General features: G+C 64.5%; 57 protein-coding genes (2 of these 57 only partly in view). 35 read left to right on the top strand and 22 right to left on the bottom strand.

Features of this window, described 5'->3' with window-relative positions; translation table 11 throughout:
• Positions 1-172, bottom strand: the beginning of a protein-coding gene (locus MUN85_RS08470; protein ID WP_092565123.1) for a hypothetical protein. The gene continues 458 nt to the left of window position 1, outside the view; 172 of the gene's 630 nt are visible here — the first part of the coding sequence; the start codon lies at positions 170-172; its stop codon lies off the left edge, out of view.
• A 91-nt stretch (positions 173-263) separates the two neighbouring features.
• Here MUN85_RS08470 and MUN85_RS08465 point away from each other — a divergent pair, with 91 nt between their 5' ends.
• Together MUN85_RS08465 and MUN85_RS08460 are read left to right on the top strand one after the other, a co-directional pair.
• Positions 264-1,259, top strand: coding sequence for an asparaginase (locus MUN85_RS08465; RefSeq protein WP_250506310.1), 996 nt, complete (start codon positions 264-266; stop codon positions 1,257-1,259).
• Between the two features lie 65 nt (positions 1,260-1,324).
• Positions 1,325-2,227, top strand: coding sequence for an SDR family oxidoreductase (locus MUN85_RS08460; protein ID WP_250506309.1), 903 nt, complete (start codon positions 1,325-1,327; stop codon positions 2,225-2,227).
• Here MUN85_RS08460 and MUN85_RS08455 read toward each other — a convergent pair whose 3' ends face one another.
• On the bottom strand, positions 2,228-2,935 hold the full coding sequence (locus MUN85_RS08455; protein ID WP_250506308.1) for a PIG-L deacetylase family protein: 708 nt from the start codon (positions 2,933-2,935) through the stop codon (positions 2,228-2,230).
• Position 2,936: 1 nt separating this feature from the next.
• The gene (locus tag MUN85_RS08450) at positions 2,937-3,503 is read right to left on the bottom strand and encodes an NADPH-dependent FMN reductase (RefSeq protein ID WP_250506307.1); all 567 of its coding nucleotides are present in this window, start codon (positions 3,501-3,503) and stop codon (positions 2,937-2,939) included.
• A 46-nt stretch (positions 3,504-3,549) separates the two neighbouring features.
• Between MUN85_RS08450 and MUN85_RS08445 the strand changes: the two genes are divergently transcribed.
• The 3 genes from MUN85_RS08445 to MUN85_RS08435 all read left to right on the top strand — a co-directional run bounded on the left by MUN85_RS08445 (position 3,550) and on the right by MUN85_RS08435 (position 6,350).
• Positions 3,550-4,164: a rhomboid family intramembrane serine protease gene (locus tag MUN85_RS08445; RefSeq protein WP_250506306.1), complete on the top strand. Its 615-nt coding sequence runs from the start codon at positions 3,550-3,552 to the stop codon at positions 4,162-4,164.
• Positions 4,165-4,277: 113 nt separating this feature from the next.
• Positions 4,278-5,540 carry an NRAMP family divalent metal transporter gene (locus MUN85_RS08440; RefSeq protein WP_250506305.1) on the top strand — a complete coding sequence of 421 codons (1,263 nt, stop codon included), beginning with the start codon at positions 4,278-4,280 and terminating at the stop codon, positions 5,538-5,540.
• A 6-nt stretch (positions 5,541-5,546) separates the two neighbouring features.
• Entirely contained in the window at positions 5,547-6,350 is an 804-nt protein-coding gene (locus tag MUN85_RS08435; RefSeq protein WP_250506304.1) for a putative hydro-lyase, read from the top strand.
• On the opposite strand, the gene MUN85_RS08430 is transcribed toward MUN85_RS08435, so the two are convergent.
• The 3 genes from MUN85_RS08430 to MUN85_RS08420 are packed head-to-tail and all read right to left on the bottom strand — an operon-like array spanning position 6,340 to position 10,447.
• Positions 6,340-8,094: an acetyl/propionyl/methylcrotonyl-CoA carboxylase subunit alpha gene (locus MUN85_RS08430; protein WP_250506303.1), complete on the bottom strand. Its 1,755-nt coding sequence runs from the start codon at positions 8,092-8,094 to the stop codon at positions 6,340-6,342. The two genes, MUN85_RS08435 and MUN85_RS08430, sit on opposite strands and share 11 nt — an antisense overlap.
• A complete protein-coding gene (locus tag MUN85_RS08425; protein WP_250506302.1) occupies positions 8,091-9,695 on the bottom strand; it encodes a 5-oxoprolinase subunit B/C family protein in 1,605 nt (534 codons plus the stop codon). The genes MUN85_RS08430 and MUN85_RS08425 overlap by 4 nt, the downstream gene beginning before the upstream one ends.
• A complete protein-coding gene (locus MUN85_RS08420; RefSeq protein WP_250506301.1) occupies positions 9,692-10,447 on the bottom strand; it encodes a LamB/YcsF family protein in 756 nt (251 codons plus the stop codon). Before MUN85_RS08420 ends, MUN85_RS08425 begins: the two co-directional genes overlap by 4 nt.
• Before the next feature lie 67 nt (positions 10,448-10,514).
• Here MUN85_RS08420 and MUN85_RS08415 point away from each other — a divergent pair, with 67 nt between their 5' ends.
• Positions 10,515-11,009, top strand: coding sequence for a flavin reductase family protein (locus MUN85_RS08415; protein WP_250506300.1), 495 nt, complete (start codon positions 10,515-10,517; stop codon positions 11,007-11,009).
• Here the strand turns inward: MUN85_RS08415 and MUN85_RS08410 are convergent.
• On the bottom strand, positions 10,993-11,967 hold the full coding sequence (locus MUN85_RS08410; RefSeq protein WP_250506299.1) for a hypothetical protein: 975 nt from the start codon (positions 11,965-11,967) through the stop codon (positions 10,993-10,995). The two genes, MUN85_RS08415 and MUN85_RS08410, sit on opposite strands and share 17 nt — an antisense overlap.
• 56 nt (positions 11,968-12,023) lie before the next feature.
• On the opposite strand from MUN85_RS08410, the gene MUN85_RS08405 reads away from it, so the two are divergent.
• Positions 12,024-12,488, top strand: a complete 465-nt coding sequence (locus MUN85_RS08405; protein WP_092565096.1) for a tRNA (cytidine(34)-2'-O)-methyltransferase — start codon at positions 12,024-12,026, stop codon at positions 12,486-12,488.
• Between the two features lie 3 nt (positions 12,489-12,491).
• On the opposite strand, the gene MUN85_RS08400 is transcribed toward MUN85_RS08405, so the two are convergent.
• The 3 genes from MUN85_RS08400 to MUN85_RS08390 all read right to left on the bottom strand — a co-directional run bounded on the left by MUN85_RS08400 (position 12,492) and on the right by MUN85_RS08390 (position 14,899).
• Positions 12,492-13,307: a TrmH family RNA methyltransferase gene (locus MUN85_RS08400; protein WP_250506298.1), complete on the bottom strand. Its 816-nt coding sequence runs from the start codon at positions 13,305-13,307 to the stop codon at positions 12,492-12,494.
• Between the two features lie 3 nt (positions 13,308-13,310).
• The gene (gene deoD, locus MUN85_RS08395; RefSeq protein WP_250506297.1) at positions 13,311-14,018 is read right to left on the bottom strand and encodes a purine-nucleoside phosphorylase; all 708 of its coding nucleotides are present in this window, start codon (positions 14,016-14,018) and stop codon (positions 13,311-13,313) included.
• An 80-nt stretch (positions 14,019-14,098) separates the two neighbouring features.
• The gene (locus tag MUN85_RS08390) at positions 14,099-14,899 is read right to left on the bottom strand and encodes an aldo/keto reductase (protein ID WP_250506296.1); all 801 of its coding nucleotides are present in this window, start codon (positions 14,897-14,899) and stop codon (positions 14,099-14,101) included.
• Between MUN85_RS08390 and MUN85_RS08385 the strand changes: the two genes are divergently transcribed.
• From MUN85_RS08385 to leuS, 5 genes are read left to right on the top strand one after another with little or no spacing between them, the layout of a single operon-like run.
• Positions 14,891-15,703, top strand: coding sequence for an HAD-IIB family hydrolase (locus MUN85_RS08385; protein WP_250506295.1), 813 nt, complete (start codon positions 14,891-14,893; stop codon positions 15,701-15,703). The two genes, MUN85_RS08390 and MUN85_RS08385, sit on opposite strands and share 9 nt — an antisense overlap.
• Positions 15,700-16,050 carry a hypothetical protein gene (locus tag MUN85_RS08380; protein WP_092565088.1) on the top strand — a complete coding sequence of 117 codons (351 nt, stop codon included), beginning with the start codon at positions 15,700-15,702 and terminating at the stop codon, positions 16,048-16,050. Before MUN85_RS08385 ends, MUN85_RS08380 begins: the two co-directional genes overlap by 4 nt.
• Positions 16,017-17,630 carry a metallophosphoesterase family protein gene (locus tag MUN85_RS08375; RefSeq protein WP_250506294.1) on the top strand — a complete coding sequence of 538 codons (1,614 nt, stop codon included), beginning with the start codon at positions 16,017-16,019 and terminating at the stop codon, positions 17,628-17,630. The genes MUN85_RS08380 and MUN85_RS08375 overlap by 34 nt, the downstream gene beginning before the upstream one ends.
• Positions 17,627-18,232: a vitamin K epoxide reductase family protein gene (locus MUN85_RS08370; protein ID WP_250506293.1), complete on the top strand. Its 606-nt coding sequence runs from the start codon at positions 17,627-17,629 to the stop codon at positions 18,230-18,232. Before MUN85_RS08375 ends, MUN85_RS08370 begins: the two co-directional genes overlap by 4 nt.
• An 18-nt stretch (positions 18,233-18,250) precedes the next feature.
• Positions 18,251-21,145 carry a leucine--tRNA ligase gene (gene leuS / locus MUN85_RS08365; protein WP_250506292.1) on the top strand — a complete coding sequence of 965 codons (2,895 nt, stop codon included), beginning with the start codon at positions 18,251-18,253 and terminating at the stop codon, positions 21,143-21,145.
• Here the strand turns inward: leuS and MUN85_RS08360 are convergent.
• Complete coding sequence (locus tag MUN85_RS08360) at positions 21,142-22,920, bottom strand: helicase HerA-like domain-containing protein (RefSeq protein ID WP_250506291.1); 1,779 nt, start codon at positions 22,918-22,920, stop codon at positions 21,142-21,144. The genes leuS and MUN85_RS08360 overlap by 4 nt on opposite strands.
• A 31-nt stretch (positions 22,921-22,951) precedes the next feature.
• On the opposite strand from MUN85_RS08360, the gene MUN85_RS08355 reads away from it, so the two are divergent.
• From MUN85_RS08355 to holA, 4 genes are all read left to right on the top strand, one after another.
• Positions 22,952-23,764 (top strand): DegV family protein, encoded by an 813-nt coding sequence (locus tag MUN85_RS08355; protein WP_250506290.1) that lies wholly within the window; start codon positions 22,952-22,954, stop codon positions 23,762-23,764.
• Positions 23,765-23,842: 78 nt separating this feature from the next.
• Positions 23,843-24,490, top strand: coding sequence for a ComEA family DNA-binding protein (locus MUN85_RS08350; RefSeq protein WP_250506289.1), 648 nt, complete (start codon positions 23,843-23,845; stop codon positions 24,488-24,490).
• A complete protein-coding gene (locus MUN85_RS08345; protein ID WP_250506288.1) occupies positions 24,487-26,883 on the top strand; it encodes a ComEC/Rec2 family competence protein in 2,397 nt (798 codons plus the stop codon). The genes MUN85_RS08350 and MUN85_RS08345 overlap by 4 nt, the downstream gene beginning before the upstream one ends.
• 12 nt (positions 26,884-26,895) lie before the next feature.
• Positions 26,896-27,885 (top strand): DNA polymerase III subunit delta, encoded by a 990-nt coding sequence (gene holA / locus MUN85_RS08340; RefSeq protein WP_250506287.1) that lies wholly within the window; start codon positions 26,896-26,898, stop codon positions 27,883-27,885.
• Positions 27,886-27,952: 67 nt separating this feature from the next.
• Here holA and rpsT read toward each other — a convergent pair whose 3' ends face one another.
• Complete coding sequence (gene rpsT, locus MUN85_RS08335; protein ID WP_092561227.1) at positions 27,953-28,213, bottom strand: 30S ribosomal protein S20; 261 nt, start codon at positions 28,211-28,213, stop codon at positions 27,953-27,955.
• 270 nt (positions 28,214-28,483) lie between these two features.
• On the opposite strand from rpsT, the gene MUN85_RS08330 reads away from it, so the two are divergent.
• The gene (locus MUN85_RS08330) at positions 28,484-29,425 is read left to right on the top strand and encodes a hypothetical protein (protein WP_250506286.1); all 942 of its coding nucleotides are present in this window, start codon (positions 28,484-28,486) and stop codon (positions 29,423-29,425) included.
• Here the strand turns inward: MUN85_RS08330 and MUN85_RS08325 are convergent.
• Both MUN85_RS08325 and MUN85_RS08320 read right to left on the bottom strand, forming a co-directional pair.
• Positions 29,343-29,876, bottom strand: a complete 534-nt coding sequence (locus MUN85_RS08325) for a type II toxin-antitoxin system PemK/MazF family toxin (protein ID WP_250506285.1) — start codon at positions 29,874-29,876, stop codon at positions 29,343-29,345. The genes MUN85_RS08330 and MUN85_RS08325 overlap by 83 nt on opposite strands.
• Before the next feature lie 28 nt (positions 29,877-29,904).
• On the bottom strand, positions 29,905-30,501 hold the full coding sequence (locus tag MUN85_RS08320) for a hypothetical protein (RefSeq protein ID WP_250506284.1): 597 nt from the start codon (positions 30,499-30,501) through the stop codon (positions 29,905-29,907).
• Positions 30,502-30,621: 120 nt separating this feature from the next.
• On the opposite strand from MUN85_RS08320, the gene lepA reads away from it, so the two are divergent.
• The 4 genes from lepA to hemW are packed head-to-tail and all read left to right on the top strand — an operon-like array spanning position 30,622 to position 35,072.
• Complete coding sequence (gene lepA / locus MUN85_RS08315) at positions 30,622-32,493, top strand: translation elongation factor 4 (protein WP_250506283.1); 1,872 nt, start codon at positions 30,622-30,624, stop codon at positions 32,491-32,493.
• Positions 32,490-33,152 carry an MOSC domain-containing protein gene (locus MUN85_RS08310; protein WP_250506282.1) on the top strand — a complete coding sequence of 221 codons (663 nt, stop codon included), beginning with the start codon at positions 32,490-32,492 and terminating at the stop codon, positions 33,150-33,152. Before lepA ends, MUN85_RS08310 begins: the two co-directional genes overlap by 4 nt.
• 4 nt (positions 33,153-33,156) lie before the next feature.
• Positions 33,157-33,864, top strand: a complete 708-nt coding sequence (gene trmB / locus MUN85_RS08305; protein ID WP_250506281.1) for a tRNA (guanosine(46)-N7)-methyltransferase TrmB — start codon at positions 33,157-33,159, stop codon at positions 33,862-33,864.
• Entirely contained in the window at positions 33,861-35,072 is a 1,212-nt protein-coding gene (gene hemW, locus MUN85_RS08300; RefSeq protein ID WP_431603553.1) for a radical SAM family heme chaperone HemW, read from the top strand. Before trmB ends, hemW begins: the two co-directional genes overlap by 4 nt.
• Here the strand turns inward: hemW and MUN85_RS08295 are convergent.
• On the bottom strand, positions 35,069-35,296 hold the full coding sequence (locus tag MUN85_RS08295) for a hypothetical protein (protein WP_250506279.1): 228 nt from the start codon (positions 35,294-35,296) through the stop codon (positions 35,069-35,071). The genes hemW and MUN85_RS08295 overlap by 4 nt on opposite strands.
• A gap of 34 nt (positions 35,297-35,330) precedes the next feature.
• Positions 35,331-36,197: a DUF3097 family protein gene (locus MUN85_RS08290; protein WP_250506321.1), complete on the bottom strand. Its 867-nt coding sequence runs from the start codon at positions 36,195-36,197 to the stop codon at positions 35,331-35,333.
• Between the two features lie 127 nt (positions 36,198-36,324).
• Here MUN85_RS08290 and hrcA point away from each other — a divergent pair, with 127 nt between their 5' ends.
• The 11 genes from hrcA to MUN85_RS08235 all read left to right on the top strand — a co-directional run bounded on the left by hrcA (position 36,325) and on the right by MUN85_RS08235 (position 47,924).
• On the top strand, positions 36,325-37,353 hold the full coding sequence (gene hrcA / locus MUN85_RS08285; RefSeq protein ID WP_092561247.1) for a heat-inducible transcriptional repressor HrcA: 1,029 nt from the start codon (positions 36,325-36,327) through the stop codon (positions 37,351-37,353).
• Positions 37,350-38,468 (top strand): molecular chaperone DnaJ, encoded by a 1,119-nt coding sequence (dnaJ, locus tag MUN85_RS08280; RefSeq protein ID WP_250506278.1) that lies wholly within the window; start codon positions 37,350-37,352, stop codon positions 38,466-38,468. The genes hrcA and dnaJ overlap by 4 nt, the downstream gene beginning before the upstream one ends.
• Positions 38,465-39,223, top strand: coding sequence for a 16S rRNA (uracil(1498)-N(3))-methyltransferase (locus MUN85_RS08275; RefSeq protein WP_250506277.1), 759 nt, complete (start codon positions 38,465-38,467; stop codon positions 39,221-39,223). Before dnaJ ends, MUN85_RS08275 begins: the two co-directional genes overlap by 4 nt.
• 8 nt (positions 39,224-39,231) lie before the next feature.
• Complete coding sequence (locus MUN85_RS08270) at positions 39,232-40,233, top strand: PhoH family protein (protein WP_348647969.1); 1,002 nt, start codon at positions 39,232-39,234, stop codon at positions 40,231-40,233.
• Positions 40,230-40,682, top strand: a complete 453-nt coding sequence (gene ybeY, locus MUN85_RS08265; protein ID WP_092561255.1) for an rRNA maturation RNase YbeY — start codon at positions 40,230-40,232, stop codon at positions 40,680-40,682. Before MUN85_RS08270 ends, ybeY begins: the two co-directional genes overlap by 4 nt.
• On the top strand, positions 40,679-41,962 hold the full coding sequence (locus MUN85_RS08260) for a hemolysin family protein (RefSeq protein ID WP_250506275.1): 1,284 nt from the start codon (positions 40,679-40,681) through the stop codon (positions 41,960-41,962). The genes ybeY and MUN85_RS08260 overlap by 4 nt, the downstream gene beginning before the upstream one ends.
• On the top strand, positions 41,959-42,927 hold the full coding sequence (gene era / locus MUN85_RS08255; protein ID WP_250506274.1) for a GTPase Era: 969 nt from the start codon (positions 41,959-41,961) through the stop codon (positions 42,925-42,927). The genes MUN85_RS08260 and era overlap by 4 nt, the downstream gene beginning before the upstream one ends.
• The gene (locus tag MUN85_RS08250) at positions 42,893-44,449 is read left to right on the top strand and encodes an alpha/beta hydrolase family protein (protein WP_250506273.1); all 1,557 of its coding nucleotides are present in this window, start codon (positions 42,893-42,895) and stop codon (positions 44,447-44,449) included. The genes era and MUN85_RS08250 overlap by 35 nt, the downstream gene beginning before the upstream one ends.
• A 175-nt stretch (positions 44,450-44,624) precedes the next feature.
• Complete coding sequence (gene leuA, locus MUN85_RS08245; RefSeq protein ID WP_431603552.1) at positions 44,625-46,391, top strand: 2-isopropylmalate synthase; 1,767 nt, start codon at positions 44,625-44,627, stop codon at positions 46,389-46,391.
• 12 nt (positions 46,392-46,403) lie between these two features.
• Positions 46,404-47,147, top strand: coding sequence for a DNA repair protein RecO (gene recO / locus MUN85_RS08240; RefSeq protein ID WP_250506272.1), 744 nt, complete (start codon positions 46,404-46,406; stop codon positions 47,145-47,147).
• Positions 47,148-47,924 carry an isoprenyl transferase gene (locus tag MUN85_RS08235; RefSeq protein WP_250506271.1) on the top strand — a complete coding sequence of 259 codons (777 nt, stop codon included), beginning with the start codon at positions 47,148-47,150 and terminating at the stop codon, positions 47,922-47,924.
• On the opposite strand, the gene MUN85_RS08230 is transcribed toward MUN85_RS08235, so the two are convergent.
• The 6 genes from MUN85_RS08230 to MUN85_RS08205 form a co-directional block, all read right to left on the bottom strand.
• On the bottom strand, positions 47,921-49,528 hold the full coding sequence (locus MUN85_RS08230; protein WP_250506270.1) for an HNH endonuclease: 1,608 nt from the start codon (positions 49,526-49,528) through the stop codon (positions 47,921-47,923). The two genes, MUN85_RS08235 and MUN85_RS08230, sit on opposite strands and share 4 nt — an antisense overlap.
• A gap of 109 nt (positions 49,529-49,637) precedes the next feature.
• Positions 49,638-50,138, bottom strand: coding sequence for an SNARE-associated domain-containing protein (locus tag MUN85_RS08225; RefSeq protein WP_250506269.1), 501 nt, complete (start codon positions 50,136-50,138; stop codon positions 49,638-49,640).
• Between the two features lie 14 nt (positions 50,139-50,152).
• On the bottom strand, positions 50,153-50,536 hold the full coding sequence (locus tag MUN85_RS08220) for a Fur family transcriptional regulator (protein ID WP_250506268.1): 384 nt from the start codon (positions 50,534-50,536) through the stop codon (positions 50,153-50,155).
• A complete protein-coding gene (locus tag MUN85_RS08215; protein ID WP_250506267.1) occupies positions 50,524-51,438 on the bottom strand; it encodes a metal ABC transporter permease in 915 nt (304 codons plus the stop codon). The genes MUN85_RS08220 and MUN85_RS08215 overlap by 13 nt, the downstream gene beginning before the upstream one ends.
• Before the next feature lie 3 nt (positions 51,439-51,441).
• Entirely contained in the window at positions 51,442-52,224 is a 783-nt protein-coding gene (locus MUN85_RS08210) for a metal ABC transporter ATP-binding protein (protein ID WP_250506266.1), read from the bottom strand.
• Positions 52,224-53,216: a metal ABC transporter substrate-binding protein gene (locus MUN85_RS08205; RefSeq protein WP_250506265.1), complete on the bottom strand. Its 993-nt coding sequence runs from the start codon at positions 53,214-53,216 to the stop codon at positions 52,224-52,226. Before MUN85_RS08205 ends, MUN85_RS08210 begins: the two co-directional genes overlap by 1 nt.
• 156 nt (positions 53,217-53,372) lie before the next feature.
• On the opposite strand from MUN85_RS08205, the gene MUN85_RS08200 reads away from it, so the two are divergent.
• The 3 genes in view from MUN85_RS08200 to dusB are tightly spaced (each overlapping or abutting the next) and all read left to right on the top strand, a layout consistent with a single transcriptional unit that may run on beyond the window.
• Positions 53,373-54,761 carry a glycine--tRNA ligase gene (locus MUN85_RS08200; RefSeq protein ID WP_250506264.1) on the top strand — a complete coding sequence of 463 codons (1,389 nt, stop codon included), beginning with the start codon at positions 53,373-53,375 and terminating at the stop codon, positions 54,759-54,761.
• Positions 54,761-55,948 carry a YibE/F family protein gene (locus MUN85_RS08195; RefSeq protein ID WP_250506263.1) on the top strand — a complete coding sequence of 396 codons (1,188 nt, stop codon included), beginning with the start codon at positions 54,761-54,763 and terminating at the stop codon, positions 55,946-55,948. Before MUN85_RS08200 ends, MUN85_RS08195 begins: the two co-directional genes overlap by 1 nt.
• Positions 55,945-56,482, top strand: partial view of a tRNA dihydrouridine synthase DusB gene (gene dusB / locus MUN85_RS08190; RefSeq protein WP_250506262.1) — the start only. The gene runs 671 nt beyond the window's last position; 538 of the gene's 1,209 nt are visible here — the first part of the coding sequence; it begins with the start codon at positions 55,945-55,947; its stop codon lies off the right edge, out of view. Before MUN85_RS08195 ends, dusB begins: the two co-directional genes overlap by 4 nt.

The raw sequence follows: 56,482 nt of genomic DNA, 5'->3' as shown, positions 1-56,482 counted from the left end.
GAACAAATGCGGAGAGCTGAAAATTCGACGCCGCAATGATGTGTTCTCGAGCCGGATCGCCCTGCATCGCAAACGGTACGGGCACGATCGGAAGATTACGCTGGGCCATGATCGAATCGACGAGAGCAAGCAGCGCGTTGATCCGGGGATCCTGCGTCCGAGAGCTCGACATGTCACCTAGCTTACCGAGCGTGAGAACGCGCAGCGGGTTCGTCTCCCTGAGCCACGTGGGCTATAAAGATTGGAGACGGAAGGAGGCCGACATGTCGCATCGGCCCAGTGTGGCGCTCGGAGCTCTCGGTGGCACCATCGCCATGACACCATCGGACACGAGCGAGGCAGTTACTCCGCAGATGTCGGCGGCAGATCTCATCGCAGCGGTTCCAGGGCTCGCCGATATCGCCAATATTCGCGCCACCTCACTCAGCAACCTCGCCTCGCCGGCCATGACGATGACAGAGGTCCTTGCCGCGCTTAGTTTTGCGCGTGCGGCCATCGCCGATGGCGCTCGCGGAATCGTCCTGACCCACGGCACAGACACGCTAGAAGAAACGGCCTTCCTCCTCGACCTCCTGTGGGACCAGCCCGAACCACTCGTGATCACCGGGGCGATGCGCTCGCCGAGTCAGCCCAGCGCCGACGGGCCCGCCAACCTCATCGCTGCCATCCGCGCGGCGATCAGCCCCGACCTTCGTGGCTGCGGCGTCCTTGTTGCCTTCAACGACGAAATCCACCTGGCCCGAGCCGTCACGAAGTCCCATTCGACGTCGCTGTCTACCTTCCGTTCGCCCGACTGGGGACCCATTGCGCGAGTTGCCGAAGGACACGTAACCGTCATGCTGCATCCGGCCAAGCGGCTCGATCCGCTGCCAGTTCCGCCACCTTCGGACGTTTCGATTCCGATCGTTGAAGTGGGGCTCGCCGAGGGTGGCAGCTATCTGCCGGCGTTGGCGGCGACGGGGATCGACGCGCTCATCGTGGCAGCCTCGGGGGTTGGCCACATGTCGCCGGCCGCAGCCGACCACTGCGAGTATCTCGTGGCTGGCGGGCTACCCGTGATCTTCGCGACCAAGACGGGTGCCGGGCGGACGCTCGAAGGGACCTACGGATACCCCGGCAGTGAAACCGATCTGCTCTCGCGCGGACTCATCGGGGCCGGCAGCCTCAGCCCGCGCAAGGCGCGCCTGCTCACGCATGTGCTGGTGCGCGCGGGCAGGAGTAGAGACCAGATGAGAGGTGAGTTTTTACGGCGCGGCTAAAGCGCCCACGCCGGACTCCTTGTGGCGAACGCGCGCGAGATCGCGCAGCGTGATTGCCTGGAGGCATGGCTACCGCGCATGACCAGCTGACCTTCCAAAACCCCGTAACGCGCTTCGCGGAGATTTCCCCGCCGAAGCAACACCAAGAAGAACCCGGCCTCGACGCCGAACTCAAACCCAAGGCCGACCGCGGCGAAGAAACCTACCGTGGCACTGGCCGCCTCAAGGGCCGCAAAGCCCTTATCACCGGCGGTGACTCCGGAATCGGTGCCGCCGTCGCGATCGCCTTCGCGCGCGAAGGTGCCGACGTCGCGATCGGTTACCTGCCGGCCGAAGAAGAAGACGCCCAGCACGTGAAGAGCATCATCGAAGCCGAGGGCCGCACCTGCGTGCTCATCGCCGAAGACCTCTCGACGAAGGACGCATGCGAGAAGCTCGTGGCCGAAGCCGTCGAGGGCCTGGGTGGACTCGATGCCCTCGTCAACAACGCGGGTAAGCAGATTTCGGTCGAGAACTTCGAGGATCTGAGCGACGAACAGGTGGTGGAGACCTTCGACGTCAACATCATCGCGATGTTCCGGATCTGTCAGGCGGCGCTCCCGCATCTCTCCCCGGGATCGACCATCGTGAACTCGACGTCCATCCAGGCGTACTCGCCCTCGGACCACCTCATCGATTACGCCTCGACGAAGGCTGCCATTAATAACTTCACGAAGGGGCTGTCCCAGTCCCTGGCGCCGAAGGGCATCCGCGTCAACGCGGTAGCCCCGGGCCCGGTGTGGACGCCGCTGCAGGTATCCGATGGTCAGCCGAAGGACAAGCTCCCCGAGTTCGGCAAGAACACTCCGCTCGGACGCGCCGGTCAGCCTACGGAGATGGCGCCGTGCTACGTCTTTTTGACCTCGCCGGAATCGAGCTACGTGGTGGGTGAGACGCTGAACGCCAACGGGGGACAGGTATCCCCGTAGCTAGAGCATCTTGATGCGATAGAACCGCTCCGCGACATGGCCATCGGGCAAACCTGCCTCGGTGGCCATGCGCACGCCACCCTGGCGCAGATTTGCTTCCAGGCGGTCACCGAGGTGCCCAGTCTGGGACTCGTGAGCCTTCAGAGCGGCAATTTTGCGCTCGAAGGTGTCTGTGATGTCGACGTATTCGTTTGCGCTCGGGTGTGCCATGAGCCAGATTTCCGGGACGACGAAGCGGGTGAGGCCTTCTTCCAGCAGTTCGGGGAAGGCATGGGGGTTTTCCGCTGCCGGATAGATCGCGCGCATCGCCGCCTCGCCCGCAGCAAGGTGATCGGGGTGGGAAGCGTGCAGGAAGTCGTACCAGCGCTCCGGTGACTGGAGCAGAACCCGGTCGGGCTGGACCTGCCGGATGATGCGCACGAGGTCGCGTTGCAGATCGCGGGAGGGCTCGACGTGTCCGTCGCGGTAGCCTTCCAAGAACAGTACGCGGGAGACACCCACGATGTCGGCGGCCGCCCGCTGCTCGGCTTCGCGGATCCGCGGCATGGTGTCCCGTTCTACCGCATCGACGCCGCCGGCATCCCCTCGGGTAACGCAGACGAGCGTGATATCCCAGCCATCATCCGCCCACGTCGCTAGGGTTCCGGCGGCGCCAAAATCGGCGTCGTCGGGGTGGGCGACGATGACGAGAGCTGAATGAGTCGACATGTCAGGCCTGGCTGTGGTCTTCGACCGGGCTGATCGCCTTATCGAGTGCGTCCAGGAGGCCGTCGGCGGTCTCGCCAAAGGAATCCGGCAGCTCAAGCGTGCCGCCCTTCACGTACTGCTGCGCGAACGGCACGGCGACCAGGGGGTGAACGGGCTTCATGTTCAAAGCGAACATCACCGGGGCGAGGGAGTTGACGGCTCGCAGGCCACCCGAGGCGCCGCCATAGGACACGAAGCCAATAGGCTTGGCGTTCCATTCGGCAAAGAGATAGTCGATCGCGTTCTTCAGCGGAGCCGTAAATGCGTAGTTGTATTCCGGCATGACGAAGACGACGGCATCTGCGCTTCGCACCGTCGCTGCCCAAGCCTTGGTGTGCTCCAGGCGGTAGTCGCCAAAGCGCGGGTGGCGTTCTTCGTTCATCATCGGCAGGTTCATCTCGCGCAGGTCCGCGATCTCGACCTCGAACCGGTCATCGCTGCGAACTCGATCAGCAAACCAGGAAGCGTAGTGACCGCCAACACGGCTGGGGCGCGTCGAGGCAATCACCAGAAGAATTTTCTTTGTCATGTCACCAATCTATCGCGATCATGGGTAATCTGGGCACAATAGTGACGTGATTTCCAACCCGGAGTTTCGTGACCGGCAGCAGCGTTCGTGGGCGGTGCGCCTTGCGCCGCCCCTTGTGATGATCCTGATGATGTGGCTGTGTTACGTGATCCAGGTGGTTGTTGGCCCCGAGGTTTGGCGGGACTTTGGGATTCCGGCCGGCGGCTGGGATCGACTCTGGTCCATCGTGACGGCGCCGTTCCTGCACGGCGGCATCATGCACCTGATCAACAACACCATCGCCATGATCTGGCTCGGCATCATGACAGCGGTAGAAGGCCCCAAGAGATTCTGGGCCGTCACGATCACCGCCGCAATCGTCTCCGGCATTGGTGTCATCATGCTCAGTGCTCCGGGCAGTGTCACCGTCGGAATGTCCGGCGTAATCTTCGGGTACTTCGGCTACATCCTGGTCGCTGCGTTCGTCGAACAGCATAGGCGCCACAAGGCTGTTCGGATCGTGTCTCTTGCCGTCTTTTTCATGTGGTGGGGCACGACCTTCTTTGCGGGTTTCATCCCGCAGGGCAACATGAGTTGGCAGGCCCACCTGTTTGGGGCTCTCGGTGGTGGTCTCGTCGCCATCATTACCGAACGGCGAGAAGCGCGAGCCATGCAGCCCTAACGTCACGATTGGGTCAAGATCGGCCCAGGGCGGCATAAGCGTTGCGGAGCTCGGCTAGAGTGTGACCACCCTCGCATTGTGATGCGCTAGATCCCTCGACGAAAGAGATCACCATGTCGACCACAGATCCTGCCGGGCCGATCGGTCCCGATTCCACGGAAACGCGCGCTGCCAAAGCCCCCTCGGCAACCGCGTCGGGCACCTTGATCGGTGCCATCTTCCTGATGGCCACGTCGGCCATTGGCCCCGGGTTTATCACCCAGACAACCAACTTCACGATCCGGATGGGGGCCGCTTTCGCGGCCGCCATCACGATCTCGATCATCGTTGACATCGCTGTGCAGCTCAATGTGTGGCGAGTGATCGGCGTCTCCGGCAAACGATCCAACACCCTCGGCAACCTCGTCCTTCCCGGATTGGGATGGGGCATCGGCGCCATGGTGGCCCTCGGTGGGCTCGTCTTCAACATCGGCAACGTCGCCGGCGGCGGACTCGGACTGAACGCCATGCTCGGCCTCGATCCCAAGATTGGTGGCGTCATCACCGCGGCGCTAGCCATTGGCGTGTTCTTGTGGAAGGCTGCCGGTAAGGCGCTCGACTCCATCGTCGTGATCCTGGGATTCGTCATGATCGCCCTGATGATCTACGTGACGGTCGTATCCGCTCCGCCGTACGGCGAGGCCCTGAAGCAGGCTGTCATCCCCGACAAGTTCGAGTTCATCGTTATCACGACCCTTATCGGCGGCACCGTGGGTGGTTACATCACGTACTCGGGCGCGCACCGCATGGTCGACACGGGAATTGTCGGTCCGGACAACGTTCGACGGATCTCTCGTTCATCGGTGATTTCGATCCTCGTTACGGGGGTCATGCGATTCTTGTTGTTCCTCGCAATCCTTGGTGTCGTGACATCGGGTGTGAACCTCGAGGGCGTGGAGAATCAGGCCGCGGCCGCCTTCGGCGCTGCCGCTGGCGAGATCGGAATGAGGATTTTCGGCGTCATCCTGTGGGGCGCGGCCATTACCTCGGTGGTCGGCGCGGCCTTTACTTCGGTGTCCTTCATGACCAAACAAGGTGCCTCGGTCTGGACGCGGAACATCGTGACGGTGTGCTTCATCGTGTTTTCCACGATCGTCTTCCTCCTGCTGGGCCAAGCTCCGACGACGATTCTTATCGTGGCCGGTGCCGTCAATGGACTCATCCTGCCCGTTGGTTTCGCACTCATTTTGTGGGTGGCGTGGCGCCGGCGCGACCTGCTCAACGGCTATGTGTATCCCGCCTGGCTCCTGGTGATCGGGGTCGTGACGTGGCTGCTGACGATCTTCCTTGGCTGGCAGTCGCTTGGCGGCCTCGCCCAGCTGTGGAGCGGAGGATAAGGCCCCATGGTCACGGCACCGCCGCTTGAGGAGGCACGGGACCTTCACCCGCGGGCGGCACGGTCACTGTTCCGGCAGGGACTCACCGTGCCCACGACGGGGTGGTGCGCAGGTTATGCGCAAGCAAACCTCATGATCGTGCCGAAGGATATTGCCTTCGACTTCTTGCTGTTCGCCCAGCGCAACCCGAAGCCGTGCCCCATTCTTGGGGTCCTGGATGCGGGGGAGACCTCGGGACCGCTGCTTGCTGGCGGCGATATCCGCACCGATCTTCCGGCCTATACCGTCTACGAACGTGGCAAGCTCGTCGATACGGTCACGGACCTCACGCCGTATTGGCGCGATGATCTCGTGACCTTCATCCTGGGTTGCTCCTTCACGTTTGAAGCGCCTTTGATGGAGGCCGGGATCCGAATCCCTCACATCGATCAGGGCACGAACGTCTCGATGTATCGAACGTCGATCCGCTGTGAGACTGCGGGCCGGATCTCGGGACCGCTGGTGGTCTCGATGCGCCCAATCGCTGCCGATCGCATCTCCGATGCCGTGCGGATTACCTCGCGTTATCCCGCGGTGCATGGTGCTCCGGTGCACGTGGGGGAGCCGGCGATGATCGGGATAACCGACTTGGCCAGGCCCGATTTTGGTTCTCCGGTCGACATTCCCGACGGGAGCATCCCGGTGTTTTGGGCGTGCGGCGTCACGCCCCAGGCGGCGGTGATGGAATCGGCGCCCGGTCTAGCCTTCGGCCACGGCCCCGGCTACATGCTGATTACGGACGCCAAGGACTCGGACTACCTCATTCCGTAACGATTCGGGCGAGGACGTCGTCGAGCGCGACTCTGTCACCGGTGCTGACTGCGAGTTCTTCGAGGGTTCCGGCACGGTGGGCGTGGATTGGCGTTTCCGTTTTCATGGCCTCCAAGACCACGACGGGATCTCCCTCTTCGAGGTCCTGTCCTTCGCTCGCGACGACCTTGAGGACGGTGCCGGCCATAGGGGAGCGGAGTTCGGCTTGATCACCCGGCTCCTGTCCCGACACCGAGCCGTCGAGCGCATCGAGGGCGCCCCCGTCGCCGCCAGCGACCAAAGCCCGCATGAAGGCCGCGGGAACACCGAGCTTCGCGTTCTTGCCGTCGATCTCGATCATCATGCGCACGCGTTCCTGACTCGGAACCGCCTGCCGGAAGTCGGGATCGTCCTTGATGCGGTCGGAGAACTCTTGCTCGATCCACGTGGTGTACACGCCGAGCCCCTCATCGGAGACGAACGCCTCCTCTTCCAAGATTGCGCGATGGAACGGCAAGACCGTCGTAATTCCTCGGATCCGCAGCTCTTTGAGCGCTCGGCGCGCTCGCCGGATGGCGTGCTTGCGCGAGATTCCGGAGATGATCACCTTGGCGAGCATCGAGTCATAGCGCCCGGAGATCACCGAGTCAGTGTGCACTCCGGTATCGATCCGAATACCTGGGCCGGTCGGTGGGTCGAACACGTCGATCGTGCCCGTGGCGGGCAGGAACCCACGGCCGACGTCTTCGGCATTGATCCGGAATTGGAAGGCGTGTCCCGTCGGCTGCACATCGCCGTCCAGGGGCACCCGTTCGCCGGCCGCGATCTGCAGCTGGGCGAGGACCATGTCGAGACCGGTGACTTCCTCGGTGACCGTGTGCTCAACCTGGATGCGGGTATTGACCTCAAGGAAGGAGATCGTGCCCGACGCGCCGAGGAGGTACTCCACCGTTCCGACGCCGACGTAGCCGGCTTCGCGGCATATGTCGCGCGCCGAATTGACGATGAGGTCGTTTTGTTCAGCCGTGAGGAATGGTGCGGGTGCTTCCTCCACAAGTTTTTGGTTACGGCGTTGCAAGGAGCAGTCGCGGGTGCCAAGCACAAAGACATTGCCATGCTTGTCGGCGATAACCTGGGCCTCGACGTGGCGGGGCTTTTCGAGGAACTGTTCGAGGTAGCACTCACCGCGACCAAAGGCCGCCTCGGATTCGCGTACTGCCGACTCGAATGCCTCCTCCACGTCCTGCAGGCGGTGAACGACGCGCATGCCGCGCCCGCCACCACCATAAGCAGCCTTGATGGCGATCGGTAGCCCAAGCTCTTCGGTGACCTCACGGGCCTTGCGAGAATCGGGCACATTGCCATCGCTACCTTTGACGAGGGGAGCGCCAACCTTTTCGGCGATCTTTCTGGCGGCGACCTTGTCTCCAAGCAGCTCAATCGTTTGGGGCTCCGGGCCAATCCAGATTAGGCCCGCATCGATGACGGCCTGGGCAACATCGGCGCGTTCGGCCAGGAAACCGTATCCGGGGTGTAGCGCGTCGGCGCCGCTGCGGCGCGCGATATCCAGGATCTTCTCGACGTTTAGGTAGGTGTCCGCTACTTCTTCGCCCTCCAGCGAATACGCTTCGTCGGCGACCCGCACGTGCAGGGCCTCGGCATCCGGGTCGGCAAAGATCGCAACGGACGCGATACCCGCTTCCGCGCACGTGTGGGCGATGCGGACCGCGATTTCGCCACGGTTAGCAATGAGGACCTTCTTCATGACTCGTTTCCTTCCGGTGCCCGCGCACCGATGGCGTCGTCGGCGACGGAGGGTTGGTGGTAGAGGCGGAATCGGATCTTAGATCCCGGGGGCATTTGCGCTAGGACATCAAGGTCGTGATGGTTGACGACTCCGATAACTGGGTAGCCGCCCGTCACCGGATGGTCGCGCATGAAGAGCACGGGTTTTCCTTGATGGGGGATCTGGATCGCGCCCGCCACAGTCCCTTCGGAGGGGAGCTCGCCCATATCCCGGCTCTTGAGCGGCATGCCATCCAGGCGCAGTCCGATCCGGTTCGATGTCTCCGTGATCGTCCACTCCTGAGAGAGCAGCAGGTCGATCTGGTCCGAATCGAACCAGTCATCGCGCGGGCCAAGAATGATGGAGGCCGAGACCACGTCTCTCGGTAGCGCCGGGGCATGCTTAGGGTCGGATACAAAACTGGGCCACGCAGCGCTCACCACCGGGAGTTCCACACCGGGCGCGAGTGGGGCGGGACCTTCCTGGGACAACAGGTCAGCGGAAGCCGAGTCAAGCACCGTCGGAACATCGAATCCGCCGCGAACCGCGAGATAGGAACGCATCCCGCGCTTGGGGGAGCCCAGGGTCAGGCTCTGGCCATCAAGGAGCGCAAATGGGCGGTTGATCGGCGGTGTGTAGTCGGGAACATCGCCGCCCAGGGGAGCTCCCGTGACCGTGATATCGACATCGGCTCCCGCGACGCCGACGACCTGGTCACCGATTGCCGTCACCGATAAGCCACCCATGAGGGACTCGATGACGGCATATCCAACCGGGTTACCCACGAGCAGGTTAGCTCGGCGAGCGCTACGCAGGTCCATGGCTCCCGATTCGGAGACACCGAGGTCCGCGAAGCCTGGGCGGCCCTGATCCTGCAAGAGAGACTGGATTCCGGTTGATTTGATCCGGAGTCCGTGCTCGATTCCCGTGGGCATTGAGGGGGACGTCGTGGAGATCTCGACGAGTTCGTTTACAGCTCGGTATCGGACGATGTTGCCGGGGGCGACGAGTGCGGGCTGATCGGCGCTCGCGTCCCACATGGGTGCGCTCGAGCGGCCAATGAGTTGCCAGCCACCGGGAGTGGAGCGGGGATAGACGGCCGAAAAATGTCCCGCCAATCCGACCGACCCAGCAGGTACCGACGTTCGCGGCGAGTCCCGGCGGGGAACGTTGAGCGAGTCGTTCTCGCCAATGCAATAGACAAAGCCTGGCGAAAACCCGCCAAAAGCGGCAGTCCAGGCCTGGCTGGTATGCGCCTCGATGACCGCCTCGCGGCTCATCCCTAACAACTTTGCAACGTCATCGAGATCCTCGCCGTCGTAACGCACATCGATGACGATTTCCTTTGAATCGCGCTCAATCCGATCGTGGACATCGAGGCCTCGGACATACCTGGCGAGTTCTAGCGCCGCGACCGGCGAGACGGCTCGAACGAGGACGGTTGAAGCCGCCGCGAGGCATTCGACTAAACCGGCAGGCTTGGTCGATGTGAGGGCATGGTGCAGCGCCACGACGTCGTCAAGTGAGTCGAGTTCGACGAGGAATGCGAGATCTCCGCAGGGGCGAATCGTGCGGTTCATACGAACGCCTGCACCTCAACACCGGCGTTGGACAGCGCCTCCCGCACCGTACGGGCGAGGTTAACGGCGCTGGGGGTGTCCCCATGGACGCAGATCGATTCCGCTTGGAGACTGATATCGCTGCCATCGATTGCTTCCAGGACACCTTCGGTGGCGAGACGCACCATGCGTTCGGCCGCGACCTGCGGATCCGTGATGACGGCATCGGCCTCGCGACGCGAGACGAGTGTGCCCTCAGGGGTATAGGCACGGTCCGCGAATGCTTCCACCACGGGCCGCAGTCCCGCCCGCTCAGCCTCTCGGTAAATCACGGAGTTGGGCAGGCATAAGATGGGGAGCTCATCATCAAATTCCACCAGCGCGTCAACGACCGCGCGGGCATGAGCCTCGTGGGTCACGATCGTGTTGTACAGCGCACCGTGCGGCTTGACGTAGCGGATCTTCGCGCCGCGCGGCGCACCAAGGGCCTGCAGAGCGCCAAGTTGATAAAGAACGAGGCTCGTCAGATCGCTCGGGGCAACATCGTGGAAGACGCGGCCAAAATTGGCCAGGTCTTGGTAGGACACGTGGGCGCCAATCGCGACGTTGTTTTCTGCCGCGAGGCCAACCGTCGTCGACATCACTGAGGCATCTCCGGCGTGGAAACCGCAGGCGATGTTCGCCGAGGTCACGATCTGCATCATGGTGGCGTCGTCGCCCATCTGCCAGTTGCTGAAGGACTCTCCCGAATCAGAGTTCAGATCGACGTGCATAAATCTCGTCTCCTTCGTGCCGTCACGCGGTCACTCCATAGTAGTCGGATGATGAGACACTTGTCCTATGAGTGAACTACGGGAGATGTTCCGAACAATTTTTCGTCGCCACGTCGCTGGCGTGACAGTCGTGACCTTCACCGTTGATGGGGAACTGGCTGGATTCACCGCAACGTCGGTGATCTCGGTTGCGGCAGCACCGCCGAGCATCGCCTTTGCAGTCTCGCGTGCATCGGGTGCAGGAATGGCGGTTGCGGGCACCTCGGAAGTGATCATTAATTTCCTTGATGACGCCTCCGATGAGGTGGCGACGCGCTTCGCGATGCGGGGCGGTGACCGGTTCCTTCCCGGATCCTACGACCTCACCGATGATGGCGTGCCCTACCTCCCGGGCGCCTCCGCCTGGCTGCGGGCGTCGATCGTGGCGCGCCACGACGTCGCGGATTCGGTCCTCATCGTCGGCGAAGTAACCGAGATTGAGGTGACCGAAGGAGAGCTTGCGCCGCTCGTGTATCTCGATCGCCAGTATCGTCGCCTGGCTCCCATCACCACAGGTGAGTGATATCGCCGTCGGCTAACCTCCAGCGCCACGCGCCCGACGCGCCAGCGGAATCCACGGCGCACATATCTCCGGCGATATTCCAGGCGGCACTCGTCGCCACCCCGACATCAGCGCAGTGCCAGCGCATGAGTTCGTCGCCATCGATCGACAGCAGCACGAAGGTGTTTGTCGCTTCGTCCAAGCAGACGGCATGGGCGCCGTCGGGAGAGACCCCGCCGGGGATCACTTTGCCGATCGTTGGGCGTGCTTCGCGCACGTGATCGGCGCCTTCCCACCACCACGCGCCGCGCGAGCCGTCGGGCCGCAGGTACGTCGTGATCATGCGAGAGCCATCGGGCACCAGGCGTGTGCTCGTCACGATATTGCCGGGTGGCAGCTCAACGGTGATGGTCTCGCCCGTGAGCAACCGGTGGATGGTGATCTCGCTGACGTCGGGGGAGAAGACTGCGACGCTGGCCCCGTCCTTGGAGGTCGTGGCGCGAGCATCGGCCGGCACGTCGAGGTGCAGGAGTTGGGGAGCACTGCGCCAATCCCGGTACCAGACGTCGAGGGTGTGGCGCTTTCGGTCATCGGAGAGATACGTGATGCCCTGATGGTGGACGTGCAGGACGCGATGGGTGATACCGGCGCCATGCGCGAGCAGGTGAAATCCCTCGAGGCCGGCCGGAATGTGGGTTGCGACCATATTGAGTAGGGACAGTTGCGGCGTGGTCCCGCCGCCCCAGTCGTGTTCGACGACGATCGTGCGGTGGCCGGGAATGTAGAGCCCGGTGCATGAGGTCGCCAGTGATGTCAGGATGCGAGGTTGACCTTTACGGCCGATCTCCATGAGCTGGCGTGGCTCGCTCGCGCTGCGCGCGAGCACACGTCCTTCGAGGTCCACATCCAGGACGACGGGGAGCCCCGGGGCAGGCGTCGGCGCATGGCCGGTCGTCACGCTAGATGTGTCCCGGGTCATAGCGTGATTGTGTCACGAATTTCGATTCGTCGGTGGGACCAATGTCTAATGGGGGAGTGTTCCATATTGTTTTCCACGAGCCGCGGATTCCCGGAAATACCGGGGCCGCAATCCGGCTCGCCGCCTGCACCGGCGCCACACTGCACCTGATCAAACCGCTCGGTTTCGACTTTTCGGATGCGCACCTGAAGCGGGCCGGACTCGACTATCACGATCTCGCTGATCTCGTGATCCACGATGATATTGACGCCATGTTCGCCGCGCTTGCGCCGAAGCGCGTCTGGGCGTTTTCCGGAAAGTCCGAGCGTTCCTTCGCTGACATTTCCTATGACGAGGGCGATGTGCTGCTCTTTGGCTGTGAACCCAGCGGGCTTCCGGACAGCGTCCTTACCGATGATCGGCTTGCAGGCATTGTGCGGATCCCGATGCAGCCTGGTCGGCGGAGCTTGAACCTCGCGAATTCCGCCTCGATCGCCGTCTACGAAGCGTGGCGGCAACACGATTTTGCGGGTGGCGTCTAGGGACTACCGGGCCCGCAGGGCGTAAAAGGCGACCGCCGCCGCAGCGGCGACGTTCAGCGAATCCACGCCGTGTGCCATCGGGATCGTCACGACGTCATCGCAGGCGGCGATCGTGCGCCGCGTGAGGCCATCGCCTTCGGTCCCGAGCACCACCGCGAGCTTGTCATCGTTTCGAGCAGCGAGCTCATCGATCGTGAGCGCGTTCTCGGCGAGCGCTAGCGCCGCCACGCGAAACCCGAGTGCGCGCAGCTGCTCGATGCCCTGCGGCCATGGCGAGATTCGGGTGAATGGCACCTGAAACACCGTCCCCATCGAGACGCGCACGGCCCGCCGGTAGAGCGGGTCCGCGCACGATGGGGTGCACAAGATGGCATCGACCCCGAGCGCCGCGGCGGAGCGAAATGCGGCCCCCACATTGGTGTGGTCGACGATGTCTTCCAGGATCGCGACGCGGCGAGCGCCCGCGAGAGTCTCGGCAAGGCTCGGCAACTCCCGGCGGTGCATCGCGGCTAGGGCTCCGCGGTGGACGTGAAAGCCCGTGAGCTGGCGGAGCTCCTCGTCGGTGCCGATATAGACCGGCACCTCGCCGCCGTCGTCGTGACCGGTGGCGCGCCTGATCGTCTCGCGCATCGAGTCCAGCCAACGCTCGGCCATGAGGAAGGAACGCGGCCGGTAACCGGCGGCGACCGCACGCGAGATCACGGTGGAGGACTCCGCCATGAACAGGCCGCGCTCGGTTTCGAGTTTCTTGCGCAGCGCGACGTCGGTGAGGTCCGTGTAGTCCGCCAGGTCACCGGCCTGAGGTAGGGCGATGATCACGCGTCAGCTGTGGGCGGCGGCGATCGCCAGCTTAAGAGCGCCATCGAAGTTGGATTCGCGCTCCTCAGCAGTCATGTCCTTGGACCCGTCGAGCAGGTGGTCCGAGACTGTCAGCACGGTGAGCGCTTCCTTCCCGAACTCAGCGGCGACGCCGTACATGGCGGCGGCCTCCATATCGACGCCAAGGACGCCGTAGTCGGCAAGCTTTTGGACCTGGCCGTCGACGACGAGGTAGAAGTGATCGCGCGAGATGATCGTGCCGACGTGCACGTTATCGGCGTCTCCCGCTGCGGCAACTGCGGCCTGGGCGAGGTTAAAGGAGGCGACGGCCGAGAAGTTGACGCCCGGGATCCGGTGCTGATTCATGGCAGAGTCCGTGTGCGCGCCCATCGCGATGATGACGTCGCCGACGGAGACGTTCGGGCTGATGCCGCCCGTCGTGCCGACGCGAATAATGCGTTCGACGCCGTAGAACTTAAACAGTTCGGTCGTATAAATCGTCGCCGAGGGCTGGCCCATTCCCGAGCCCATGACGGACAGCGGCTTGCCATTGACGGTGCCGGTGTAGGCGAGCATGCCGCGCACCTCATTGACGAGCCGAGGCTCGTCAAAGACCCTTTCCGCGATGCGCTTGGCGCGCAGCGGATCGCCCGGCATGAGAACAGCGGGGGCGAAATCGCCGGGGGCGGCAGAAATATGGGGCGTGGCCATGAAAGCTCCTTCACTCAGGTCGTGACCTCCACCCTACCGGCGCCGCGCGCGCCACAGCCGAGCTGGCGGTGAGACGGCGGCTACATCTCCACGTGGGTGGCAGGGTCGCCGCCGATCCGGCCGCGCTCGAGCGACGCCAGGGCCTCGACCTCACGCCCGGTTAACCGGAGCGAGACTGCCGCGAGATTCTCGGCCGCGCGCTCGGTCGAGTCGGTCTTGGGGATCGGGGCGCAGCCCCGAGCCAGGTGCCAGGCCAGCACCAACTGGGCTGGAGTACAGCCATGCGCGTGCGCCATCGTCGTCACGGTCTCGTTGCTGAGCAGGTCGGTCTTTCGGCCGAGCGGAGACCACGCCTGCACCTCGATGCCGCGCTCCTGGCACCAAGCAAGAAGCGCCTGCTGCGGGAAGTAGGGATGCAGCTCGATCTGGTTGATGGCAGGCCATTCGCCATAGGCGTCGTAAAGCGCGGTGAGGTGCTCGGGCAGGAAGTTGGAGACACCGAGCCGCCGGATCAGGCCCTCCTCGCGCGCGGCCATGAGCTCGCCATAGACCTCGCGGTAGCGCCCAAGGCTCGGCAGCGGCCAATGGATGAGGTAATTGTCGAGGTAGCTAAGCCCGAGGTCGTCCAAACTTCGCTCTAGACCCGCGCGTGCGCCCGCCACCTGGTCATCGCCCCGCAGCTTCGAGGTCACCGCGACCTGATCGCGTGCCACAGCCGAATCTCGCACGCCCAATCCGACCTCGCGCTCATTGCCGTAGCTCGAGGCCGTATCGATGAGGCGGTAGCCGAGCTCGATCGCGCTTGCCACCGAGGATGCCGGGTCCGTGAGCGCATACGTCCCATATCCGATCGTCGGTATAACATCAGCATCGTGAGTCATACCGCCAGTCTTGCATCCCGGCCCGCGCCACGTCTCGTCGCCTTCGATCTAGACGACACCCTGGCGCCCTCGAAGTCTCCGGTTCCAAACGACGTCGCCCGCGGCCTCATGGAACTCCTTGAGCGAGTACCCGTCTGCGTCATCTCGGGCGGCCAGTTTGCGCAGTTCGAAACGCAACTGCTGCCCCACCTGGACCTCACCGAGGCGGCCAGCGGCAGGCTCCATCTCATGCCGACGTGCGGCACCCGCTACCTCGTTGCCGACGGGTCGGCCTACCGCGAGGTCTACGCGCGCAACCTAAGCGAGGACCAGCGCCACCGCGCAATGGCCGCCGTCGAAGCCACGGCCAAGGAACTCGGGCTGTGGGAGAGCGAAACCTGGGGGCCCGCGATCGAGGACCGAGGCTCCCAAATCACCTACTCCGCGCTTGGCCAGGCCGCGCCGCTGGAGGCAAAGAAGGCATGGGACCCGAGCGGCGAAAAAAAGAACCGGCTGCGCGATGAACTCGCTCCGCAGCTTGCCGATCTGGAGGTGCGCTCCGGCGGATCGACGTCGGTCGATATCACCGCGCGCGGCGTCGATAAGGCCTACGGCATGCGCGAGCTCGCCGCGGCGACCGGCATCGCGCTCACCGACATGCTCTTTATCGGCGACCGACTCGACCCGCACGGCAATGACTACCCGGTCAAGGCGCTCGGCGTGCCATGTCTCGAAGTCTCATCGTGGCAAGAGACCGCAAACGTCATCGCCGAGGTCATCATTCGTCTTGACGAGTCATCGACGCATGACAGACTAAAGGCATGACAACTCCCGAGAAAAAGCCGGACAAGCCGCGGATTGGTTCGGCAAGCCGCACGGAATCGATGCTGCCGTGGATTGCGTTCGTTCTCGCGATCATCGTCGTCTTGATCCAGGCATCATTCGCCTACTCCACGGGACGCTCCCTCGCGGCCGGCGATCAAACCGCCGCCTCGGTGCTGTTGTTCATCTCGCTGATCGTCTCCCTGGTCGTCGTCGTCCTCGCCGTCGTCGCGCTCGCCCAACGCTGTAAGAACACCTGGGCCACCTTGATCGCGCTAGGAATCGGCGCGAACGTGCTCTTTGTCTCGATCGCCTCATGGCTCGGCTCGTTAGCGTCCACGAGCCCGTAACCCCACGGTTCACGCCGCGGCGCATCGGAGGCGCGATTGCCGCCTTCCTCGCGCTCACGGCGGCGTCCCTTGGCATCGGGTGGGGAACCGCGAAGGTCGACTCTGCGATCGGCCCCCACAACGCCGTCATCACCACCACCCTGAGCAGCGATATCCGCGTCACGCTGGGGCCGCTCGGCGCCGTCGTGATCGACTCACCGCTGCCGCGTCCCTTTGGCATCCAGGTCGACGTTCATGAGGTGCCGGCAGCCGATCCCACACAGGATCTCGGCTCCCAGCTCACGGCAAACCTCAACGCCTACCTCCAGCTCGCCGAAAACCCGGAAGCCGCTATCCGCGGACCCCGAGACGCCCTCATTGCCGACATTCTCGGGCGGGCCGCCATCACCTTTGGCATCGGCCTCATCGCGATCACCGCGGTGCGGCTCACGGCCCGCGGCCGGGCGCTCGCGGCGACCGCCCGTGTCCTTCGCACCCCGGGAATCGCGCCGCTGCTTGGCGCGACCGCCATCGCCGGCATCGCGCTGCTGATCGCGCCGCTCGCCCGGCATCCCCTGACCGGCGCCCGGTCCATCGAGGCGCTCGCGAACACGCCATTTCGCGACATCAAAGTCGTCGGCCAGCTGGGGCCGCTGCTGGACCTCGGCGCCGATGCGGCCGTCGCCCAATACAACTCGACGATGGACTTCTACGACGGGGTGAACACGGAGATCGCCCGCAACCTTGCGCCCTCGCCCTCGCACGCCGCCTACCGGATCCTGGCCTCCGATGGCAGCCGTGGTGAGCTCGTGGAGGCCAGCGGCGATGATCTCGTCACGGTGGTTTTCGTCTCCGATCTGCACTGCAATATTTCGCTCGCTGAGCCCATCGCGCGGATCGCGGATGCGGTGCACGCCGATTTCATCATCAACGGCGGCGATACGACGACGAACGGCACGAGCGCCGAGCAGTTCTGCGTGGACGCCTACGCCACGGCATGGCAGGACTATCCCGTCGTCGTCTCCGATGGAAATCACGATTCAAAAACGACGACGGCGCAGGAGCGTGCGGCCGGCTGGCACGTGCTGTCGGGCGAGCGCATCACCGTCGCGGGGCTCTCACTTCTTGGCGATATCGACCCGACGATCACGGTGCTCGGGCAGGGGACCTTCGCTGAACGCGAGGAGTCCAAACCCGAGATGGCGGCGCGGCTGTCGCAGGCCGCGTGCCGCGGGCCGCTCGCGCTCATGATCGTGCACGACCCCTACACTCAGCGCGTCGCCGAGAATACGGGCTGCGCGCCCATGTGGATCTCGGGTCACGTCCACCACCGGGTCGGGCCGGATCTCGTTGCCGGTAGCGACGGCGCCCAGATCCGTTACACCAATGCCTCCACGGGTCGCGGCCTGAAGGAAAACACAGTCATGGGTCGAATGAACTCCGATGCCGAGATAACGATCCTGCGCTTCGATAAGGCCCGCCAGCTTCCGGTCGACTACCGCGTCGTCTCGATCACCTCCAGCGGCTCCGTGAACGTCACGCCGCTGCGGCCCTACTACCAGCTCGCTCCGGCCGAGCCTGTCGATACACTGGTGCAATGACTCGCACGAGCCGGACCCCCAGCGTTTTCGGTGCCACCCAGTATGGACTCGTTCTCCTCGTTTGTTCCCTCTTTGGGATCTGGGCGAGCGTGGCCCTGCTCGCTGCCGAGCTCGCATACCTGAAGAACCCGCTGGCGGCCCCGGCCTGCGACCTCAACACGCTCATCGGGTGTGGCGTCTCGCTTCTCAGCCCGCAAGCCCACCTCGTCGCGGGCCTGCCGAACGCGCTGATCGGTGCCATGGCGTTTTCCGTCATTGCGCTGATTGCCCTGCTGCAGCTATCCAAGGTTTCCTTCCCCCGGTGGTTGTGGGGCGCGCTCGTGGCGGGATCGATCGGAGCGCTCGTCTTCGTCGCGTACTTCACCTACCAGTCGGTCGCCGTCTTCAAAGCGCTGTGCCCATACTGCATGGTGATCTGGGCGGCCGCTATCCCCATCGCGGTCTTCACCATCGGGCGTGCCATGGCGCTCGGACACGTACCGCCACGTAGCGTCGGCACCCACCTGTGGACCTACCGCTGGCTCTACACGCTGGCGGTGATCATGGCCGTGGTGCTCGTCGTGGTGATCACCATGCGTACGCAAATCGCGGCGGTCATCTAGCCCGCTAGAATGCGAGGCATGACCACTGAGAACCACACCCCGGCCGCTGTCCCCGCTCACCGCTATACGGCGGAGCTTGCGGGCCAGCTAGAGGCCGACTGGCAGCAGCGCTGGGAGACGCGCGGCACCTTCAATGCGGACAATCCCGTGGGTGATCTTGCTGGGCCCAAGGCCGAGCTGGAGCGGTTCTTCGTGCTCGACATGTTCCCCTACCCCTCGGGCAAGGGCCTGCACGTCGGCCACCCGCTCGGCTACATCGCCACCGACGTCGTCGCGCGCTACCAGCGCATGAAGGGCAAGAACGTCGCCTACACCATGGGCTACGACGCCTTCGGCCTGCCCGCCGAGCAGTACGCGGTCCAGACGGGCCAGCATCCGCGCGTCACGACTGACGAAAACATCGCGAATATGCGCCGCCAACTCTCGCGCATTGGGCTCTCGCACGACCTGCGACGCTCCATCGCGACGACGGACGATGATTACGTGAAGTGGACGCAGTGGATCTTCCTGCAGATCTACTCCGCCTGGTATGACCCCGAGGCCACCCGACGCGATGGCGGCAAAGGCTCGGCGCGCCCGATTGCCGAACTCGTCGACGAGTTCACTACCGGCGTGCGCCCGACCCCCGACGGCCGCCCCTTTGCAGAGTATTCGGCCGCCGAGCGCGCCGAACTCATCGACAGCTACCGGCTGGCCTACATTGACTACGCGCCGGTGAACTGGTGCCCCGGACTTGGCACCGTGCTCGCCAATGAAGAGGTCACGAGCGAGGGCCGTTCAGAGCGCGGCAACTTCCCGGTCTTTGCCTCCCGCCTGCGCCAGTGGATGATGCGCATCACCGACTACGCCGACCGCCTTGTCGATGACCTCGAGACGATCGACTGGCCCGACAAGATCCGCGCGATGCAGCGCAACTGGATTGGCCGCTCCGAGGGCGCAACAGTCACCTTCACCGTGCCCGGCGGCGATGGCCGCAGCGAAACCCCGCTGCAGGTCTACACGACGCGGCCCGATACGCTCTTTGGCGCGACATTCATGGTGATCGCGCCGGAGCATCCGCTGCTTGGCAGCGGCGATGATTTGCTCGTTCCGGCCTCGTGGCCGAGCGGCACCCGCGAGGCGTGGACCGGGGGAGCGCAAACCCCGGCCGAGGCCGTCGCCCGCTACCGCGAGCAGGCCGCGCGCCGCTCGGAGGCCGAACGCCAGGACGAAGAGCGCGTCAAGACCGGCGTCTTTACCGGTATTTACGGCATTAACCCCGTTAATGGCGAGCAGGTCCCGATCTTCGTTGCGGACTACGTCCTCATGGGATACGGCACCGGAGCGATCATGGCGGTACCCGCCCACGATGAGCGCGACCACGCCTTTGCGACCCGCTTTGAACTGCCGATCATCCCGACGATCGATTCGCCCGATGGCGTCGAGGACGCCGCATACACCGGCGACGGCGTCATCATTAACTCCGCCAACGAGGACATCAGCCTCAACGGCATGACCAAGGAGGATGCGAAGGCCGCGATGACGGCCTGGCTCGCCGAGCAGGGCCTGGGCGAGGCCACGACGACCTACCGCCTGCGTGACTGGCTCTTTAGCCGGCAGCGCTACTGGGGCGAGCCGTTCCCCGTCGTCTACGACGAGGACGGCCAGGTGCACGCGCTGCCCGAGGAGATGCTGCCCGTCACGCTGCCCGAGATGGATGATTTCTCCCCGCGAACCTTCGATCCGGACGACGCCGCGAGCTCCCCGGAGCCGCCGTTGGGGAGGGCCACGCAGTGGCTCGAGGTCGAGCTCGACCTCGGCGATGGGCTGAAGACCTACCGTCGCGATACCAACACCATGCCCAACTGGGCGGGCTCGTGCTGGTATGAGATGCGCTACCTGGACCCGAACAACGACGATGTGCTCATCGACCCGGCCAATGAGGCCTACTGGATGGGCCCGAAAACGCCGGGCGGCTCCGGCGGCGCGGACCTATACGTCGGCGGCGTCGAACACGCCGTGCTGCACCTGCTATACGCCCGGTTTTGGCACAAGGTGCTCTACGACCTGGGCTACGTCACGAGCTTCGAGCCCTTCCACCGCCTGTTCAACCAGGGCTATATCCAGGCCTATGCCTACGCCGATTCGCGCGGCCAGTACGTGCCGGCCGAAGAGGTCGAGGGCGATGAGAGCGCGGGCTTTACCTGGCAGGGCGAGGCCGTCACGCGCGAATACGGCAAGATGGGCAAGTCGCTGAAGAACATCGTCACGCCCGATGAGATGTGCGAGACCTACGGCGCTGATACATTCCGGCTCTACGAAATGTCGATGGGGCCGCTGGATCTGTCCCGTCCCTGGGAGACGCGCGCCGTCGTTGGTTCGCAGCGATTCTTGCAACGGCTGTGGCGAAACGTCGTTGACGAAAACACCGGCGAGGTCACGGTCACCGAGGAGCCGATGGGCGAGGAGACCGCGCGCCTGGTGGCGCGCACCATCGCCGACGTCACCGAGGAACTTGACAATCTGCGGATGAACACCGCGATCGCCAAGATGATCGTGCTGAACAATCACCTCACCGGGCTTGCGGCAGTGCCGCGCGCCGCGATCGAGCCGCTCATCCTCATGGTCTCCCCGCTCGCGCCGCACATCGCCGAGGAGCTGTGGTCGCGCCTCGGGCACGCCGACTCGCTCGCCTTTGAGCCCTTCCCGCTCGCGGATGCGGACAAGCTCGTCGATGAGACGACGACGTGCGTCGTGCAGGTCGCGGGCAAGGTACGGGACCGGCTCGAGGTTCCCGTCGATATCGCCGACGATGACCTCGCTCAGCTCGCGATCGCCTCGGCCGGTGCGCAGCGCTACCTGGCTGGCCGCGAGCCGATGAAGGTCATCGTGCGCGCGCCCAAGCTCGTCAACATCGTGCCGCCGCGCGACTAGCGGCGGCGGGTGCCGAAGATCGAGCGCGTGATCTCACGCGTGAGCGTCCGGCCCGCGGTGCGCAGCATGTCCTCCATGACGCGCGAGCGCTTCGCGGCCGCACGCTCCTGCTCGCGCCGCGCGGCCTCCGCGTCCTTTTCGGCCTGACGGCGCATCCGCTCGTATTCCTTCTCGCGCGCCTTATCGGCGGCGGCTCGCGCCTTTTCGGCCTCCTTGGCGGCGGCCTCGGCGGCCTTGGCCTCCTCGCGGGCCCGCGCCTCAGCAGCCACGCGCGCTTCGAGGAGCTCGAAGGCGGATTCCGGGTCGACGGCGTCCTTGTAGCGAGCGAGTTTCGCCGACGCGGCTACGTGCGCTTCGGCAACGCCCGGGCTCGCCTCGCCCATGTTCGCGGCGGGCGCGAACAGGCGCGTCGGCGCGACGGGGGTGGGCCGGCCCTTGCGGTCCAGCACGGTGACGACGGCTTCGCCCGTGCCGAGCGAGGTCAGCACCTCGGCCAGGTCATAGGGGGAAGTCGGGAACGTGGAGACGGTTTCCTTCAGCTTCTTCGCGTCCTGCGGCGTGAAGGCTCGCAGCGCGTGCTGCACCCGGGCGCCCAGCTGTGCCAGCACGTCGGCGGGCACGTCCTTGGGGGTCTGCGTGACGAAGAAAATGCCGACGCCCTTGGAGCGCACGAGCCGCACCGTCTTGATGACCTCATCGAGGAAGGCCTTGGAGGCGCCGTTAAACAACAGGTGCGCCTCGTCGAAGAAGAAGACGAGCTTCGGTTTTTCCGCGTCGCCAACCTCAGGCAGCGTCTGGAACAGGGAGGCCAGCAGCCACATGACGAAGGTCGAAAACAGCACGGGCTGATCGTGCACGCTCGGCAGCTCGAGCACGGAGATGACGCCGCCCTCGCCCGTCATGGCGAGCAGGTCAGCGGTATCAAAGGCCGGTTCGCCGAAGAACTCGTCACCGCCCTGCGCCTCGAGCGCGGCAAGTTTACGCAAGATGACGCCGGCCGTCGCGGACGAAATACCGCCGATAGCCTTCAGCGCCTCCTTGCCCTCATCACTTGTGAGATAGGCGACGACGGCGCGCAGGTCCTTGACGTCAATGAGTGCCAGCTGCTGGGAATCGGCCCAGTGGAAGATGAGCTGCAACGCGGATTCTTGCGTGTCGTTCAGCTCTAGGACGCGCGCGAGCAGGAGCGGACCAAAGTCGGTGATCGACGTGCGCACCGGGATCCCGACGCCCGCGCTGCCAAGGCGGTAGAGCTCGACGGGAAATGCGCGTCCGGTCCACTGCTGGCCGAGCGCCTGGGTGCGGGCGCTCAGCTTATCCGAGCCGTGGCCGGCTTCCAGCAGGCCCGTCAGATCGCCCTTGATATCCATGACGAAGCTCGGCACGCCCGCCGCTGATAGCCCCTCGACCATGAGCTGCAGCGTGCGCGTCTTGCCGGTGCCCGTCGCGCCCGCGACGAGGCCGTGACGGTTCATCATGGCAAGCGGTAGCGAGATTCGGGCGCTTGGCACCGGCTGCCCGTCCTCCAGCAGGACGCCGAGCTGAAGCACCTCGCCGTCGAAGCGGTAGCCCTCGGTAATGGTCTGAACCTGGACCGAATCACTCGGCGCCGCGGGCTCCGGGGCCGCGGGCTCTGGCGCGGCAGCGGCGGCGGCGAGGGCGGCTCCAGCGGCTGCGGCGCGCGCGGCGGCGGCTTTGGCTTCGGCTTCCGCGGCTTCGGCGGCGGCCGCGGCCGCCGCGGCCTTCAGGGCAGCGAGATCAGGCGTATCCGTCATAGCCCTATCCTATTCGTGGCAAGCTAGCGATATGACCTTTGCGCTGCTCACGGATTCCTCGTGTGCGCTGCCCGCCGCGAGCCGCGAGGTGGCCCGCGTTCCGATCATCGAGGTACCCCTCAGCGTCGAACACGCAGCGGGCCGCCCCACGACTTCCCAACCCAGCGCGGCCGCACTGCTCGAGGCGCTGGATCGCGCCAGCCTATCCGGCACGCGTCCCGTCATCGCGCCGGTACTGTCCTCCAAGCTGTCCGGCACGGCCCAGGCGCTGCGCCAGATCGTCGTGGAGCACGGCGCCGACTGCCAGGTCATCGATACCCTCACGACGGGCGGCACGCTCGGCCTTGCCGTCCTTGCGGCCTCCCGCGCGACATCACCGGCTGCCGCGGCCGCCATCGTCCGCGAGGTCGTTGCCAAATCCATGACGCAGCTGCTCGTTGGCGATCTCAAGCCGCTCGTCACCGGCGGCCGACTCACCTCGCCGAGCGCGATGATCGGCACCGCCCTCGGCATCGTTCCCATCATCGACGTGCGCGAGGGCCAGCTCCGCCTCGCTGAGGCCGTGCGCGGCAAGAAGCGTGCCCGCAACCGCATGATCGCCCGCGCGCTCACTCACCTCGGGGCGCGGCCCGAGCGAGCCGTGCCCGCTGACGGCGTCGACTGTTTTTGCCACGTCCCAGGGGACGATCCGTTTCCCGATGAGGTCGCCGCTGCTCTCGCCGTCGCGGACGTTCCCGTCCGCGACCTGCACGTTGCCCCGCTGCCGGAGGCCCTGACCGTCCACACCGGGCAGACCTACTGGGGGCTGTGCCTAGCCCCCGCGCTGGCCGCGGATATCCACTAGCGCACCTTCGGGCCTCTTATAGCCCTTTCCCTCCGCCGGCGCCCGCCGCGAGAAGGCAGGCCGCCCTAGGTTGGCGGCATGTCAGATCTGCGCGCTGGGAGCGAACCCATAGAGCGCCGTCGAGTGCGGGTGTTGGCGGGCCCGCGCGTCGTCCTCGCGCTTGTGGCCCTCACCCTCATCAGTGCCGTCGCGGCGCTCGGCTTTCATCTGGCCACCGGAACAACGGCAACGGTCATTGCCACCCCGCCCGCAACGGCCTCACCATCCGGCCCCGTCGTAGTCACCGAAGAGCCCGCGGCGGGCTCCGACATCGTCATTTACCTCACGGGCGAGGTCGAGAAGCCGGGCGTGTACACGCTGCCGGCCACAGCCCGGCTCACCGACGCGATCGCGGCGGCCGGGGGACTGCGCGCGGGGGCCGATCCGGCTGCGCAGAACCTCGCGCGCCATCTGGAAGATGGCGAGCACATCCACGTTCCCAAACCGGGGGAGGCCCCGCCCGCCGCGGCAGGGGCCGCAACGCCAGCCGAGGGACTGATCAACGTCAACACCGCGACGAGCGAACAGCTCCAACAGATCTCCGGCATCGGGCCCGCCCTCGCCGAACGCATCATCAACCACCGCGAGACCAACGGGCCGTTCGCATCCGTCGACGCGCTTGATGACGTATCCGGGATTGGACCCGCGCTGTTATCGCGGCTGCGCGAAAAGGTCGAGGCGAAGTGAAATCTCGCCGCCCGGCTCTCGATCTACGCCTTGCTCCACTGGCCCTTGGCACATGGGCCGGGGCATGGCTTGTCCTTTCCGCGCCGCGCACGATCGCCCTCGCGGCCTTCCTTATGGCGAGCCTGCTTGCGGCGCTCAGCCATGCCCGCCGGCGCGGCCGCCACCGCGATAGCGAACGCAGCGTCCTTGCAGTCTTTATCGCCGTCGGGCTAGGGCTCGGCATCCTCACGAGCGGCGTGCATGTCGCGACCCGCGGGACCATCATCGCCGAGGCGGCCGAGCGCGGCACCGACAACCTCGTCGTCTCGATCGAGGCGATCGCCCGCACCGATCCGGTCGCGATCATCGGCCCGGAGTGGGCAGGGGACCGCCGCCGATTCATCGCCGACGCTACGCGCGTGTGTCTGAAAGGGCAGTGCCATGCCAGCCGTGAGGTCGTCACGATCCTCGGGCCAACAAGCGACATCAGCGCGGGCAGTAGAATCACCGCGAGCGGGCGGCTGCGGGCGGCGCGCCCTGGTGAAGAGTCGCCCGCGCTCCTGTCCGCCAGCAAACTGGCCGAGAGTTCACCGCCACGCGGACTTGGGGCCCTCACCGCTCGGATCCGAACTGACTTCCGGGCCGTGGCCGACGAACTCTCGCCCCAGGGGGCGGGCCTCGTGCCGGGGATCTCGATCGGCGATCGCTCCCGCCTGCCAGCAAGTCTCGATGACGCTATGAAGGCCGCCTCCCTCACCCATTTGACGGCGGTCTCCGGTGCCCATGTCGCCATCATCCTTGCGACCGTTCTCCTGCTGACCGCTGCGCTGCCACGGTGGGCGGGCATTGCCGCGGGTGCGGCCACCCTCATTGGGATGTTCCTGCTCGTCGGCCCCATGCCCTCAATCAAACGCGCCACCGTCATGGGCCTAGTCGTGCTGCTTGCGCGGCTGCGCGGCAGAGCACCGACGGGCCTGCCAGCCCTCAGCGTGGCGGTAATTACCGTCGTTGTGACCTGGCCGCATTCTGCTCGCAGCTACGGCTTCGCCCTGTCCGTCACCGCGACCGCTGGCCTGATGCTCCTGACACCCATCATGACCCGCGTGTTAGCGCGGTTCTTCTCCCAACGACTGGCCCGTGCGCTCGCTGTGCCGCTAGCTGCACAACTGGCATGTACGCCGATCATCGCTCTCATGATTTCCGAGGTCCAAACCTATGGAATCTTCGCCAACCTCATCGCCACACCCGCGTTCATCCCAGCACTGCTGACCGCGATGCCGGCGGCCCTGCTCGCTCCGGTTTTTCCCCGGGCCGCAAGCGTTCTGGCCCAGGTATCGTCGGGTTTTACGTGGTGGCTAGCGCGAGTGGCTCAGTTCTTTGCCGAATTGCCCGTGGCTCGCTACGGCCTGCCGGAGGGGATTGGTGGCGTCGCGATCGCAATCGGTGGATGCCTCGTGGTTCTTGGTACGGTCATTGCCGCTGACCGGTGGCTATCCACCCGGCCACGAAAACGTCAGGCTTCCCGTCGCCGCATGCGGGCGGCACTGGCAATCGCTATGGCTGCCGTCATTTGCGGCGTTGTCACCTACCGCTGGGCGAGCGGTGGAGTCCGCGAGTGGGATATGTGGCAGTGCGATGTCGGACAAGGCTCGGCATTCCTCATCCGCGCAGGTCCGACCTCGGCGCTCCTCGTTGATACCGGCAGTCCCGGCGCCGGTATCGAACGCTGCCTATCTCAGGCCGGCATTTCAAATCTCCCCTTCGTTTTCCTCTCTCACCCGCACTCCGATCACGTCGGTGGTCTGCACGATGTACTCGTCGGTGTGGACGTAGGGCAGATCATCATCGGTCCCAGCCGTCACCCGAGCGCAAACACAGAGCAGACGGCTCAACTCGCGGCATCGGCCGACATCGACGTCACCGATGCTGTGCGGGAGCGAAGGCACCTCACCGGTTCAAGTGGGCAGGCCACGTGGCAAATCTGGGGCCCTAGTAGTGCCGTCGCCGATAGTTGGGACCACGACGCTGGTGCTAATGATCTCTCGCTTGTGGTGTATGCCGAATCCGGGGACATACGCGCCCTCATCTTGGGCGACCTTGAAATGGAAGGGCAGGCCGAGCTTTATCGTCGGCTATCAGCGGTGTGTTCGGTCCCGCGCTGTCCCGAGATCGATGTGCTGGTGATGGCTCACCACGGCTCGGGGCGTCAGCTGCCAGAACTCGCACATCAGTTGGCGGCTCCTGTCGTGGTCATCTCGGTAGGAGCCGATAACGACTATGGCCACCCCACAGCGTCGGCGATCGAGCTGTATGAGGCGAGCGGCGGAACAATCTTCCGCACCGACCGAGACGGCGCATTGACCTTTCACGCCACGCCAGACGGCGTCGCTGTGACGCGCCGCGGCGGATCGTGAGAAAGTGAAGGCGTGCCTCCCCGTCAACGAAAAGCCCCCGCCGGACTCAGCTGGGACATCGTGGAACTCGCGCCCGTAGTCCTCATCAAAGGCCCCGAAGCGGTCCTCGCCGACCGCGCACGAACCCGACTGATGCGCCAAGCTCGCGACATCGACCCGGATACCGAGATCACTCATGTTGATGCGGCAGCCTATGCGCCTGCGCAGCTTGGTGTGTTGACCTCTCCGTCGCTCTTCGGCGAGCGGCGACTCATCATGGTGGACAACGCAAACCAAATGAACGATTCGTTTCTTACGGAGATGCTGGACTACCTCAAACACGTCGAGGAGGACTGCTGGGTCATTGTCCACCACGGCGGGGGACAACGCGGTAAGAAGCTCCTCGATGCGCTAGCTACTGCGGGGCCCGTAGTTGCGTGTGAGGAAATCAAAACCGATGGCGATAAGGCCGCATTTATTGCGCAGGACTTTCGGCGCGCTCGGCGACGTATCGATAGGGAGGCTGTGACCGCGCTCGTTGAGGCGGTCGGCTCGGATGTGGCTGAACTCGCTGCAGCCTCGGCGCAGCTTATTGCTGATACCTCCGGGACCGTCACGACTGATGTCGTCAAGCGCTACTACGGAAACCGGGTGGAAGCCTCTGGGTTCGCCGTCGCCGATGCGGCGCTCGCGGGCGATATTCCCAAAGCCCTGGCACTGTTACGACACGCCATCGATACCGGCACGTCACCCGTGCCGCTCGTTGCCGCGCTGGCGATGAAACTGCGCTCGTTGGCGAAGGTGGGCGGAATGCAAGCGCGGGGGCTGAACGCACGCGATGTAGGGCTCGCCCCCTGGCAGATCGACCGTGCTCGCCGCGAGCTGCGCGGATGGCGTCCGGAAGGTTTGGGAGCCGCAATCATCGCGGTCGCGCAAGCCGATGAGGACGTCAAGGGCGGAGGCAAGGATCCGGTCTACGCGGTCGAGAAAGCCATTTTGGCCATTGGTGCGGCACGCCGCTAGAGAAACGAAAACCGCCGATGACCGGAGCGGTCTCGGCGGTTTCGAATCAGCGTGTGCTGGAGCGTCCTTACAGGGAGTTAACGGCGCGGGCGAGCTTGCCCTTGCGGTTGGCTGCCTGGTTCTTGTGGATGACGCCCTTGGAGTGAGCCTTGTCGAGCTTGCGGCTCGCGACAGTGAGCGCCTTTTCGGCGGCGTCCTTATCGCCCGCAGCAACTGCCTCACGGACACGACGGACGTACGTCTTGAGCTCGCTCTTCACAGCCTTGTTGCGCTGACGAGCCTTTTCGTTCGTCTTGTTGCGCTTGATCTGAGACTTGATGTTAGCCACTTGTGGTGAACTCTTTCGTTGTTCGCTTGCGCGATCGGATTCGGTCAGTGAGGGATAGTGTCGGCGCCGGGACTGGGCCGTGGGGATGGCACGTGGTTGGCTCCGACAGGTGCGCCACACGACCATGCGGTACACCGAGGATCAACACTATCACCGAAACCCCCTAACGCCGCTAGTGAATCCCAGCGCTAATGCCCACCGTCAGGTGTGAATCACCGCACCCTGGCGCGTCGGTATAGTGAACCCGTTAATGGAACAAGGGGGACAGCAGTGGAAGTGTGGCGACTCAACCATCCCGAATTCGGTGAGCTTGTCGTCCGTATCGCCCGGCCTGTCGAACTTCACCTGTATGACCCGCAGTTCCCGCGTAAGGACACGGCCTCTCCCGATTGGGAAGAACGAGACAGCCCCAAGAATCGACTCACTGCGTTACTCATCAAGCTGAAGGATCGCCGTGCGTCAGGCAAAGAACGGTCGATGCTCTTCACTGTCAATGGCGAGGTTCGTGCGCGCTTAAAGGACATGAAACGAGCGAAAGTGCCCGTCAAGCTCGAGGCCGACGAAGGGGAGGACGAGCCTGACATCCCGACGGGTACCGTGCCAATCGGCATTGAGCCCTTCATCGATATCGATGTCAACCTTTTTGGGGAACCTCGCTCGATCTACTTTCGCGATCGCGGCAGCGACGAAGTCGCGCTGTTTGATGTCCCGAACAACTCGCCGGCAGAGCGTCGGTTCAAGGCAATGGAAGCCTCCCCCTGGAAACGCTTGGTTTTCCCGATCATGGCGGGCATGGGCAAGGTGGGGTGGGCGCTCATCGTCATTCTCGCCGCACCACTGATCGAACGGATAGTGACGTGGTTCCTCAGTTTCCTGCCCGAGATCAATATCCCGTGGCCACAGATCAATATCCCTTGGCCAGAAATCAATATCCCGTGGCCGGAGATCAATATTCCTTGGCCCGAGATCTCGCTGCCATCACTTCCTGCATTGCCTGCCTGGTTGGAGTGGTTGATTGACCATCCCAAGCTGTGGATGCCGATCCTGATCGGCATCGTTGCAGGAATTCTCGGCATGCGACGCGCTAAGAGATCCGCCAAGACACGCAAGTCCTGGCAAGAGCGGCAGGCTAGCCCTGATGAAGAGAAATCAACGCGTCAGTCACCGCATCAAAGATCGGCTTGTCGAGACGACCACCTTCGCGACGAATAACATCGGGCGACACCCACAACAGCCGGTCGAGACGCACCTCTGACGGGCGGCCGCGACGATCCCAGACACCGCTGCCCACATCCATCCAGTAGCGGCCGTAGCGCGCTTCCTTATCTGCGTCCCGGTCGTGGTCCTTGCTCGTGAGCTGGGCGATGATCAGTTGATTGCTCTCCCGGGCGAGGACGAGGACCGGACGGTCCTTACCCTGGGTGGCGTCTTCTTCGTAGGGCACCCACGTCCAGACGACTTCGCCGGGATCGGCATCACCGTCGAGTTCAGGTGAGTACTCGAAGCGAGGCAAGCCGCGCGTCGTGTCGTACTCGCCGATGGTTGCGCTGGCACGTGGCGCCGGCTGGACCCGGCGCGGTGAGGCGCTCGTGCGGGATGACTTTAAGGCATCGGTCGCGAGTTGGGAGACAAGTCGCAAACCGCGTCGAAACAGGGAATTCACGTCTCCACTGTACAAAGGAGACGCGTTGTTAGCTCAAGAGCAAGGCAAATGCGCACACGGTGAAGCCGAATAGGGCGAGGGGGAGCGCCGCTGCGGTCCCGATAAACGACCCAATGATGATTCGAAGGTCGTGCTTGAGGTACGGCGCATTGACAACCCCACCCGCGGCGCGAATAAGGCCGCGTTGGGCGGCTTCGATGCGCGGAAAGTACTTCGCTGTGCGAATTGTCGTTTCGCGATAGGCCTCACCGAGGGCTTGTGCCTCGTCGTGCAGCGCCGAGTTCACCGCACCCGATGATTGATGCGGCGCGACTTCCTGATCATGGCTGACGACGTCATCATCGATGACGACGGCGACGCCGGTTGCCTGACGCTCGAGATCGTCCAAGTTGCGTCGCAGGATTTCCCGGTAGATGCCGAACGCCGCGATAAAGATCCATAGCACGATGGCAAGCGCGAGCGGCAAGAACCGGATCGGTGACGAGGAGGAGGCAATGACAGCCAGCGACATGAGGGTCAGCAGACCGGTTGCCCCTGCTGCAGCCATGAGGAGTAGCCCTCCCGGTTTGTGTGCAATGCGCAGCAGGGTTGGCAGCAGCTTCGTGACAGTCTGCGACGATGTCATGTCTTTACTCTGACACCGCCGGCGGCCCAAAGCACGCCTAAACGTGGCGCGTTCGTCCTTGGCGCAACTGGGTTAGATCCTTGCGGTCATGCGACAATGGCGCGGACGACGTTTTGGGAAATGAGGAATCTGTTCGTGCCCCTGAGCAATAACCCGGCCCTTGATGCCATTCGCCCCGCGGCCACCGACCCGTCGCTGCTGCGTAACTTCTGCATCATTGCGCATATCGACCACGGCAAGTCGACGCTTGCTGACCGCATGCTCCAACTCACGGGGGTAGTCGAGGAGCGACTCATGCGCTCCCAGTACCTCGATCGCATGGATATCGAACGCGAGCGCGGGATCACGATCAAATCTCAGGCCGTCAGGATGCCCTGGGTCGTGAGCGAGCAGCCCTACGCGCTCAACATGATTGACACGCCCGGCCACGTCGACTTCTCCTATGAGGTCTCACGCTCGCTTGCGGCCTGCGAGGGTGCGGTCCTGCTCGTGGATGCAGCCCAGGGGATTGAGGCGCAGACTCTCGCCAATCTTTATATGGCGCTCGAAAACGATCTGACGATCATCCCGGTCTTGAACAAGATCGATCTGCCCGCGGCCCAACCCGAGAAGTATGCGGAGGAACTTGCCGGACTCATTGGTGGCGAGCCCGAGGACTGTCTGCGGGTCTCCGGTAAGACCGGCGCCGGCGTGACCGAATTGCTCGACCGAATCGTCGCCGAAATCCCCGCTCCGCAGGGTGATTCCGACGGACCCACCCGCGCCATGATCTTTGATTCGGTGTACGACACCTACCGCGGCGTCGTCACCTATGTGCGCGTCATCGACGGTCATATCGAGCCGCGCGACCGCATCGAGATGCTCTCGACGAAGGCCCGTCACGAGCTGCTGGAAATTGGGGTGATTTCTCCGGAGCCCACGCCGTCGAAGGGTCTTGGCGTCGGCGAGGTCGGCTACCTCATTACCGGTGTGAAGGATGTTCGCCAGTCGCGTGTCGGTGACACCGTCACGACGACCGCTCGCGAAGCAACCGAGCCACTCGCGGGCTACCGCGATCCACAGCCGATGGTCTTTTCAGGCCTGTATCCGATTGACGGTTCGGATTATCCGGCGCTGCGAGAGGCACTCGACAAACTCAAGCTGAATGACGCTGCCCTCGTCTACGAGCCGGAAACCTCCGCGGCCCTTGGTTTCGGTTACCGCTGCGGATTCCTTGGCCTGCTTCACCTCGAAATCGTGCGGGAGCGATTGGAGCGCGAGTTCAATCTCGACCTCATCTCAACTGCGCCCAACGTCGTCTACACCGTCGAGATGGAAGACCGCACCACGGTGACCGTGACGAACCCGTCGGAGTTTCCCGACGGGAAGGTCCACGCCGTGCACGAGCCCATGGTCAAGGCGACGATTTTGCTGCCAAGTGATTTCGTCGGGGCCGTTATGGAACTGTGCCAAAATCGCCGCGGCAACCTGCTTGGAATGGACTACCTCTCTCCGGAGCGTGTCGAGCTGCGCTATGAGCTGCCGCTCGCCGAGATCGTGTTCGACTTTTTCGATCAGCTCAAATCGCGCACGAAGGGCTATGCCTCCCTCGACTACGACATGGCGGGCGACCAGGTCGCGAATCTCGTCAAGGTCGACATCCTGCTGCATGGCGACACGGTCGACGCCTTTTCCGCCATTGTCCACCGCGACAAGGCCTACGAGTACGGCGTGGAGATGGCCGGCAAACTCAAGAACCTCATCCCGCGCCAGCAATTCGAGGTTCCCATTCAAGCCGCGATCGGCTCGCGCATCATTGCTCGCGAGACCATCCGCGCGCTCCGCAAGGACATGCTCGCCAAGTGCTACGGCGGCGATATCTCCCGGAAGCGCAAACTGCTGGAAAAGCAGAAGGAAGGCAAGAAGCGGATGAAGGCCATCGGTCGCGTCGAGGTGCCGCAGGAGGCCTTTGTTGCGGCGCTATCCTCGGATGCGCCGACGGGCAAAAAATGACCGTCCTCGGACGAGTCGAGGCGGTGTGCTTAGCGCACCCTGTCTTGACGGTGGTGCCGGGACCGGTGGGTCTGAGCGCAATTGACAAGCGGCCGACCGCAAAGCCCGTGGTGGTCGACGACCTTGGCCTGCAGGGCGATATCCAATGCGCCCGCAAACACCACGGTGGCCGTGATAAAGCCATCTACGTTATGGACTCGGCTGAGTTCGCATACTGGGAACGTGAACTCGTAACAGACCTGCCCTATGGCCACTTTGGCGAGAACCTGCGCATCGCGTCACCCACGGGCTGGGGCATCGACGATGCAGAGATCGGTGAAAAGTGGCGCATCGGGGGTATCGAGGTTGAGGTGACGGGGCCGCGTAACCCGTGCGCGACGTTTTCGTTTCACATGGGTATTGAGCGCTGGAATCGCACCTTTCGTCAGCGGGGACGACCCGGGGTCTATCTCAAGGTCCACAAGCCCGGCACGATCACCGCAGGCGATAGCGTCGAACTCCTCGATCGACCCGGCCATGGAGTCTCAGTGACACAGTGGTTTTCACACCACGATCCCGCTGATGCCCGCGCGATCCTCGCGCTGCACGACGCCGGCGAGATGACCGTGGCGCCCTACACGTTGAAGTACCTCATCGCGGCCGTCATGCGGGAGGGATAGCAGAATGACGAACAGGTATCACGCCCGCACGACATCATTCGTCCGTCGCGGTGAGCGCATGACCCGATCCCAGGCCGCGGCGTGGGAGAGGTTCGCTGACGATCGTGTGATCGAGGTGGAACGAGCCGACGGTTTTACGACCGTCGCTCCAGATCAGACCTTGGATCTGGCAGCGATCTTTGGTGGCCCCGCACAGCGCACGATCATCGAAATCGGCACCGGAACGGGCGATCAGATCGTTCACGCGGCCGCGCTCAACCCCGATACTCACTTCATCGGCTTTGAGGTCTGGCGGCCCGGAATCGCCCAGGCGCTTGTGAAGGCCAACCAGGCCGGCGTGAGCAATCTGCGCTTCATCCAGGCGGACGCCGAGCAGGGACTGACTCACCTTTTTGCCGCCAACAGCATCGATGAGGTCTGGACGTTCTTCCCGGACCCTTGGCAGAAATCACGCCACCACAAGCGTCGACTCGTCAAGGAGACTTTCGCGACCGACGTCGCCCAGGTGCTAGTCGATGGTGGTGCCTGGCGACTAGCGACCGATTGGCGCGCCTACGCCTCACACATGATTCACGTCCTGTCGGCGCACCCCGATTTCGAGCTCTATAACCAGGGCCGCTTTGCGGGACGAACGCTCACCAAGTTCGAAGCCCGCGCTGAAGCCGAAGGACGCTTCCCCTACGACCTGGTTGCCTACCGGAAGGCCCGATAGTGCCGGCTTTTCCCGACGGCGAGCCAGCACCCGAATCCGGCGCGCTGCCCGAATCAGCCCGCCACGGCGCCGCCGAGCGTCCATGGTCCGCCTACGTCCACGTGCCATTTTGCTCGGTGCGCTGCGGCTACTGCGACTTCAACACCTATACGGCCAGAGAGCTTGGCCCCGGCGCGGACCGAGACCAATACGCCAATACGCTCACCACCGAGATTGAGCTTGCGGGCGCCGTGCTCGCCGAGTTTCCAGAGCGAGAACTCGACACCGTGTTCTTTGGCGGCGGCACCCCGACCTTGCTGCCTGCCGCAGATCTCGCAGCCATGCTTGATGCGCTGAAACAGCGTTTCGGGCTGGTACCAGGCGCGGAAGTGACGACTGAAGCGAACCCGGATACCTTGAGCGACAGCTATGCTGCTGAGCTCGCAGCCGCCGGGTTCACTCGGGTCTCGATCGGCATGCAATCCGCCGACGAGCGCGTCCTTTCGGTGCTCGACAGAACCCACAATCCGGACAATGTCGCGACGGCCATTGCTGCCGCCAAGAACGCTGGCCTGTCGTGCTCCCTCGATCTGATCTACGGCACCCCCGGCGAGTCACATGACTCGTGGCGGACGTCGCTGCAGGCGGCTATTGCTCTCGTGCCGGACCACATCTCGGCCTACGCCCTTGGGATCGAGGAGGGAACAAAGATGGGCGCCGACGTTCGGCGCGGTCTGCTGCCTGACGTCGACCCCGACGTACAGGCCGACCGGTACGAGATCGCCAACGAGCTCCTCACCGCTGCCGGATACCCGTGGTACGAAGTCTCAAACTTCGCACGCCCCGGCCACGAATGCCGACACAACATCCATTACTGGCGTAACTCCGACTGGTGGGGTTTCGGACCGGGAGCGCACTCGCATATCGGCGGGGTGCGGTGGTGGAACGTGAAGCATCCTCGCGCTTACGCTCAGCTGCTCGCGACCGGCGTCTCGCCCGCACACGCCCGCGAGGTACTGTCCGATCGGGCGCGCCACGAGGAGCACGTCATGCTCGGTATCCGGTTGCGTGAGGGAATAGCCATCCCGATGGACGCACGAGCTGAGATCGATACCTTGGTGGGCGACGGACTTATTGATGCCACCGCGGCCGCCGACGGGCGCGCTGTTCTCACACTGCGGGGCCGGCTGCTAGCCGACCGGGTCACCTATGCGCTGCTCGGGATCTAGGGCAGGTGTGCCGATAGGAGGAATTGCAACGGCTCGCCTCCGTGCTTGAGGCGGAAACCGTCCTCGCATTCCTCCATCGCATCGGGCCAGATCCGCCACGCCGCGGTCCGCGATTCCTCGAATGCATCAAGCCTCAAACCGGCGTCCCATACCGCGGTGATGACCTCACCGATTGAGTGACTCGACTGGTGATTGCGCGCCGCAGTAAGCGGCGGTCGTCTCAATTGGCGGCGTTATCTGCGGAATAGTCCATAGCTGTTAGTCCTGCCCGTAGCGATCTGCGAGGACGAAGTCGATGAGCTCTTCCATCCGGCCGATAAGACTTGGCTCGAGATCGGCATAGGTGCGAACACGCGCAAGGATAGCCCGCCAGCCGCGCGCGATATCCGCCTGGTTGGCGTGGGGGAGCCCTAGTGCCTGCAGAGTACCGACCTTGATATCGATATGCCGTGGAATCTCCGGCCACGACGTCAGACCCACGCGTTCGGGTTTGATGGCTTGCCAGACATCCACGTAGGGGTGGCCAAGCACGAGGACATGCTCGCGTCCGGACAGCTTGGCCAGTGCGTCATTCACGAGGCGGGTCTCTTTAGATCCGGCCACGAAGTGGTCGACGAGCACACCCACCCGCCGGCCGGGGCCAGGTGAAAAGTCGCGGAGCATCGCCGCGAGGTTATCCACACCTTCGAGGAGATCCACGGCCACCCCGTCATAGGCGAGATCCTCGCCCCACACCTTCTGGATGAGATCGGCGTCGTGGCGTCCCTCCACCCAGATCCGGGAAGGCAGTGCGACTTGAGCGGCACGCGGGCCGGTAGCTCGGGAGCCGGAGGCCGTTCGACTAGGGGCTGCGGGAGCCGCCGGAGCGCTCGGCGGTGTAACGATGACAGGGCTGCCATCGATGAGGAAGCCGGGACCTAGCGGAAAGGACCGGATCCGGCCGTGCCGATCCTCCAAGTCCACGAGGTGCACCCCGCCGGATTTTTCCACTCTGATCGCCGCGCCCACCCAGCCGGTTTCGGCGTCCTCAAGGACATCGCCCAAGCTCAGTTGGTGCTGCCGCGAGGCAGGGCGCCGACTGGCGTGCGGGTCCGAGTCGAAAATATTGGTCCCATAGCGATCCATCACGCCCCCAAGGCTAGAACAGTTCGCGGGTGACGAACGTGACCACACCCCACGGTAGGCAAACCGGACATCAGCGGTAGACTTGGCACTCGATACCCTCGAGTGACAGCGCGGAAGGAGGACAGCCGTGGCAAGTGATCGCAGACTCCAGGTGCTACAAGCAATCGTGCAAGACTACGTCAGCACGAAGGAGCCGGTGGGCTCTCGGGCTCTCGTGGAGCGTCATCAGCTAGGGGTTTCCCCAGCGACAATTCGAAATGACATGGCAGCGTTGGAAGATGCCGGCCTCATTACCCAGCCGCACACCTCTGCCGGCAGAATCCCGACGGACCTCGGCTACCGTGCCTTCGTCGACCAGATCTCCGGTCTCAAACCGCTGTCCGCCGCCGAACGTCGCGCGATTGAAACCCTGCTGCGCGACGCCGTCGACCTCGAAGACATCATTGACCGCTCCGTGCGGCTCCTGGCGACCCTGACCCATCAGGTCGCGGTCGTCCAATACCCCTCGCTGCACCGCACCGCGCTGCGCCACCTCGAACTCGTCCAGTTGTCGCCGCGACTGTTGTTGCTCGTCATCATCACCGACTCCGGCCGTGTCGAACAGCGCACGATTGGCTGCACACTGGAGTTGAGTGACGAAGAACTCCATGCGCTGAAGACCGCCCTCAATGCGGCGGTCGTGGGCAAGCGCCTGCCCGAGCTCGATCAGCCGGTTAGCGAGCTGTCGGCCCTCGTGCCGCAAGAGATTGAGCCCCTGTTGGCAACCATCCACGAAGAGCTCAAGCAGATTCTGCAAAGTGAATCAGTTGACCGTGTCGCGATGGCCGGCACCGCGAACCTGGCCCGCACGCCCTCGGACTTCAGGCGCTCCATCGGGCCGGTGCTTGAGGCACTCGAGGAACAGGTGGTCCTCCTCAAACTACTGACGGAGATGACCGAAGACGAGGCCGTGACCGTACGCATCGGCTCCGAGACCCACCACGATCAGCTGGCAGAGACCTCGCTCATTTCATCGACCTACTCCGCCCCCGCGGAGACTCTCGCGGCCCTTGGTATCTTGGGCCCGACACGGATGGATTACCCCGCCACGATGACGATCGTGCGCGCCGTAGCCCGCTACATATCCCGCATCCTTTCTGGAGAAGACGACTCGTGAGAAATTACTACGACATCCTCGGCGTTTCGCAGCAGGCGAGCACCGAAGAGATTAAGCGCGCCTACCGCAAGCTTGCGCGTAAGCTCCATCCCGACGTCGCAGGACCCGGCTCCGAGGATGAGTTTAAGGAAGTCCAGCGCGCCTACGATGTGCTCTCCAACGCGGAAAAGCGCCAAATGTATGACCTCGGCGGCGAAGGCGCGTTCAGCGGTGGGATGCCCGGCGGCGGGTTCGGCGGCTTCTCCGACTTTTTCGACACCTTCTTCTCGGCGGCAACCGGCGGCGGCAGCGCCCACGGCCCGGTGCCGCGCGGCCGCCGCGGCCAAGATGCCCTCGTTCGGCTCGACATCACGCTCGCCGATGCCGTGTTCGGCACCTCCAAGGACATCCAGGTCGATACCGCCGTCGTGTGTTCGACCTGCCAGGGCACGTGCTGCGCGCCGGGAACCTCGCCGGTAACCTGCTCAACCTGTGGTGGTCGCGGCAGTGTTCAGCGCGTTGCACGTTCCTTCCTCGGCCAGGTCATGACGACGGCGCCCTGCCCGGAATGCCGCGGCCATGGCACCATCATCGAAACCCCGTGCACCGAGTGTTCCGGCGACGGCCGCGTTCGCACCCGCACGACGATTACCGTCGACATCCCGGCCGGAGTCGATTCCGGCACGCGCATCCGTATGACGGGTCGCGGCGAGGTCGGCCCCGGGGGTGGCCCAGCGGGCGACCTCTACATCGAAACCCATGTCCGCGCCCACCCGGTCTTTGCGCGGCAGGGTGATGACCTGCACTGCACGCTGACCATCCCGATGACGGCCGCTGCGCTCGGAACCGTCATCACGCTTGAGACCCTCGACGGGGAACGCGACATTACGATCGCGCCCGGCACGCCTTCCGGCCACGTGGAGGTCCTGCGCGGCCTCGGAGTCACTCACCTGCGGTCTGCGGGGCGCGGCGACCTGCTGTGCCACCTCGATGTGGCCGTCCCGACGAACCTCACCGATCGCCAACAAGAACTCTTGGCCGAGCTCGCCGAGCTGCGGGGCGAAGAGCGCGTCGAGCCCAAGATTGCTCCCGCCTCCTCGGTCTTTAGCAGGCTCCGGGAAAAGATCGGGTTGTGACCGCACCCGTCTTTCTCGACGCCGACCTCATCGCTGCGAGCGTCGGGTCATCGCTCACACTGCGCGGCGCCGAAGCGCGCCACGCCGTCGCCGTCCGACGCCTACGTCCCGGCGAGATCGTTCACGTCGTCAACGGGCAGGGGCTCCGTGTCTGCGGGACGGTGACAAGCGCCGATAAGTCGGCCTCCGAACTCACGATCGATATCGCCGAGGTGCATGAGGAGCCTGCTCTCGAGCCGCGCCTTATCCTCGTCCAAGCCCTCGCCAAGTCGGGGCGCGACGAGGCCGCCGTCGAAATGGCCTGCGAGGTCGGCGTTGATGCCATCATCCCGTGGCAGGCCAACCGTTCGATCGTCCAGTGGCACGGCAAGAAAGCGATCGAACGGCAACAGCGCTGGCAGGCGATAGCCACCGGTGCCGCCAAGCAATCCCGGCGATCGTGGGTTCCGCGCGTGCACTCCATGGTCACGAGCTCAGCGCTCGCCGATCTCATCGCCGCCGGCGGCACGTGGATCGTCGGCCACGAAAGCGCCACGCAGCCGATCGCGCAGATCGCGCTGCCGCCAACCGGGCAGGTCGCCGTCATCATCGGGCCCGAGGGCGGGATCGACGATGCAGAGCTTGCAGCCTTGAGCGCCGCTGGCGCCGAGGCGGCGCTCATTGGTCCGCACGTGATGCGCTCGTCAACGGCCGGACCCATCGCGATCGCGCACCTTGCGAGCCGCGCGGGTCGGTGGGCGCACCACGTAGGATGAAGGCACACATGAGCGCCAACGACTTTCGAACTGACTCCATCGTCATTCCCCACGATCTGGACCCCGTCGCCCTGTTTGGTATGCGCGACGAAGTCCTTTCCAGCATCGAGAAGGGGTTCCCCCGCCTCACCCTCGGGGTGCGGGACCGCACCCTCACGCTCGCCGGCCCCGGTGGCGAGGTCACGACTGCGCTGCACCTGCTGGAAGAACTCATCCAGGTCGCGCGTACCGGCACCCCGCTGACCGCCGACGCCGTTGACCGCGCCATCACCATGGTGCGCACCCACGCCGCCCGGCCGAGCGAAGTCCTCACCGACGACATCGTCTCCACCCGCGGCAAGACGATCCGCCCCAAGACGCTCGGGCAGAAAACCTACGTCGACGCGATCGACTCCAACACGATCGTCTTCGGCATCGGCCCCGCCGGCACAGGCAAGACCTACCTCGCGATGGCCAAGGCCGTCGTCGCCCTGCAAACGCGCCAGGTCAACCGCATCGTCCTCACGCGGCCCGCGGTCGAAGCCGGCGAATCGCTCGGCTACCTGCCCGGCTCGCTGACGGACAAGATCGATCCGTACCTACGCCCCCTATACGACGCCCTGCATGACATGGTGGACCCCGAATCCATCCCGAGCCTTATGGCCGCCGGCACGATCGAGGTCGCGCCCCTGGCCTACATGCGCGGGCGCACGCTGAACGATGCCTTCATCATTCTCGACGAGGCCCAAAACACCTCGCCCCAGCAGATGAAGATGTTCTTAACGCGCCTGGGCTTTAACTCCACCGTCGTCGTCACCGGCGATACCTCGCAGGTTGACCTGCCACGCGGCACCGCTTCCGGCCTGCGCGTCGTGCAAGAAATCCTGACCGGCATCGACGACGTCGCCTTTTGTTATCTCACGTCCGCCGACGTCGTCCGCCACCGGCTCGTCACCGACATCATCGACGCCTACGAGCGGTGGGACGCGACACGGCCGGCAGCATCAAACCAGGGGAGGAGGCGCTCATGAGCGTCGACGTAGCTAACGAGACGGGCGCGGCAATCGAACTGACGGAATTCGCGGCAGTCACGCGTTTCGTCCTCGACGAGATGCACGTGCATCCGCAGGCGGAGGTCTTCATCCGCTTCGTCGAGGAAGACGAAATGGCCGAGCTACACGAAAAGTGGCTCGATCTGCCCGGCCCGACGGACGTCATGAGCTTCCCGATGGACGAGCTGCGTCCCGGCAAGGACGCCGAGCACCTGTCCGAGGGTTGCCTCGGCGATATTGTCATCTGCCCTTCGGTTGCGGCGAAACAGGCGCGCGATGCCGGCCATTCCAGCGCCGAGGAAATGCTCCTGCTGACGATCCACGGCCTGCTGCACCTGCTCGGCTTCGATCACGCCGAGCCGGCCGACGAAAAGGTCATGTTCGACCTGCAGCGTAAACTGCTGCTGACCTTCCTCGCGGGCCGATGAACGGCGTTCCCGACCTCGCCCTGATCTTCCTCGCGCTCTTCGCCCTCATCATCGGCGCGGTCCTGACCGCCGGCGAAACCGCGCTCACGCGCGTCACCCGCGCCCACGCAGCCGAACTCGCAAGCGAGGGCAAGCCGCGCGCGGCCGCCGTGCAACGCCTGATCGATGAGCGCCACAGCGCGATCCTTGGCACCGGCTTTGTGCGCGTCATGGCGGAGATGACGGCCGCCGTCGCCATCACGCTGGTACTCGCTACGACGGTGACCACCTGGTGGCTCGCCTTCGGTGCCGCCGTCGGAATCTCCGCGCTGTTGCTTCTCGTCATCACGGGTGCCTCCCCGCGCCGCCTCGGCCGGCGCCACCCGGCGGATACGACGCACGCGCTCGCCCCGATCCTGCTCGCGCTCGCCACCCTCGGCCGCCCGATTTGGGTGCTGAGCTCCCGGTTCGCACCGGGCCGCACGACGCGCGAGCAAACGGCCGACACCGCCGAAGAAATGCGCGACATGGTCGACCTCGTCTCGGAGTCCGAGCACCTGGAAGACGACGAGCGCGAAATGCTCCACTCGGTCTTCGAGCTCGGGCGGACCATCACCCGCGAAGTCATGGTGCCCCGCACGGAAATGGTGACGATCGACGCCGATGCCACGCTCGAGTCGGCCATGCGGCTGTTTGTCCGCTCTGGCTACTCCCGCATCCCCGTCATCGGCGACGACATCGAAGACATCCGCGGCATCCTCTACCTCAAGGACGCGCTGCGCCGCCGCGAAAACCCGCGCAACGACGAATCCCAGGGCGCCATCCCCGTCGAACACATCGCACGCAACGCCGAATTCGTCCCCGAGACACTGCTGGTCGATGAGCTGCTCGAACAGATGCAAACCCGCAGCTTCCACATGGCTATCGTCATCGACGAATACGGCCTCATTGCGGGCCTGGTCACCCTGGAGGACCTTCTGGAGGAACTCGTAGGCGACATGACCGACGAGCACGATCACGCCGAACCCGAGGTCGAGGAGCTCGCCGATGGCACCTGGCGCGTGCCGGCCCGGCTACCCGTGGACGAGCTCGGCGAGATCTTTGATCTACCCGTCGACGATGACGACGTCGATACGGTCGGCGGCCTGCTGACCAAGGCGCTCGGCCGCGTGCCGATCGAGGGCGCAATCGCCCGGGTCCAAGGCCTGGAGCTTGTCGCGGAACGTGCCGGCGGCCGCCGCCGGCAGATCGAGACGGTGCTCGCACGTAGGATGAGTGAAGACGAAGAGAAGGACGAATGAACTTTCCAAGCGACGACGAACTCATGGCGGGCGAAGACGTCACCCCCGCCCACCTCATCGCCGAATACCCCGAGGACTTCCGAGCGGGATTCGCCTGCATGGTGGGCCGGCCCAACGTCGGCAAATCGACCCTGACAAACGCGATGGTCGGGCAGAAAATCGCCATCACCTCGCTGCGCCCGCAAACCACGCGCCACACCATCCGCGGCATCGTCCATCGCGACGACGCCCAGCTCGTGCTCGTCGATACCCCGGGCTTCCACCGCCCGCGCACGCTGCTCGGCAAGCGCCTGAACGACGTCGTCCGCGAAACCCTCACCCAGGTCGACGTGATCGTCGTCTGCCTGCCCGCAACCGATGAGATCGGGCCGGGTGACCGCTTCATCGTCTCCGAGGCGGCCGCCACGAAGACTCCGCTCGTCGCCGCCATCACGAAGACGGACCTTGCCGGCAAGGAACGCACCGCGCGGGCGCTGATCGAAGCCTCCCAGCTTGCCGATTTTGCCGACCTCGTCCCGGTCTCGGCCGTCGCCGGCCATCAGGTCGATACGCTCACCGACGTGCTCGTGTCCTACCTGCCGAAGAGCCCGCCGCTCTATCCCTCGGGCAATATCACCGACGAGCCCGAAAACGTCCTGATCGCCGAGTTCGTGCGCGAAGCAGCCCTCGAGGGCGTGCGCGAGGAACTGCCGCACTCGCTGGCGGTCCTCGTCGAGGAAACGCGGCGCCTGCCAGCAAAAAACGGTGGCGATCTGCTGCACGTGTACGTCACCATGTATGTCGAGCGCGAGTCCCAAAAGGCGATCGTCATCGGCCGTGGCGGCTCGCGCCTGCGCGAAGTAGGTTCCCGGGCACGCAGCCAGATCGAGGCCCTGCTGGGGGAGAAGATCTACCTCGACGTGCACGTGAAAGTTGCAAAGGATTGGCAGCGTGACCCAAAGCTCCTCGGACGACTCGGCTTCTAGGCGGCTACCAGCCAACTGGGGGAGCGTCACGCTGTGGCTGGTAGCCGTCTTCGGTTTGACGCTGCTCGGCAACTTCTCCGGTCCGGGCTGGTCGCCGACGCCGCTATCCGCCTCAATCACCGTCCAAACCGCCGACACGACGATCGGCTCGCCCGCGCTCACGCCGCCGCCCGGAACGTATGAGGTCGAACGCGAGATCGTCGACGTGAGACTCGCGCCCGACGTCAGCGTCAAAGCCTCGATCTATCGCCCCAAGGGCGCGCCGGGAACGCGCCCAGGTCTCGTGTTCTTGCACGGTGCCGGCTCCGCTACGCACCTGCATTTCGAGCCGCATGCGCGCGCCCTGGCGTCAGCCGGAATCGTCGCGATGGTGCCGGATAAGCGGATGGACACCTACACCACCGCCGAGCGCGACTATTTCGCCATGGCGACGGACTACCACGCCTCCACCGATTACCTGCGGGCCCTGCCCGAGGTCGACGACGCACAGGTGGGCGTCTATGGCGAGTCCGAAGGCGCCTATATCGCCTCCATCATCGCGGGCCGAAACCCGGAAACCGCGTTCCTCATTCTCGTCTCGGCCCCCGTCGTTCCGCCCCGGGAGCAGGCCGTCTACGCCACCGATAACTACCTGCGTAACACCCAGGTTCCGCAAGCGCTCTTAAACGTCATCCCGCGCGGGCTTGGCGCACAGTTTCCCGGCGGCATCCTCAACTACGCCGATTTCGACGTCCGGCCCTATCAGCGCCACATTACCGCCCCTGTCTTCATGGCCTACGGCACGGGCGACACCTCGATGCCGGTCATCCAAGGCGCCGAACAGGTGATCAGCGATATTGCGCGCGCCGGAAACTCGAAATACACGGTGCGCTACTACGACGGCGCGGACCACGGAATCAAAGTCAATACCCAGCTTGTGCCCGAGTTCCTGCGGGATCTAGCGCGCTGGATCGACGGCCTCCCAGAGACCGCCGCGGCGAGTCCTCGCATCGCCGGCGCCCAGCCGGTGCAACGATTCTTGGCCGAACCACCCCCGCAGCCGCGATGGTATGCCAGCGGCGACATGATGCTCTACGGCGTCCTGCTCGGTCCCGCGCTCGCGCTGGCCGGGCCACTGTTCGGCGGGGTGGCCTACCTGCTACCTCGACGCCGCAGCGGGGACGAGGCAATCTCCCGTGCCGGTACCGCGACGCTGCTGCGCCTCTCGTGCGCCGCAGCCCTTGCCGCCGCGGGCGCGTGGGTGCTGTATGCCGCCTACATCGCCAACGTCGCTAACCTCGCGCTGAACTACCGAACGAACGCCCTCGCCGTGGACGGCGGCTGGGTGATCACCCGGCTCGCGGCGATCTTCGCCGTCCTCGTCCTGGTCCTCGCCGGGCGTGCCCTGGGCCAAACCCACCGGGCGCCCGTCGCCCTGCCGCTGTGGCTGTCGATCACCCTGCTGGGCCTGCTCGGCGGCGCCCTCGCAATGCTCATCTCCGGCGCCTACTGGGGAATCTTCGCAGGCCTCATGCCGATTTAAGGTCACCAGGTGGGACGATTGACGCCAACGTGAGCCTGCGGGCTAAGATCCCCGTATGCGGTTAGCGATCCTGCTCCTTCGTAGCCGCGCTGAAAGCCTGTCATAGGGTCGGCCTTCCAGCGCGGCGACAAGTGCTGCTTCCGACCCACCCCACGGCACGGAAAGCTTAGGACAGATGAAAACCGCCGGACGCACCACCTATCAGACACCCTCCGCGATGCCCGTCGCGAAGTATCGGCCCTTCCTCGATGTCAATCCCGTCGACCTGCCGGATCGGACGTGGCCCACGCGCCGAATCACTCGCGCCCCGCGCTGGCTGTCTACCGACCTGCGCGACGGTAACCAGGCCCTCATCGAACCGATGGACCCCGCCCGCAAACGAGCCTTGTTCGACCTCCTAATCGCGATGGGCTACAAGGAGATCGAGATCGGCTTTCCGGCGGCATCCCAAACGGACTTCGATTTCGTTCGCCAGCTGATCGAGGATGAGGCGATCCCGGGTGACGTCGTCATCTCGGCGCTCACGCAGTCGCGCGAGGACCTCATCCACCGCACCATCGACGCGCTCGTCGGGGCGCCACGCGCGAACGTCCACCTGTACAACGCCACGGCCCCCGTCTTCCGCGACGTCGTCTTCCGCGCCGACCGTGACGCCACCAAGGAACTGGCCGTCTCGGGCACGCGCGAGGTCCTTGCGTACGCGGAAAAGATCTTCGACGACGACACGGTCTTCGGCTACCAGTACTCCCCGGAGATCTTCGTCGATACGGAACTCGATTTTGCGCTCGAGGTGTGCGAAGCCGTCATGGACGTCTGGCAGCCGAGCGCCGAGCGCGAGATCATCCTCAACCTGCCCGCGACGGTCGAGCGCTGCACCCCGAATGTCTACGCCGATCAGATCGAGTACATGAGCCGGAACCTGTCGCGGCGGCAGTACATCGCTCTGTCGGTCCACCCGCACAATGATCGCGGCACGGCAGTCGCGTCGGCCGAACTTGCCGTCATGGCGGGCGCCGATCGAGTCGAGGGCTGCCTGTTCGGGCAGGGGGAGCGGACCGGAAACGTCGATTTGCTCACTCTGGGCATGAACCTCATGACGCAAGGCGTTGACCCACAGGTCGATTTTTCTGACGTCGATCACGTCCGCCGCGTCGTAGAACAGTGCACTCGGATGGACGTTCATCCGCGCCACCCCTACGGCGGCGACCTCGTCTACACCGCATTTTCCGGTTCGCATCAGGACGCGATTGCCAAGGGCATGGTCCGCAGGGAAGCCGATGTTGCCGCCGCCGGCGGCGATGAGAACGCCGTGGCCTGGGACGTGCCGTACTTGCCGGTCGATCCGCACGACCTCGGCCGCAACTACGAGGCGATCGTCCGCGTTAACTCGCAGTCCGGCAAGGGCGGGGTCGCATACCTCATGAGCTCGACGCGCCACCTCGAACTGCCGCGCCGCCTGCAGATCGAGCTCAGCCAGATTGTTCAGCGCCACTCCGAAGTCGGTGGCGGCGAGATCACCGCGGAATCGCTGTGGCAGATCTTCGCCGACGAGTACCTGCCCGCCAGTACGGCGGAGGGCCTGAAGCCATGGGGTCGGTTCTCCCTGCGCGGCACGACGGTGACGACCGCGGACGACGGCGAGCACGCCACGCTGACGGTCAACCTCACCGATCACGGCGAGGATCGGGTCCTGGCCGCGACCGGTAACGGTCCGATCGACGCCTTTGTGAAGGCGCTCGGCCAGCTCGAGATCGACATTCACGTGCTGGACTTCGCAGAGCATGCCCTCTCGACGGGCGGCGACGCGACGGCGGCCGCCTACATCGAGGCCGAGGTCGATGGTCAGGTGCTGTGGGGCGTGGGGATCGATCCGTCGATCACGACTGCCTCCTTTAAGGCCATTATCTCGGCTGTCAACCGGGCAGTGCGAGACGCGTCCTGAGACAATGGCGAGGTGAAGACCTATCGTGACGAAGCCATCGTGCTACGCACCCACAAGCTGGGTGAAGCCGATCGCATCCTCACGCTCCTGACCCGGCATCACGGCCAGAGCCGGGCCGTAGCCAAAGGCGTCCGCCGGACCTCTTCTCGGTTCGGCGGGCGCCTTGAGCCGTTCAACCACATCGATGTGCAGCTCTACCGTGGGCGCAACCTCGATACGGTGACGCAGGTTGAGTCGATCCATCCATATTCTGATGCGCTTGCCCGGGACTTCGACAAGTACACCCGGGCGGCCGTCATGGCTGAAACTGCCCTGAAACTCACCGATGACGACGTGGAGGCGGGCCCCCAGCAGTTCCTCCTCCTGCTTGGTGCGCTTCACGCATTAGCGACCGGCAGGATCAGCGGGCAGCTGGTGATGGATTCCTACCTCCTGCGCGCTTTTGCCGTTGCTGGCTGGGCGCCGTCGTTCTTTGATTGCGCGGTCTGTGGCGCCTCGGGACCGCATCGCTCCTTCCACGTCGGCGCCGGTGGCGCTGTGTGCGATACCTGTCGACCGCCCGGTTCTGCCTCTCCGGATCCCAAAGCGATGGAGCTTCTAGGCTCGCTGCTGTCCGGCGATTGGCAGGAAGCAGAAGATAGCTCAGCGCGGGTTCGGGGCGAAGCCTCGGGTCTCGTGGCAGCGTTCGTCCAGTGGAATATGGAGCGACGGCTGCGTTCACTGTCCCTGATTCGCCACTTTCCGGAAGGTTCCTAAATGGCTCCTGTTGCTCCTCCGCCGCACCCCAGTGGCGCTCAGCCACCGAGGGTTCCTACCGAACTCGTCCCGAAGCATGTGGCGATTGTGATGGATGGAAACGGCCGGTGGGCAAATGCCCGAGGCCTGCCACGTACCGAAGGGCACAAGGCAGGTGAAGCCGCACTGCTCGATGTTGTGGCGGGAGCTATCGAGATCGGCATTACCCATATCTCCGCCTACGCGTTCTCAACTGAGAACTGGAAGCGCTCACCGGCCGAGGTTCGGTTCCTCATGGGTTTTAACCGCGACGTCCTGCGCCGCCGACGCGACACGATGAATTCCTGGGGGGTCCGGGTTCGTTGGGCGGGGCGGCGGCCTCGGTTATGGAAATCGGTTATCGATGAGCTGATTACGGCCGAGGAACTGACCGAGAACAACGACGTATGTACCCTCACGATGTGCGTGAACTACGGTGGCCAATCAGAGATTACCGATGCCGTCCGAGCCATTGCGGCCGATGTGGCTGCTGGTCGAATCCAGCCAAAGGGAATTTCCGAGAAGACCATCGAAAAGTACCTCTACGTGCCGGAGCTTCCCCCGGTTGACATGTTCATGCGAACCGGGGGAGAGCAGCGGACGTCGAACTTTTTGACCTGGCAATCGCAGTATGCCGAGATGGTCTTTCTGGACGAACCATGGCCAAAGGTGGACCGCCGGTCACTGTGGCGAGCAGTAGAGATCTATGCCCGCCGGGATCGCCGCTACGGTGCGGCAATTGACGCCATTTCCACCTAGAACGGTGGCGGATCTTCGTCATCTGGAGGGCTATATCGTCGGCGGAATGGGCGCCGCGGAGATTCCACAGAACGGGCTGAACCGATCTGCCACACGCGGGTTCCATCGGAATACACCGTGACAAGTCTGGCGAGTTTGCGGGTCTTCAAGCTGTGACAACGGTGGCAGAGCAGCATGAGATTGCGCACCGAGGTGTCTCCGCCGTCTTGCCACTCGATGACGTGGTCCATTTCGAATCGACCCGTCGGACGGCCGCAGCGCGGGCCCTGGCAAAAGCGGTCCCGCCGCTTGACTGCGGTTTCAATTGCGGCCGGCGGGCGGTACCGCTCGCGGCCGATATCAAGTGGTTGACCGGTGAGGGTGTCGGTCACGATACGCTGCCACGTTCCGCCGGCGGAGAGCAGGATTGCCAACGCGGGCGGGATAGCGCCGTAGCCTTCGAGCCACGCGCTTTCGATGCGACCGCAGGGCGAAGCGGACGCCTCAGCGTCCTCGCGCGCGATGGGAGCCGGTGCGGGATACTGTGGGACGCTCGCCCCTGGTCCATACACCGCGTCGTTGATCGTCACAGGCCCAAGGATGACGTGCTCAAGATCGTCCAGGACCTTAATCTCGCCTTCGTCCATGCTCACGTCGTCGCCCAGGACGCCATCAGCTGAATTCGGGTGCGGATCCCAATCGGGATTGGCACGTGCGAGCACCTCGAAGGGGATCGTGACAGAGATCTTCATCGGCGGGATGACAAAGGGCTCACCGCAGGTGGTCTCGGTCGCGAATCCTTCCGACATGACCTTGACCATGATCTCTGCGAGGAGATCAGCGCGCAGCTGGGGATACGTCCGGCAGTCTCCGTTACGGATCGCGCTGTGCGCGAGCTCGTTTAGGACTGAGTCCAATGCGAGTGCCTGTTCGGCAGGCATATTGATCCAGAACTTCGCCATCCCGTTAGCTGTTTTCACCGGCCGGGAGACGCAGCGCTTTGCCGAAGCCCGAACGTGAGCCTTGTCCTCTTCGTCGGGCGCAATCTCGATCAGGAGGTCGGACACTTCCTTCGCAGCGGCGTTGGGAGAAAGCGTCGCCAAGCGGGGCGCGAGGGCGGCGTCGACCGCAAGGCAGACCTGGGCAGCGGAGTTACTGAGTTTCGAGGTGACGGCTCGGATAACTGACAGGGAGACCAAACCCTGATCGAACTGATCGGAGCATAGCGGCAGAGTCTGCAAGATGGAGCCCACGTCGCGCAACTGGCGGACCTTGTATGTCGACATGCCCGTTTCCGCTGCGATGACCTCGGGCGTGGCATCGACGACGCCAAAGCGATCCTTGTGAACGAAGGTGGGCTTTTCGAAGACCTGAAAGATGTGCCGCACGATCTGGGCATCGGCCCGATTCGAAACCTTGATGCACTCGTTGAGACACTGCAGGTTCGTGGGAGTGCTCGTGTGGACGTAGGGAAAACTCGTCGCCAATTCGATGGCGGGGGACAGGGCAGAAAACGCTACTCGGTAAGCGCTCGCACATGCGGCTCCGAGTTGCTCATCGAGCACCGCGACCGCTTGCGGGGCGGAATGTCCCGACTGCGGCTCTGATTCGCTGTTGTCTGCCATAACGTCATCACATCATCGACCACTGACACGCTTGTTCGAATGCGGCGGATTCTCGGGTGCCGTTCGCTCTCAGCGAACTAAAGTCGCGTGATTGCGGGCAAAAGCAGCGCTACAGCTCGACTGAGTTCTTACGGGAGCGCAGTAGCCGGGAGACGATCATGGCCAGGGCAAAGATAACGAGCAACGCCGCTAGCGTCCACCACGATCCGGCCACGGCATTGATGGCGGCGACCCACACCGCGAGGAGCCCGAGGCCGTAGAGCAGTGCCCACATGAGGCAACCGGGCAGCATGGCGAGCGTGTAACGGCGCCATCGCATGCGCACGAGTCCGGCCGCAGCGTTGACGGCGGTTTGGAAGCCCACGGTGAGAAACGAGACGGGGATAATGACTAGTCCCCAGCGCTCCAGTGCGCGCTTGCCACGTTCTGGTCCGGGCCCCGTAAACCATGCGGCGATCTTGGCGATGAGAGGACGTTCGCTGTGGGAGCGCATGGCGCCTGCGGCAACCGCGCGCGCCAACCAATAGGTGCCTTGGGCGCGACAAAAGACGACGACGAAGAGGAATGCGACGACGAGCCAGATTGGCCCATCCTTTATCAGCTCAGGCACGGAAACGATCGACCTTATTCAGCTGCGCAGTTCGCGCACAGGCCAAACAGCTCAAGGGTGTGATCGACCTCGACGAAACCATGCTCCCGAGCGATCTTCTTCGCCCAGTCCTCAACCTCCAGCCCGGCAAGCTCCTCCGTCGTGCCGCAATTGCGGCAGACGAGATGGTGGTGGTGCCCGGTCCGCTTACACATGCGGTAGACGTTCTCGTCTTCGATCCGCAGCACGTCGACGATGCCCGAATCCGCGAGTGACTGCAGGGTGCGATAGACCGTTGCGAGGCCGACCGCATCGCCGCGCTCTTTGAGGTCGTCATGCAACTGTTGTGCTGAGCGGAAGTCGTCGAGGCTCTCCAGGAGCGACGTCACGGCAATCCGCTGCCGGGTCATGCGTTGCATGTCTCCTGTCCTCCGAATTCCGAGTCCGCGTCATCTTCGTGCTTGTGGTGCGGTTCCACCCGATGGAACAGGGGCCGCACCATCGAGACTACCCCGTAAATCGCGATCGCGAGTACGACGATTGTGGCACCTGCGCTGTAGGGCTTGATGTAGGTGATCGTCAAGCCAGCAACGGCGACGGTGGCACCGATAGCCATCGCGACATGCATGGTGCCCGCGAACGAACGGCACACCAGCTGGGCGATGGCGACCGGAACAATCATGATGGCTGAGACCAATAAAACACCGACGACCCGCATCGCCACGGAGACGGTCAGGGCCGCGACGATGGCAATCAGGATATTAAGGAAGCGCACGGGCAGGCCGGTCGCGCGCGCGAAGTCCTCGTCGTAGGACAGCGAAAAGAGTGCCGGGCGAAGGCCCAGTCCCACGGCGATGATGAGAGCGGCGAGGATGACGGTCCAGGTGAGGTCGGCGCTCGTCACCGTCGCGATGGAGCCGAAGAGATAGGCCGTGAGATTCGCGGAGGTGCCGCCCGCCATGGAGATGAGCAGGACGCCGCCGGCGATTCCGCCATAAAACAGCAGCGCGAGAGCGACGTCGCCGGAGGTGCGGCCGCGCGATCGGACGACCTCGATCATGACCGAGCCGACGATGGAGGCCGCGACCGCGCCGGGAATCGCCCACTGGTCCTGATTGGCGGCGCCAGCCCAGGCGGCCGCGAGCCAGCCGAGGGCGACGCCGGTCAGCGCGACGTGCCCGATGCCGTCGCCCAGCAGCGCGAGGCGACGTTGCACGAGGTAGGTGCCGATGATGGGGGCAGAAATCCCGACGAGGAGCGCGGCAAGGAGGCCGCGCACCATGAGGGGCGAGGAGAGCATGTCAGACAGGATGGCGCTCATGATCTAGCCCCAGGAAAGATCGGGGGCGAGCGCTGGGGGAGCGTTATCGCCGTGCGGGTGGTGCTGGTGGACGTGGTCGGGATGGGCGTGATGACCATGCGGCTCGGGCGGAGCGCCGTCATGCGCGATGGATCCCTGGGCGAGCACGATCGAGCGGTCAAGGAAGCCCTCGAAGGGCCCGAGCTCATGCAGAACGACGATGATCGTCGTGCCCTCGTCGTGAAGCTCATGCAGCGCGTTGAGCAGCAGCTCTTGAGAGTGGCGGTCGATGCCGGCCAGGGGTTCGTCGAGCACGATCAGCTCGGGGCGGCGAACGAGGGCACGTGCAATCAGGGTGCGCTGAATCTGGCCGCCGGAAAACACGCGGATCGGATCGTTAGCGCGGTCGGCGAGGTTGACCTTTGTCAGGGCCTCCATTGCCGTGGCTTTCGCGCCGCGGCGCGGGCGCAATCGCCAGTTGCCGATCAGTCCCGACATGACGACTTCCAGCGCCGTCGTCGGGGTTTCACCAATGGCGGCAGCGCGCTGCGGGACGTAGCCGATACGGTCGAAGGGAACCTTGGCGGGCTGCGAAATGGGCTCGCCAAAGAGGTAGATCTCGCCGCGTGTCACCGGCGCGAGGCCGAGGGCGGCTTTCATGAGGGTCGACTTTCCGGACCCGTTAGCGCCAAGGACCGCCACGACCTCCCCACGCGTCACCGTGGCGGTGACGTCGTGCAGGATCGTGGCGGGACCGTAGGCGACGCTCAGGTCGTCGAAAAAAAGTACTGGGGCAGGATCACGCATTACTTACACTCTAGGGCAGAGCGCAGCGCCTCCAGGTTTTCCTTCATGACGGCGACGTAGTCCTTGGAGTCATCGGCCTGGTTCTCAAGCGGGTCAAGGACGGCGGTTTTCGCGCCGGTTTCCTTCGCGAACGTCTCGGCTGCCTTCGGATTGATGAGGCTCTCGGTAAAGACCGTGGTGACGTGCTTCTCAGCCATGATCTTCTTGATGGCCGCGAGGGTTGCGGGGGACGGCTCCGATTCCGGGTCGATCCCGGAGAGGCCGACCTGCTGAATGTGCGCGTCCGAAACGAGGTAGCCATAGGCCTCGTGCGCGACGACGATCGTGTCCTTCTCGCACGTCTTTAGGCCCTGGGAGATGGAGTCCTTCAGCTCGCGCAGGCTCTCGGCGACGGTTTTCGCGTTCGCTTCGTAGTCGGCGGCGTTGTCCGGGTCAATCGCGCTCAACGTCGCGGCAATTTTCGGTGCGACGTCGGCCATGCGGGCAGGGTCGAGCCAGAAGTGCGGGTCGAGGTTTCCATGGGCGTGCTCGTCGCCGTGGTCGTGGTCGTCACCGTGGTCGTGGTCGTCACCGTGGTCGTGGTCGTCACCGTGGTCGTGGTCGTCACCGTGGTCGTGGTCGCCGTGGTCGTGGTCGGCCGCGACGAGGTTGGCGTCCTTGGCGGCGTCATAGGCGTGGTCCGGCTTCACCTCGGTGATCGCCTTGTCGACCGAGGGCTGGAAACCGGAGAGGTAAATGACGGCGTCGGCCTTGCCGATGGTGGAAACCTGCGCGGGAGCGAGTTCGAGGTCGTGGGGCTCTGCCCCCTTCGGGGTCAGCGAGGAGACGTCAATATGGTCCTTGCCGATCTGCTCCGTCAGATACTGCAGCGGGTAGAAGGATGCAAGGACCTGCGGCTTGCCAGCGGCTTTCGGGGTATCGCTCGAGCCACCGGAAGAGCAGCCCGCCAGCGCGAGGGCAGCAAGGGAGAACATGGCAACTAACTTTCGCATGATAATGATTCTCATCGTGGATGGGGTGAGAGTCAAGTCCGGCTCCCATGTCCTTGCTCACCTGCGCGGGGTGGTTGCCGGTTTCGGGGTGAATGTCGGTACCCTAAAGCTGAAGTGCACCAGCCAGGTGTGCCGCCCCTAACTCAGGAGAACAACGTGGCTAAGGCTCCATCCCGTCTCGATTCCGTCATCAACCTCGCCAAGCGACGCGGTTTTGTCTACCCGTGCGGTGAGATCTATGGCGGTACCCGCTCGGCGTGGGATTACGGACCGCTCGGCGTCGAGCTGAAGGAAAATCTCAAGCGCCAATGGTGGGACGCCATGGTTCGCTCCCGCGAAGATGTCGTCGGAATTGATTCCTCGATCATTTTGCCGACGGCGGTGTGGCAGGCCTCTGGGCACGTCGAGGCCTTCACCGATCCGCTCGTCGAATCGCTCTACACCCACAAGCGCTACCGCGCTGACCACCTGCTCGAGGAATACGAAGAAAAGCACGGCCACGCCCCGGAAAATGGGCTCGCCGACATCAACGACCCGGTGACAGGCCAGCCCGGCAAGTGGACCGAGCCGCGCGCGTTCTCGGGCCTCATGAAGACCTACCTGGGCGCCGTCGACGATGAGACCGGACTGCACTATCTGCGTCCCGAAACCGCCCAGGGGATCTTCATCAACTTCGCCAACGTTGCGGCGTCGGCGCGGATGAAGGTGCCGTTCGGTATCGCCAACATCGGTAAGTCGTTTAGAAACGAGATCACGCCCGGTAACTTCATCTTCCGCACGCGTGAGTTCGAGCAGATGGAGATGGAGTTCTTCGTCAAGCCCGGCACCGACGAAGAGTGGCACGAATACTGGATTGAGCAGCGCATCAACTGGTACACCGACCTCGGCATCAAGCGGGAGAACCTGCGGCTATATGAGCACCCCAAGGAGAAGCTCTCCCACTATTCCAAGCGCACCGTCGATATCGAATACACCTTCGGTTTTGCCGGGAGCAAGTGGGGCGAGCTGGAGGGCATCGCCAACCGGACCGACTACGATCTGAAGACGCATCAGGAGGCATCGGGCCAGAACCTCAGCTACTTCGAGCAGGCCACCGGCGAGCGCTTCATTCCCTACGTCATCGAGCCCGCAGCGGGCCTGACCCGCTCGCTCATGGCCTTCCTCGTGGAGGCCTACGAGGAGGACGAGGCTCCCAACACCAAGGGCGGCGTCGACAAGCGCACCGTGCTGCGCCTGGATCATCGCCTGGCGCCGGTCAAGGTGGCAGTGCTGCCGCTGTCGCGCAAGCCGGAGCTCGCGCCGCTGTCGAAGCAGATCGCGGCGGATCTGCGCAGCGCGTGGAACATCGAGTTCGACGATGCGGGGGCCGTGGGACGACGCTACCGCCGCCAGGACGAGATCGGTACGCCCTATTGCGTGACGATCGACTTCGACTCGCTCGAGGATAATGCCGTGACCGTGCGCGATCGCGACTCGATGGCACAGGAGCGCGTCGGCGTCGATCAGCTGAAGGGGTACCTCGCGGCCAAGCTCGTCGGCTGCTAATGCATCAGCACCATGCAGGCGGGGCCGAGCTGCCCGCAACGGCACGCCGGCGCGCGCAGCTCGTCCTCGCCGCGATCGTGCTTCCGCTCCTCATCGCGACCCTCGTCGCGACGTGGATGCTGTGGCCGACCGATCGCTCGGCGATTGGATCGCGTCCACTCATCGATGCGAACGCGGAGCCGATCTCTGCCGTCGTGACCGATATTTCGGGCGCTCGTGACGAGGCGATTCCCGCCGTCGGAATTCGCCTCACGAGCGGCGATAACGAGGGCGCCACCACGGCAATGCAGGTCCCGCCCGAAATCCTCGAACACGGGCTGCGCGAGGGGGACAAGGTCTCCGTCGTCTTCCTCGCGGACGCGATGGAATCGGGCTCGCCGTACGTCTTTTTGGATTATCAACGCCAGCTGCCGATGGGGCTGCTGTTTGCGGGCTACCTCCTCGTCGTCGCGCTCGTCGCGCGAATCAAGGGGCTCGCCGCCGTCGTGGGACTGCTGGCCTCCCTCGGCGTCATCGTCTTCTTCGCGATTCCCGCCATCATGGCGGGCGCGAACCCGGTCGCGGTCGCGCTGACAGCGGGCTCGCTCATGATGTTTTGCGCGGTCTACCTCGCGCACGGCGTCTCGATTCGCACGACGACGGCGCTGCTTGGTACCTTCGGCGGGCTGGCCATCACGCTGGCCGTTGGTTTGTGGGCGCTGCGCGCCGCGCACGTGACGGGTGCGCAGGGCGATACCGGCCAGCTCATCTCGACGATGTTTCCCGACCTGCGGCTGGGCGATCTCATCCTGTGCGGGCTCGTCATCGCGTGCCTGGGTGCGCTCAACGACGTGACGATCACGCAGGCATCGGCGGTGTGGGAGCTGCACGCCGCGAATCCGAAACTGACCAAGCGCGAATTGTGGCGTGGCGGAATGCGGATCGGGGAGGACCACATCGCCTCGACGGTCTACACGCTGGCATTCGCCTACGTCGGAACCGCGCTGCCGCTGCTCATCCTGGCCGCGCTCATTGACCGGACCTTTCTCGCGACGCTCGGGGCGGGTGAGATCGCCGAGGAGATCGTGCGGACGCTCGTGTCCTCGATCGGTCTGATCCTTGCGATCCCGATGACGACCGCGATCGCCGTCGCCCTCGTCCATCGGGCGCCGACGCGCGGCAAGGTGCAGCAGGAGGCCGCCCAATGAGCTACCCCGCGCTGAAGCTCGGGCCGGTCACGGCGCTCACCCCGGTGGTGCTGGCGCCGATGGCGGGCGTGACGACCCCGCCATTTCGTCGGCTATGCCGCGAAGCGGGGCTTGCCGGTTACCCCGGTGAGCTCCCGAGGGGGGACCTCGTCGCGCCAGCCGGCCTGTACGTGACAGAGATGGTGACCTCTCGCGCGCTGGTTGAGCGCCACCCGGCGACGATGCTGATGGTCGAGCCGGATCCGCTCGAGGCGGTGCGCAGCGTACAACTCTACGGCGTCGATCCCGCGACGATCGCTGAAGCCATTCGCATTCTCATCTCCGAGGACCTTGCCGACCATATCGACCTCAACTTTGGCTGCCCGGTACCCAAGGTGACGCGCCGCGGGGGCGGGGCGGCGCTGCCGTGGAAGATCGGCCTGTTCGAAGAGATCGTGCGCCGGGCCGTCGCGATGAGCGAACGCGAATCCCGCCCCGGACGCAGCGTGCCGATCACCGTCAAGATGCGCATGGGCATCGACGACAATCACCTCA

Source organism: Bowdeniella massiliensis, assembly GCF_023634005.1.
In the GTDB taxonomy this organism is placed as follows: Bacteria; Actinomycetota; Actinomycetes; order Actinomycetales; family Actinomycetaceae; genus Bowdeniella; species Bowdeniella massiliensis.
Note: the sequence above shows the minus strand (reverse complement) of the source record. Positions and strands in the feature narration are given on the sequence as shown.

Excerpts from the sequence above, each read along its gene's own strand:
- MUN85_RS08465 (WP_250506310.1), top strand. The coding sequence starts at position 264 with ATGTCGCATCGGCCCAGTGTGGCGCTCGGAGCTCTCGGTGGCACCATC.
- MUN85_RS08460 (WP_250506309.1), top strand. The coding sequence starts at position 1,325 with ATGGCTACCGCGCATGACCAGCTGACCTTCCAAAACCCCGTAACGCGC.
- MUN85_RS08455 (WP_250506308.1), bottom strand. The coding sequence starts at position 2,935 with ATGTCGACTCATTCAGCTCTCGTCATCGTCGCCCACCCCGACGACGCC.
- MUN85_RS08450 (WP_250506307.1), bottom strand. The coding sequence starts at position 3,503 with ATGACAAAGAAAATTCTTCTGGTGATTGCCTCGACGCGCCCCAGCCGT.
- MUN85_RS08440 (WP_250506305.1), top strand. The coding sequence starts at position 4,278 with ATGTCGACCACAGATCCTGCCGGGCCGATCGGTCCCGATTCCACGGAA.
- MUN85_RS08435 (WP_250506304.1), top strand. The coding sequence starts at position 5,547 with ATGGTCACGGCACCGCCGCTTGAGGAGGCACGGGACCTTCACCCGCGG.
- MUN85_RS08430 (WP_250506303.1), bottom strand. The coding sequence starts at position 8,094 with ATGAAGAAGGTCCTCATTGCTAACCGTGGCGAAATCGCGGTCCGCATC.
- MUN85_RS08425 (WP_250506302.1), bottom strand. The coding sequence starts at position 9,695 with ATGAACCGCACGATTCGCCCCTGCGGAGATCTCGCATTCCTCGTCGAA.
- MUN85_RS08420 (WP_250506301.1), bottom strand. The coding sequence starts at position 10,447 with ATGCACGTCGATCTGAACTCTGATTCGGGAGAGTCCTTCAGCAACTGG.
- MUN85_RS08415 (WP_250506300.1), top strand. The coding sequence starts at position 10,515 with ATGAGTGAACTACGGGAGATGTTCCGAACAATTTTTCGTCGCCACGTC.
- MUN85_RS08410 (WP_250506299.1), bottom strand. The coding sequence starts at position 11,967 with ATGACCCGGGACACATCTAGCGTGACGACCGGCCATGCGCCGACGCCT.
- deoD (WP_250506297.1), bottom strand. The coding sequence starts at position 14,018 with ATGGCCACGCCCCATATTTCTGCCGCCCCCGGCGATTTCGCCCCCGCT.
- MUN85_RS08390 (WP_250506296.1), bottom strand. The coding sequence starts at position 14,899 with ATGACTCACGATGCTGATGTTATACCGACGATCGGATATGGGACGTAT.
- MUN85_RS08380 (WP_092565088.1), top strand. The coding sequence starts at position 15,700 with ATGACAACTCCCGAGAAAAAGCCGGACAAGCCGCGGATTGGTTCGGCA.
- MUN85_RS08375 (WP_250506294.1), top strand. The coding sequence starts at position 16,017 with ATGGCTCGGCTCGTTAGCGTCCACGAGCCCGTAACCCCACGGTTCACG.
- MUN85_RS08370 (WP_250506293.1), top strand. The coding sequence starts at position 17,627 with ATGACTCGCACGAGCCGGACCCCCAGCGTTTTCGGTGCCACCCAGTAT.
- leuS (WP_250506292.1), top strand. The coding sequence starts at position 18,251 with ATGACCACTGAGAACCACACCCCGGCCGCTGTCCCCGCTCACCGCTAT.
- MUN85_RS08360 (WP_250506291.1), bottom strand. The coding sequence starts at position 22,920 with ATGACGGATACGCCTGATCTCGCTGCCCTGAAGGCCGCGGCGGCCGCG.
- MUN85_RS08355 (WP_250506290.1), top strand. The coding sequence starts at position 22,952 with ATGACCTTTGCGCTGCTCACGGATTCCTCGTGTGCGCTGCCCGCCGCG.
- MUN85_RS08350 (WP_250506289.1), top strand. The coding sequence starts at position 23,843 with ATGTCAGATCTGCGCGCTGGGAGCGAACCCATAGAGCGCCGTCGAGTG.
- MUN85_RS08320 (WP_250506284.1), bottom strand. The coding sequence starts at position 30,501 with ATGACATCGTCGCAGACTGTCACGAAGCTGCTGCCAACCCTGCTGCGC.
- lepA (WP_250506283.1), top strand. The coding sequence starts at position 30,622 with ATGAGGAATCTGTTCGTGCCCCTGAGCAATAACCCGGCCCTTGATGCC.
- MUN85_RS08310 (WP_250506282.1), top strand. The coding sequence starts at position 32,490 with ATGACCGTCCTCGGACGAGTCGAGGCGGTGTGCTTAGCGCACCCTGTC.
- trmB (WP_250506281.1), top strand. The coding sequence starts at position 33,157 with ATGACGAACAGGTATCACGCCCGCACGACATCATTCGTCCGTCGCGGT.
- MUN85_RS08290 (WP_250506321.1), bottom strand. The coding sequence starts at position 36,197 with ATGGATCGCTATGGGACCAATATTTTCGACTCGGACCCGCACGCCAGT.
- MUN85_RS08270 (WP_348647969.1), top strand. The coding sequence starts at position 39,232 with ATGAGCGCCAACGACTTTCGAACTGACTCCATCGTCATTCCCCACGAT.
- ybeY (WP_092561255.1), top strand. The coding sequence starts at position 40,230 with ATGAGCGTCGACGTAGCTAACGAGACGGGCGCGGCAATCGAACTGACG.
- MUN85_RS08260 (WP_250506275.1), top strand. The coding sequence starts at position 40,679 with ATGAACGGCGTTCCCGACCTCGCCCTGATCTTCCTCGCGCTCTTCGCC.
- era (WP_250506274.1), top strand. The coding sequence starts at position 41,959 with ATGAACTTTCCAAGCGACGACGAACTCATGGCGGGCGAAGACGTCACC.
- leuA (WP_431603552.1), top strand. The coding sequence starts at position 44,625 with ATGAAAACCGCCGGACGCACCACCTATCAGACACCCTCCGCGATGCCC.
- MUN85_RS08235 (WP_250506271.1), top strand. The coding sequence starts at position 47,148 with ATGGCTCCTGTTGCTCCTCCGCCGCACCCCAGTGGCGCTCAGCCACCG.
- MUN85_RS08230 (WP_250506270.1), bottom strand. The coding sequence starts at position 49,528 with ATGGCAGACAACAGCGAATCAGAGCCGCAGTCGGGACATTCCGCCCCG.
- MUN85_RS08220 (WP_250506268.1), bottom strand. The coding sequence starts at position 50,536 with ATGCAACGCATGACCCGGCAGCGGATTGCCGTGACGTCGCTCCTGGAG.
- MUN85_RS08215 (WP_250506267.1), bottom strand. The coding sequence starts at position 51,438 with ATGAGCGCCATCCTGTCTGACATGCTCTCCTCGCCCCTCATGGTGCGC.
- MUN85_RS08210 (WP_250506266.1), bottom strand. The coding sequence starts at position 52,224 with ATGCGTGATCCTGCCCCAGTACTTTTTTTCGACGACCTGAGCGTCGCC.
- MUN85_RS08205 (WP_250506265.1), bottom strand. The coding sequence starts at position 53,216 with ATGCGAAAGTTAGTTGCCATGTTCTCCCTTGCTGCCCTCGCGCTGGCG.
- MUN85_RS08195 (WP_250506263.1), top strand. The coding sequence starts at position 54,761 with ATGCATCAGCACCATGCAGGCGGGGCCGAGCTGCCCGCAACGGCACGC.